Annotated in this window: 52 protein-coding genes, 1 tRNA gene, 2 pseudogenes and 1 riboswitch (2 of these 56 cut by a window edge); of the genes and pseudogenes, 19 read left to right on the top strand and 36 right to left on the bottom strand. The window is 70.6% G+C overall.

Annotated elements, in window-relative coordinates; translation table 11 throughout:
- Positions 1–56 carry the 3' portion of a DEAD/DEAH box helicase gene (locus QFZ50_RS00550; RefSeq protein WP_307080829.1) on the top strand. Its footprint begins 3,217 nt before the window's first position, so 56 of the gene's 3,273 nt are visible here — the last part of the coding sequence; its start codon lies beyond the left edge, outside the window; its stop codon occupies positions 54–56.
- Between the two features lie 21 nt (positions 57–77).
- On the opposite strand, the gene QFZ50_RS00545 is transcribed toward QFZ50_RS00550, so the two are convergent.
- The 9 genes and pseudogenes from QFZ50_RS00545 to QFZ50_RS00505 all read right to left on the bottom strand — a co-directional run bounded on the left by QFZ50_RS00545 (position 78) and on the right by QFZ50_RS00505 (position 9,416).
- A complete protein-coding gene (locus QFZ50_RS00545) occupies positions 78–971 on the bottom strand; it encodes an alpha/beta fold hydrolase (protein ID WP_307080827.1) in 894 nt (297 codons plus the stop codon).
- A 42-nt stretch (positions 972–1,013) separates the two neighbouring features.
- Positions 1,014–1,595, bottom strand: coding sequence for an energy-coupling factor ABC transporter ATP-binding protein (locus QFZ50_RS00540; RefSeq protein ID WP_307086570.1), 582 nt, complete (start codon positions 1,593–1,595; stop codon positions 1,014–1,016).
- 505 nt (positions 1,596–2,100) lie between these two features.
- Positions 2,101–2,574 (bottom strand): annotated as a pseudogene (locus QFZ50_RS18170) (ATP-binding cassette domain-containing protein); the annotation flags it as partial.
- Positions 2,571–3,320: an energy-coupling factor transporter transmembrane component T gene (locus tag QFZ50_RS00530; RefSeq protein WP_307080823.1), complete on the bottom strand. Its 750-nt coding sequence runs from the start codon at positions 3,318–3,320 to the stop codon at positions 2,571–2,573. The pseudogene QFZ50_RS18170 and the gene QFZ50_RS00530, both read right to left, overlap by 4 nt.
- Before the next feature lie 3 nt (positions 3,321–3,323).
- A complete protein-coding gene (locus QFZ50_RS00525; RefSeq protein ID WP_307080821.1) occupies positions 3,324–4,178 on the bottom strand; it encodes an ECF transporter S component in 855 nt (284 codons plus the stop codon).
- 148 nt (positions 4,179–4,326) lie between these two features.
- Entirely contained in the window at positions 4,327–5,367 is a 1,041-nt protein-coding gene (locus tag QFZ50_RS00520) for a nucleoside hydrolase (protein WP_307080819.1), read from the bottom strand.
- 2 nt (positions 5,368–5,369) lie between these two features.
- The gene (locus tag QFZ50_RS00515) at positions 5,370–6,035 is read right to left on the bottom strand and encodes a GntR family transcriptional regulator (protein WP_307080817.1); all 666 of its coding nucleotides are present in this window, start codon (positions 6,033–6,035) and stop codon (positions 5,370–5,372) included.
- Positions 6,036–6,130: 95 nt separating this feature from the next.
- Positions 6,131–8,974, bottom strand: a complete 2,844-nt coding sequence (locus QFZ50_RS00510; protein ID WP_307080815.1) for an aconitate hydratase — start codon at positions 8,972–8,974, stop codon at positions 6,131–6,133.
- 178 nt (positions 8,975–9,152) lie between these two features.
- The gene (locus QFZ50_RS00505; RefSeq protein ID WP_307080813.1) at positions 9,153–9,416 is read right to left on the bottom strand and encodes a YegP family protein; all 264 of its coding nucleotides are present in this window, start codon (positions 9,414–9,416) and stop codon (positions 9,153–9,155) included.
- A gap of 211 nt (positions 9,417–9,627) precedes the next feature.
- Between QFZ50_RS00505 and QFZ50_RS00500 the strand changes: the two genes are divergently transcribed.
- The gene (locus tag QFZ50_RS00500) at positions 9,628–10,077 is read left to right on the top strand and encodes a hypothetical protein (RefSeq protein WP_307080811.1); all 450 of its coding nucleotides are present in this window, start codon (positions 9,628–9,630) and stop codon (positions 10,075–10,077) included.
- Between the two features lie 248 nt (positions 10,078–10,325).
- Here the strand turns inward: QFZ50_RS00500 and QFZ50_RS00495 are convergent, their stop codons facing one another.
- Positions 10,326–11,129, bottom strand: coding sequence for an SDR family NAD(P)-dependent oxidoreductase (locus QFZ50_RS00495; protein ID WP_307080809.1), 804 nt, complete (start codon positions 11,127–11,129; stop codon positions 10,326–10,328).
- Between the two features lie 195 nt (positions 11,130–11,324).
- Between QFZ50_RS00495 and fdhA the strand changes: the two genes are divergently transcribed.
- Together fdhA and QFZ50_RS00485 are read left to right on the top strand one after the other, a co-directional pair.
- Positions 11,325–12,548 (top strand): formaldehyde dehydrogenase, glutathione-independent, encoded by a 1,224-nt coding sequence (gene fdhA / locus QFZ50_RS00490; protein WP_307080806.1) that lies wholly within the window; start codon positions 11,325–11,327, stop codon positions 12,546–12,548.
- A 389-nt stretch (positions 12,549–12,937) separates the two neighbouring features.
- On the top strand, positions 12,938–13,633 hold the full coding sequence (locus QFZ50_RS00485) for a LysM peptidoglycan-binding domain-containing protein (protein WP_307080804.1): 696 nt from the start codon (positions 12,938–12,940) through the stop codon (positions 13,631–13,633).
- 282 nt (positions 13,634–13,915) lie between these two features.
- Here the strand turns inward: QFZ50_RS00485 and QFZ50_RS00480 are convergent, their stop codons facing one another.
- Entirely contained in the window at positions 13,916–14,629 is a 714-nt protein-coding gene (locus QFZ50_RS00480) for a hypothetical protein (protein WP_307080803.1), read from the bottom strand.
- Positions 14,630–14,746: 117 nt separating this feature from the next.
- Positions 14,747–15,646, bottom strand: a complete 900-nt coding sequence (locus tag QFZ50_RS00475) for an SDR family oxidoreductase (RefSeq protein WP_307080801.1) — start codon at positions 15,644–15,646, stop codon at positions 14,747–14,749.
- Positions 15,647–15,729: 83 nt separating this feature from the next.
- Here QFZ50_RS00475 and QFZ50_RS00470 point away from each other — a divergent pair, with 83 nt between their 5' ends.
- The 3 genes from QFZ50_RS00470 to QFZ50_RS00460 are packed head-to-tail and all read left to right on the top strand — an operon-like array spanning position 15,730 to position 18,828.
- On the top strand, positions 15,730–16,971 hold the full coding sequence (locus QFZ50_RS00470) for a type III polyketide synthase (protein WP_307080799.1): 1,242 nt from the start codon (positions 15,730–15,732) through the stop codon (positions 16,969–16,971).
- Positions 16,968–17,699: a class I SAM-dependent methyltransferase gene (locus tag QFZ50_RS00465; RefSeq protein WP_307080797.1), complete on the top strand. Its 732-nt coding sequence runs from the start codon at positions 16,968–16,970 to the stop codon at positions 17,697–17,699. Before QFZ50_RS00470 ends, QFZ50_RS00465 begins: the two co-directional genes overlap by 4 nt.
- Positions 17,692–18,828: an FAD-dependent oxidoreductase gene (locus tag QFZ50_RS00460; RefSeq protein ID WP_307080794.1), complete on the top strand. Its 1,137-nt coding sequence runs from the start codon at positions 17,692–17,694 to the stop codon at positions 18,826–18,828. The genes QFZ50_RS00465 and QFZ50_RS00460 overlap by 8 nt, the downstream gene beginning before the upstream one ends.
- 134 nt (positions 18,829–18,962) lie before the next feature.
- On the opposite strand, the gene QFZ50_RS00455 is transcribed toward QFZ50_RS00460, so the two are convergent.
- Positions 18,963–19,502, bottom strand: a complete 540-nt coding sequence (locus QFZ50_RS00455) for a hypothetical protein (RefSeq protein WP_307080793.1) — start codon at positions 19,500–19,502, stop codon at positions 18,963–18,965.
- A gap of 134 nt (positions 19,503–19,636) precedes the next feature.
- Between QFZ50_RS00455 and QFZ50_RS00450 the strand changes: the two genes are divergently transcribed.
- On the top strand, positions 19,637–19,981 hold the full coding sequence (locus QFZ50_RS00450; protein ID WP_307080791.1) for a DUF3140 domain-containing protein: 345 nt from the start codon (positions 19,637–19,639) through the stop codon (positions 19,979–19,981).
- 90 nt (positions 19,982–20,071) lie between these two features.
- On the opposite strand, the gene QFZ50_RS00445 is transcribed toward QFZ50_RS00450, so the two are convergent.
- The 4 genes from QFZ50_RS00445 to QFZ50_RS00430 all read right to left on the bottom strand — a co-directional run bounded on the left by QFZ50_RS00445 (position 20,072) and on the right by QFZ50_RS00430 (position 23,961).
- Positions 20,072–20,275: a hypervirulence associated TUDOR domain-containing protein gene (locus QFZ50_RS00445; RefSeq protein ID WP_307080789.1), complete on the bottom strand. Its 204-nt coding sequence runs from the start codon at positions 20,273–20,275 to the stop codon at positions 20,072–20,074.
- Positions 20,276–20,338: 63 nt separating this feature from the next.
- Positions 20,339–22,030, bottom strand: a complete 1,692-nt coding sequence (locus QFZ50_RS00440; protein WP_307080787.1) for a thiamine pyrophosphate-binding protein — start codon at positions 22,028–22,030, stop codon at positions 20,339–20,341.
- The gene (speB, locus tag QFZ50_RS00435; protein WP_307080785.1) at positions 22,031–23,026 is read right to left on the bottom strand and encodes an agmatinase; all 996 of its coding nucleotides are present in this window, start codon (positions 23,024–23,026) and stop codon (positions 22,031–22,033) included.
- Between the two features lie 83 nt (positions 23,027–23,109).
- On the bottom strand, positions 23,110–23,961 hold the full coding sequence (locus QFZ50_RS00430; RefSeq protein WP_307080783.1) for a hypothetical protein: 852 nt from the start codon (positions 23,959–23,961) through the stop codon (positions 23,110–23,112).
- 373 nt (positions 23,962–24,334) lie between these two features.
- On the opposite strand from QFZ50_RS00430, the gene QFZ50_RS00425 reads away from it, so the two are divergent.
- Complete coding sequence (locus QFZ50_RS00425; protein ID WP_307086568.1) at positions 24,335–26,143, top strand: amino acid transporter; 1,809 nt, start codon at positions 24,335–24,337, stop codon at positions 26,141–26,143.
- Positions 26,144–26,149: 6 nt separating this feature from the next.
- Here the strand turns inward: QFZ50_RS00425 and QFZ50_RS00420 are convergent, their stop codons facing one another.
- A complete protein-coding gene (locus QFZ50_RS00420; protein WP_307080781.1) occupies positions 26,150–26,728 on the bottom strand; it encodes a helix-turn-helix domain-containing protein in 579 nt (192 codons plus the stop codon).
- A gap of 167 nt (positions 26,729–26,895) precedes the next feature.
- Between QFZ50_RS00420 and QFZ50_RS00415 the strand changes: the two genes are divergently transcribed.
- Complete coding sequence (locus QFZ50_RS00415) at positions 26,896–28,401, top strand: sodium:solute symporter (RefSeq protein WP_307080778.1); 1,506 nt, start codon at positions 26,896–26,898, stop codon at positions 28,399–28,401.
- A gap of 131 nt (positions 28,402–28,532) precedes the next feature.
- On the opposite strand, the gene QFZ50_RS00410 is transcribed toward QFZ50_RS00415, so the two are convergent.
- Both QFZ50_RS00410 and QFZ50_RS00405 read right to left on the bottom strand, forming a co-directional pair.
- Positions 28,533–29,915 carry an AI-2E family transporter gene (locus tag QFZ50_RS00410; protein WP_373462231.1) on the bottom strand — a complete coding sequence of 461 codons (1,383 nt, stop codon included), beginning with the start codon at positions 29,913–29,915 and terminating at the stop codon, positions 28,533–28,535.
- Positions 29,912–31,642, bottom strand: coding sequence for a long-chain-fatty-acid--CoA ligase (locus tag QFZ50_RS00405; protein WP_307080776.1), 1,731 nt, complete (start codon positions 31,640–31,642; stop codon positions 29,912–29,914). Before QFZ50_RS00405 ends, QFZ50_RS00410 begins: the two co-directional genes overlap by 4 nt.
- 305 nt (positions 31,643–31,947) lie before the next feature.
- On the opposite strand from QFZ50_RS00405, the gene QFZ50_RS00400 reads away from it, so the two are divergent.
- Positions 31,948–33,045 carry a VIT1/CCC1 transporter family protein gene (locus tag QFZ50_RS00400; RefSeq protein ID WP_307080774.1) on the top strand — a complete coding sequence of 366 codons (1,098 nt, stop codon included), beginning with the start codon at positions 31,948–31,950 and terminating at the stop codon, positions 33,043–33,045.
- Between the two features lie 141 nt (positions 33,046–33,186).
- Entirely contained in the window at positions 33,187–34,110 is a 924-nt protein-coding gene (locus QFZ50_RS00395) for a S1C family serine protease (RefSeq protein ID WP_307080772.1), read from the top strand.
- Between the two features lie 16 nt (positions 34,111–34,126).
- Here QFZ50_RS00395 and QFZ50_RS00390 read toward each other — a convergent pair whose 3' ends face one another.
- The 7 genes from QFZ50_RS00390 to pcrA all read right to left on the bottom strand — a co-directional run bounded on the left by QFZ50_RS00390 (position 34,127) and on the right by pcrA (position 42,829).
- Positions 34,127–34,591 (bottom strand): SRPBCC family protein, encoded by a 465-nt coding sequence (locus QFZ50_RS00390; protein ID WP_307080770.1) that lies wholly within the window; start codon positions 34,589–34,591, stop codon positions 34,127–34,129.
- Between the two features lie 80 nt (positions 34,592–34,671).
- A complete protein-coding gene (locus QFZ50_RS00385) occupies positions 34,672–35,727 on the bottom strand; it encodes a zinc-dependent alcohol dehydrogenase family protein (RefSeq protein WP_307080768.1) in 1,056 nt (351 codons plus the stop codon).
- A 75-nt stretch (positions 35,728–35,802) separates the two neighbouring features.
- Complete coding sequence (locus QFZ50_RS00380) at positions 35,803–37,224, bottom strand: sugar porter family MFS transporter (protein ID WP_307080766.1); 1,422 nt, start codon at positions 37,222–37,224, stop codon at positions 35,803–35,805.
- Positions 37,225–37,420: 196 nt separating this feature from the next.
- A complete protein-coding gene (gene sucD, locus QFZ50_RS00375; RefSeq protein WP_307080764.1) occupies positions 37,421–38,323 on the bottom strand; it encodes a succinate--CoA ligase subunit alpha in 903 nt (300 codons plus the stop codon).
- Positions 38,324–38,333: 10 nt separating this feature from the next.
- Positions 38,334–39,500 (bottom strand): ADP-forming succinate--CoA ligase subunit beta, encoded by a 1,167-nt coding sequence (gene sucC, locus QFZ50_RS00370; RefSeq protein WP_307080762.1) that lies wholly within the window; start codon positions 39,498–39,500, stop codon positions 38,334–38,336.
- Between the two features lie 147 nt (positions 39,501–39,647).
- A complete protein-coding gene (locus QFZ50_RS00365) occupies positions 39,648–40,334 on the bottom strand; it encodes a hypothetical protein (RefSeq protein WP_307080760.1) in 687 nt (228 codons plus the stop codon).
- A 29-nt stretch (positions 40,335–40,363) separates the two neighbouring features.
- Positions 40,364–42,829: a DNA helicase PcrA gene (pcrA, locus tag QFZ50_RS00360; RefSeq protein ID WP_307080758.1), complete on the bottom strand. Its 2,466-nt coding sequence runs from the start codon at positions 42,827–42,829 to the stop codon at positions 40,364–40,366.
- A gap of 180 nt (positions 42,830–43,009) precedes the next feature.
- On the opposite strand from pcrA, the gene QFZ50_RS00355 reads away from it, so the two are divergent.
- From QFZ50_RS00355 to QFZ50_RS00345, 3 genes are all read left to right on the top strand, one after another.
- A complete protein-coding gene (locus QFZ50_RS00355) occupies positions 43,010–43,537 on the top strand; it encodes a hypothetical protein (RefSeq protein WP_307080756.1) in 528 nt (175 codons plus the stop codon).
- 31 nt (positions 43,538–43,568) lie between these two features.
- Positions 43,569–43,642, top strand: a tRNA-Arg gene (locus QFZ50_RS00350).
- A 115-nt stretch (positions 43,643–43,757) separates the two neighbouring features.
- Positions 43,758–44,186 carry an NUDIX hydrolase gene (locus QFZ50_RS00345; RefSeq protein WP_307080754.1) on the top strand — a complete coding sequence of 143 codons (429 nt, stop codon included), beginning with the start codon at positions 43,758–43,760 and terminating at the stop codon, positions 44,184–44,186.
- Here QFZ50_RS00345 and QFZ50_RS00340 read toward each other — a convergent pair.
- Entirely contained in the window at positions 44,173–46,080 is a 1,908-nt protein-coding gene (locus QFZ50_RS00340) for an ABC transporter ATP-binding protein (RefSeq protein ID WP_307080751.1), read from the bottom strand. The two genes, QFZ50_RS00345 and QFZ50_RS00340, sit on opposite strands and share 14 nt — an antisense overlap.
- A 221-nt stretch (positions 46,081–46,301) precedes the next feature.
- On the opposite strand from QFZ50_RS00340, the gene QFZ50_RS00335 reads away from it, so the two are divergent.
- The 3 genes from QFZ50_RS00335 to QFZ50_RS00325 are packed head-to-tail and all read left to right on the top strand — an operon-like array spanning position 46,302 to position 48,563.
- On the top strand, positions 46,302–47,120 hold the full coding sequence (locus QFZ50_RS00335; RefSeq protein ID WP_307080749.1) for an amino acid ABC transporter substrate-binding protein: 819 nt from the start codon (positions 46,302–46,304) through the stop codon (positions 47,118–47,120).
- Between the two features lie 32 nt (positions 47,121–47,152).
- Positions 47,153–47,812: an amino acid ABC transporter permease gene (locus QFZ50_RS00330; protein WP_307080747.1), complete on the top strand. Its 660-nt coding sequence runs from the start codon at positions 47,153–47,155 to the stop codon at positions 47,810–47,812.
- Entirely contained in the window at positions 47,799–48,563 is a 765-nt protein-coding gene (locus QFZ50_RS00325; protein ID WP_307080745.1) for an amino acid ABC transporter ATP-binding protein, read from the top strand. The genes QFZ50_RS00330 and QFZ50_RS00325 overlap by 14 nt, the downstream gene beginning before the upstream one ends.
- Positions 48,564–48,580: 17 nt before the next feature.
- Here QFZ50_RS00325 and fdhD read toward each other — a convergent pair whose 3' ends face one another.
- The 8 genes and pseudogenes from fdhD to QFZ50_RS00285 all read right to left on the bottom strand — a co-directional run bounded on the left by fdhD (position 48,581) and on the right by QFZ50_RS00285 (position 55,310).
- Positions 48,581–49,408 carry a formate dehydrogenase accessory sulfurtransferase FdhD gene (fdhD, locus tag QFZ50_RS00320; protein ID WP_307080743.1) on the bottom strand — a complete coding sequence of 276 codons (828 nt, stop codon included), beginning with the start codon at positions 49,406–49,408 and terminating at the stop codon, positions 48,581–48,583.
- A gap of 94 nt (positions 49,409–49,502) precedes the next feature.
- A complete protein-coding gene (locus tag QFZ50_RS00315) occupies positions 49,503–50,771 on the bottom strand; it encodes a molybdopterin molybdotransferase MoeA (protein WP_307080741.1) in 1,269 nt (422 codons plus the stop codon).
- Complete coding sequence (locus QFZ50_RS00310; protein ID WP_307080739.1) at positions 50,768–51,052, bottom strand: DUF6457 domain-containing protein; 285 nt, start codon at positions 51,050–51,052, stop codon at positions 50,768–50,770. The genes QFZ50_RS00315 and QFZ50_RS00310 overlap by 4 nt, the downstream gene beginning before the upstream one ends.
- A 17-nt stretch (positions 51,053–51,069) precedes the next feature.
- A complete protein-coding gene (mobA, locus tag QFZ50_RS00305; RefSeq protein ID WP_307080736.1) occupies positions 51,070–51,675 on the bottom strand; it encodes a molybdenum cofactor guanylyltransferase in 606 nt (201 codons plus the stop codon).
- Positions 51,672–52,170 (bottom strand): annotated as a pseudogene (locus tag QFZ50_RS00300) (HNH endonuclease). Before QFZ50_RS00300 ends, mobA begins: the two are co-directional and overlap by 4 nt.
- A 219-nt stretch (positions 52,171–52,389) precedes the next feature.
- Positions 52,390–53,244: an NlpC/P60 family protein gene (locus QFZ50_RS00295; protein ID WP_307080733.1), complete on the bottom strand. Its 855-nt coding sequence runs from the start codon at positions 53,242–53,244 to the stop codon at positions 52,390–52,392.
- A gap of 25 nt (positions 53,245–53,269) precedes the next feature.
- On the bottom strand, positions 53,270–54,106 hold the full coding sequence (locus QFZ50_RS00290; protein WP_307080732.1) for an NlpC/P60 family protein: 837 nt from the start codon (positions 54,104–54,106) through the stop codon (positions 53,270–53,272).
- A gap of 5 nt (positions 54,107–54,111) precedes the next feature.
- Positions 54,112–54,297, bottom strand: a riboswitch (cyclic di-AMP (ydaO/yuaA leader).
- Positions 54,298–54,611: 314 nt separating this feature from the next.
- Entirely contained in the window at positions 54,612–55,310 is a 699-nt protein-coding gene (locus QFZ50_RS00285; protein WP_307080729.1) for a metal-dependent transcriptional regulator, read from the bottom strand.
- A gap of 252 nt (positions 55,311–55,562) precedes the next feature.
- On the opposite strand from QFZ50_RS00285, the gene serC reads away from it, so the two are divergent.
- Positions 55,563–55,937: the beginning of a phosphoserine transaminase gene (gene serC / locus QFZ50_RS00280; RefSeq protein ID WP_307080727.1), read on the top strand. 750 nt of this gene lie beyond the right edge of the window; only the first 375 of its 1,125 coding nucleotides appear in the window; the start codon lies at positions 55,563–55,565; its stop codon lies beyond the right edge, outside the window.

Here is a 55,937-nt window from a genome sequence, read left to right as displayed (position 1 = left end):
CCGTCTTCAGTTCCGCACTCACCGCGGAGGACATCCGGGGGCTGCTCGACGCGTAGGCGGGCCCGCCGGCGTCCGGTTCAGGCGCCGCTGGTCCGCAGGACGGGGTCGAGCAGGCCTGCGAAGCCCCTGGGCTCCCTGGCGATCCACCAGTGGCCTCCCGGGACGGTGGTCACCGTGAGGTCCTCCACCCAGTCCTCCAGCCCGTCGACGAGGTGCGGGGAGAGGAACGGATCCTTCAGGGGCACGATGACGTGCACGGGTACTGTCACCCGCCGCCGGCGGGGCGGGACCGCATCCGAGGCCATATTGGTCCGGTAGAGCGCCAGGCCGCGGATCGGGTCGGAGCCGACGTTGCGTCTCGCCGTCAGCTCGTAGCGGCGGGTCATTCCGTACTTCCAGACGAGTTCCGGCAGGACCGGCACCTGGAAGACCCCGACGTACGAGCTGCGCAGCATCTGTCCGGCCCCCTGGAGCACCCGCCGGGGGTCCTGGAGCCTGCTCCGCAGCCAGCGGGAGAAGTGGCGCAGATCAGGCCCCGAGATGCTGGTGTAGTCCGCGACCAGGCCGTCGGCGCGCTCGTCCTGGACCGCGGCCCAGCCCTGGATCGACCCCCAGTCGTGCCCGACGAGGCGCACGCGGCGTGACCCGCCGGTGTCGGAGGCGGGCTCCGGGGCCGCGTCGGCGGTGGCCGCAGCGAGGACGGCGAAGATGTCGTCGACGAGTTCCGCCAGGGCGAATCCGGCGCCGTCGAGCGGGTGCGAGCGGCCGGCGTTGCGGGTGTCGAACGCCACGAGGTGGTGCGTCGGAGCGAGCTCCCGGAGGACGGGGAGGAAGACGCGGTGGTCGTCGGGGTAGCCGTGCACGAAGACCAGGGTGGGTGTGTCCGGCCCGGGATCCAGGCCGTACTCGAACACGGCGAGGTCGGCGCCCTCCGAACGGATGGTCCTGTGCCTCTCCCGCAATACGTCCATGCGTCCCACCCTAGGGGCTGCAACCGCTCCCGGGGAGGCCTGTCAGCCGTCCGACGCGGGGTCGCCCACCCGCACCCTGCCGCCGTCCAGCCAGATCGTCCGGTGTGTCACCGCGTCGGCGAAGGCGGCGTCGTGCGTCGCCAGGACCACGGCTCCGCCCTCCCGGGCGTGCTGCACCAGCAGGCCCGCGAACAGCGAGCGGGTCGGCTCGTCGAGGCCGGCGGTCGGCTCGTCGAGCGCCCACACGCGTGGTCCTGTGGCGATGAGGCACGCCACCGCGACGAGCCTGCGCTGGACGAAGCCCAGCTCGTACGGGTGGGCCTCCTTCAGTGCACCGAGACCCATCCCGTCGAGGACGTCCGCCGCCCGTCGGGCGGCGGCGGGCTTCCCGAGTCCGGCGGCGCGCGGACCGTACGACACCTCGCGCAGCACCGTGCGTTCGAAGAGCTGCTGGTCGGTGTCCTGGAACAGGTACCCCACGGTGGCGGCGAGCGTGCCCGTCGGCTGGTGGAGGATCGGGACGTCGTTCACGATGACGCGCCCGGTGTCCGCCCGGTACAGCCCGTTGAGGTGCTGCAGCAGGGTGGACTTGCCGGATCCGTTGGGGCCCCGCACGGCGACGATCTCCCCGGCCCCGCACGGACAGGTCGACGGCGGTCAGCCCGGCACCGCTGCCTGCGACGCCGGCTGTGACGCCGGCTGTGACGCCGCCGGGCGTGGACCGAGAGGCGCGATCAGGAGAGCGCCGGGAAGCGCCGTCGGGCGTGTGCCGGAAGGTGACGCCCTCCAGCGTGACGAGTGCGGGCGCCGAGGGGTCCACCGGGGCGGGAGGCTCGACGCGCGGCGGATGGCCCGCGGTGCCGATGCCGTACCGCCCGAGCCCCGCCCGGTGCGCCTCGGCCAGCGGGCCGTCGAACACGCGGCGCCCGTCCGCGAGTGCGAGGACGCGCGCACACCCCGGAGCGGTGCGCGGCAGCAGCGGTGCGCACACGACGATGCCGGTACCGTCCCGGCGCAGGTCCTCCAGGGCGGCCGCCACGTCCTGCGCGGCGTCGTCGTCGAGCCCCTGGAACGGCTCGTCGAGGACCAGGATGCGCGGCCGCTGGACCACGGCCGCGGCGATGACGGTGCGCTGCAGCTGGCCCCCGGAGAGCCGTCGCGGGTCGCGGTGCAGCAGGTCCGACAGCGTGAGATCGGCGGCCACGCCGTCCACGAGCCGTTGCAGCCGGTCGGTGGGAACACCGCGGTTGGCGGGGCCGAAGGCGATCTCCTCCCCGACCGTCGCGGACATCATGGACAGCTGGCCCCACGCACCCTGCGCCACGTAGGCCACCTTCCCGCTCCACGCGGCGGCGTCGATCCGGGGGTCGGCTGGCGTGCCGTCGAAGGTCACGGTCTCGCCGTCGAGGGTGATCGAGCCCCGGAACGAGGACCCGGCGTCTCCCCCGGTCTGCCCGGCCAGGAGCCGGGCGAGCGTCGTCTTGCCGGAGCCGGAGGCACCGGCGACGACCACGTACTCCCCCGGCCCGACCGCCAGGGTGACGCCCGCGAGGAGCGGCACGCCGCCGTCGTACGCGAAGGATCCACTCTCGAGCGCGATCATGGCGCCACCAGGAGCCAGACGGCGGAGAAGGCGCCCACGGCGGCGACCATGCCGCGGCGCGCCAGGCGCTGCCCGCGCGAGTCGGTGTCCGGGAGGTAGCTGGTGCGGGTGGTGGCGGACGAGAAGCCGCGTGCCTCGAGCATGCGGTTGCGTTCGGAGGCGTCCACGAGCAGCCCGATGACCAGGGGCGTGGTGACGGTGAGCAGGGCGCGGACCCGCGAGAGCGGACTGCGCCCGACGACGAGGCCCCGGGCCTGCTGCGCCCGGGTGATCTGGCGCCCCCGCAACGCGACGTGCGGTATGAGCCCGACGGCGGAGCCGACGATGAAGACGAGCTTCCGGTTCCAGCCGCGGTGCGTCATGCTCGCCAGGAGGTCGGGGATGTCCAGCGTCATCGCGGCGGTCAGGAGCACTCCCGTGAAGACGCACATGCGGAGGCCCATGAGGGCGGCGAAGGCGAGGCCCTCCGCCGTCACACGGGCGATCCCGAGGTCGGCGAGCACGGTGCGGCCCTCGGGGAAGAACAGTCCGTGGAGCAGCAGCGACGAGATCAGCAGCGGCCCGGCCAGCAGGGTGATCGCGAGGCCGATCTGCCGTGCCCTGCCGGAGACGAGCACGGCGGGGAGCACCACGAGGACGAGCACTGCGAGGGAGAACGCCCACCGGTTCACCACGAGGACGAGCACCACCAGCAGGACTGCGGCGAGCAGTTCCGTCAGCGGGTCGTAGATCCTGCGGCGTGGCATGGCTCAGGCGGCGCCGGCGCCGTCCCCGACGGCGGTCCTGGCAGGGGTCGCGCCGGGCAGGGTGCCGGTGCGCTGCCCGAGGACGCGGTGGGTCCGCGCGAAGGGGAACTGGCGGACGGCACGGGACGGCAGCGCGTACACGATCAGTGCCACGACGACGAAGACCACGATCTTGTCGAGCGAATCGGAGAGCAGCCCCTGCTTGGTGGCGGCGACCAGGAGCTTGTCCCCCATCGACCGGAAGACCGCGATGATCGCGTTGGTGCCGAACGTACCGGCCGCGCCGAACATGAACACCGCGACCGGGGCCGCGACGAGTCCGCCGATCGCCCCGATCACGAGGCCGGCGACGGGTGCCAGGTACACGCGGCGGAAGGCTCCGTACTTCGCGGCGAGGCCCGCGAGCAGCCCGATCAGCGCCGCACCGGCCGCGAAGGGCAGCGCGAACGGGTTGAAGAGCCCCCAGATGGCGTTGCTGAGCGCACCGGTGGCCGCTCCCGCGGCGGGTCCGGCGAGGACGGCGACGAGGACGGTGCCGATGGCGTCGAGGTAGATCTGCAGGCCCAGGGAGCCGGCGATCTGCCCGATGGCGATGTTGAGGGCGATACCCAGCGGCATGACCACCAGGGAGCTCGTGCTGAGCATCGGCAGGATCCCGGCGACGAGCAGGGCCCCTCCCCCGAGGAACCCGAAGAGCGCGACGAGCGACGCGGCGCTGCCCATGCCGCCGGCGATCTCCGCGGGCTGCGCTGTCACGAGGAACAGGTACGTGGCGACGATGAGCGCCCCGCCGAGCAGGATGAGCAGGCGCCGGGGCCGCTCGGAGGTGGCGGCGGGTCGGGTCAGAGGTGAACTCACGGTATTCCTAGGCGCGATCGAGGGGAAGGACGCACCTCATGTCACCTCGGCGCCGGCCGCGCAGCAGTGCGGGCAGCTACCAGTGTACCGGGGGTCCGTGCCACCGCGGCCGGTCGCTGCGGGTGCCGCGCCGTGACGGACGGACGTGTCAGCCGTGCATCCTCGCGAGGCCGGACAGCCGGCGGACCATCAGCTCGAACACGGCCGCCGGGTCGTTGCCCGTGACGATCCGGGCGTTGGGTGCCCGCTTCCACATACCCGCCGTGTCCGCGACCGTCTGCCCGAAGGTCAGCGGCGACGCCGTCTCGACGTCCACCGTGGCCAGGCGCTCCTCGAACCCCGCCTCCCCCGTGGCGACCATGGCCGCGAAGAGGTCGTGGAGGTGGGCGATGTAGCCCTGGTCGTACAGGCGGTGGAACTCCATGTAGAAGCGCAGCGCGTCCGATATGCAGGCCACCACGGCGTTGTCGCTCGTGCTGCGTGTGCCGGGCGGGTCGGCGGGGTCGAGCAGTTCGGGCCCGGCGCCGGCGGCGCGCGCCATGGCATCGACGTGGGCCGGCGTGCACTCGATCCGCTCGGTGGTCTCGAGCGCGCACACCACGGGAAGCTTCTCGACCGGCAGTCCCTCGTATGCGGCGAACACCTCTTTCGCGGCATGCGGGTCCACGTGGATGTTCCATTCGGCCACCGGCGTCGTGTTCCCGGGGTGGTGGAAGGCCCCGCCCATGATGACGAGGCCCTTCAGGAGCATCGGGAGTTCCGGCTCGGCACGCAGGGCCAGGGCCAGGTTCGTGAGCGGACCGGTGACCAGCCCGGTGATCTGGCCGGGGTGGCAGCGCACGGCTTCGAGCCAGACGTCGACGGCGTGCCTCCGCGAGACGCGTCCGCGCGGCGGAGGCAGCACGGCGTAGCCGATGCCCTGGTCGCCGTGCGTCTCCTCGGTGGTCACGAGCGGCACCTCCAGCGGTACCTCGCTGCCGATCGCGACCTCGACGCCGGCGTGCCCGCACATCTCGAGCAGGGCCAGGTTGTTGGCGGCGACCTGCCGGGCGCCGACGTTGCCGGCCGTGCAGGTGATGCCTTCGAGCGAGACACCCGGGGCCGCGAGCAGGTACAGGAGGGCGACGGCGTCGTCTATCCCGGTGTCGACGTCGAGCAGGAGGCGGTGCCGGCCGCCCTCGGGAGCCACGATCAGTCCGCCGCCGTGGTGCGGAGCAACTGCAGGCGGAGGGTGCGGGCCGTCTCCATGTGGGTGCGGGCGATGGCGCGGGCGTCGTCGCTGCGCCGTTCGGTGATGGCACTGATGAGCGCCTCGTGCTCGAGGAGCACCTCCTGCCACCGGTCACCGACGGACAGCGTGGAGCGTGGCGTGTGGATGAGGTGGGTCGAGAGCCGCTGCAGCAGGTCCATGAGGATGGGGTTCCGTGCGGAGGCCCACAGCGAGGTGTGGAACTCCAGGTTGTTGGTGACCTTCGTGGTGTCGTCGGGATCGACGACGGCGCGGTCGCGTTCCAGCAGCGCCTCGAGGCGCATGATGTCCGCGGTGCCGCGGTTGAGGGCGGCCTGGCCGGCGGCTTCCTCCTCGAGCATGACGCGCAGGTCGTAGATCTGGATGACTTCCTGCGGGTCGATCTGCGGGACCTGGAGGCCGCGCGCCGCGCGCTCGAGCAGGCGCTCGTGCTGCAGCCTGCTGAGGGCCTCGCGTACCGGGGTCCGGGAGACACCGAAGCGCTCCGAGATCACCACCTCCCGGAGGGCCGTGCCCGGCGGGTGGACGCCGGCGAGGATCTCGCTCCGGAGGACGCGGAAGATGGCGTCGCCGTCCACGCGCGCCGACAGTTCCGTTGACTCGGTCATGGCGCCCCCTCGGTGTCGCGGATCGGTGGCAGGGCGGACGCCCTGCGTACGGCCCGGGCCGGGAGGTCCTCCTCCCGGCCCGGAACCTCGTGGCGCTAGCTGGCGAGCTGGCGCAGCACGTACTGCAGGATGCCGCCGTTGCGGTAGTAGTCCGCCTCACCCGGGGTGTCGATGCGCAGGACGGCATCGAACTCGATCGGCGAGCCGCCGTCGGCGGGAGTGGCCGTGACCTTGACCGTGCGGGGCGTACGGCCCTCGTTGAGCTCGGTGACACCGCTGACCGCGAACGTCTCCGTGCCCGTGAGTCCGAGGGACTCCGCGTTCTGGCCCGCGGGGTACTGCAGCGGCAGCACGCCCATGCCGATGAGGTTCGAGCGGTGGATGCGCTCGTAGCTCTCGGCGATGACGGCCTTGACGCCGAGCAGCGCGGTGCCCTTGGCCGCCCAGTCACGCGACGAGCCGGAGCCGTACTCCTTGCCGGCGAGGACCACCAGCGGCGTACCCGCTGCGCGGTAGTTCTCGGCGGCGTCGTAGACGGCGGCCTGCGGTGCGTCCGGCTGCGAGAAGTCCTTCGTGAACCCGCCCTCGACGCCGTCGAGCAGCTGGTTCTTGATGCGGATGTTCGCGAAGGTGCCGCGGATCATGACCTCGTGGTTGCCACGGCGCGAGCCGTAGGAGTTGAAGTCCTTGCGCTGCACGCCCTTCTCGGTGAGGTACCGGCCTGCCGGGGTGTCCGACTTGAACGATCCCGCGGGCGAGATGTGGTCGGTGGTCACGGAGTCGCCGAGCTTCAGCAGGACGCGTGCGCCGTCGATGTCCTCGACCGGGCTCGCTTCGCGCTGCATGCCCTCGAAGTACGGTGGCTTCCGCACGTAGGTGGACTCGGGATCCCAGGCGAAGGTGTCGCCGTCGGGCGTGGGCAGGGACTGCCAGCGCTCGTCGCCCTCGAAGATCGTCGCGTAGCTCGAGGTGAACATGCCCTCGTCGATCGAGGAGTCGATGACCTTCTGGACCTCGACCGGGTTCGGCCAGATGTCCTTCAGGAACACGTCGGTGCCGGACTCGTCCTGGCCGAGGGGCTCGGTGTCGAAGTCGAAGTCCATGGTGCCGGCCAGTGCGTAGGCGACCACCAGCGGCGGCGACGCCAGGTAGTTCATCTTCACGTCCGGGTTGATGCGGCCCTCGAAGTTGCGGTTACCGGACAGGACGGCGGTGACGGCGAGGTCGTTGTCCTGGATGGCCTGCGAGATCTCGTCCTCCAGGGGGCCGGAGTTGCCGATGCACGTGGCGCAGCCGTAGCCGACGGTGAAGAAGCCGAGCTTCTCGAGGTACGGGATCAGGCCCGACTTCTCGTAGTAGTCGGTGACGACCTTGGAGCCCGGGGCCACGGAGGTCTTGACCCACGGCTTGGACACGAGGCCCTTCTCGACGGCGTTGCGCGCCAGCACTGCGGCGGCGAGCATCACGGACGGGTTGGACGTGTTGGTGCAGGAGGTGATCGACGCGATGCTGACGGCGCCGTGGTCGAGCTCGAACTCGCGGCCGTCCTTCATGGTCACGCTGACGCGCTTGGACGGACGGGTGGACGCGTCGTCATCGGCGCCGACGGTCTCGCGGGGCTCGGCGTTCTCGTCGGTCACGGACGAGGTCGTCCCGGGCGTGAAGCTCGGCGAGTCGGACGCGGGGAAGCTCTCCTGGGAGGACTCGTCGACGGTGCCGCCCGGGGCGAAGGAGAGCTCCGGGTCGTTCGAGTAGTTGCGCAGGTCCTCGCGGAACTGGCCCTTGGACTTGCTGAGCTCCACCCGGTCCTGCGGGCGCTTCGGCCCGGCGATCGAGGGGACGACGGTCGACAGGTCCAGTTCGAGGTACTCGGAGAAGCGGATCTCACGCGACGGGTCGTGCCACAGACCCTGCTCCTTGGCGTAGGACTCGACGAGCGCCACGTTCTCGGCCGGACGGCCCGTGAGGCGCAGGTAGTCGAGCGTGACGTCGTCGATCGGGAACATCGCGGCGGTGGACCCGAACTCGGGGCTCATGTTGCCGATGGTGGCGCGGTTGGCGAGCGGCACGGAGGCGACGCCCTCCCCGTAGAACTCGACGAACTTGCCGACGACGCCGTGCTTGCGCAGCATCTGCGTGATGGTGAGGACGACGTCGGTGGCGGTGGCGCCGGCCGGGATGTCACCGGTCAGCTTGAAGCCGACGACGCGCGGGATGAGCATAGAGACGGGCTGGCCGAGCATGGCCGCCTCGGCTTCGATGCCGCCGACGCCCCAGCCGAGGACGCCGAGGCCGTTGACCATGGTGGTGTGCGAGTCGGTGCCGACGCACGTGTCGGGGTAGGCGCGGAGCACGCCGCCCACCTCACGGGTCATGACGGTGCGGGCGAGGTACTCGAGGTTGACCTGGTGGACGATGCCCATTCCGGGCGGGACGACCTTGAAGTCGTCGAACGCCGTCTGGCCCCAGCGCAGGAACTGGTACCGCTCGCCGTTGCGCTGGTACTCGATCTCCATGTTGCGCTCGAGGGCTCCGGCATTGCCGAAGGCGTCGATCTGCACCGAGTGGTCGATGACCATCTCGGCGGGTGCGAGGGGGTTGACGCGCTTGGGGTCGCCGCCGAGGTCCGCGACGGCCTCACGCATGGTGGCGAGGTCGACGACGCAGGGGACACCCGTGAAGTCCTGCATGATGACGCGGGCGGGCGTGAACTGGATCTCGGTGTCGGGCTCGGCGTCCGCGTCCCACCCGGCCAGGGCACGGACGTGGTCCGCCGTGATGTTCGCACCGTCTTCGGTGCGGAGCAGGTTCTCGAGGAGGACCTTGAGACTGAACGGAAGGTTCTCGGAGCCTTCGACCGCACTTAGCCTGAAAATTTCGTATTCTGCGCCGGCGACATCGAGTACGCCCTTCGCGCCGAATGAGTCCGCGGTCGACATGACGTTGGCTCCCTTCAGAGAGATTCGTGGAATGACACCATCCTATTCCACATCCGACGTCACTGTATACAGTGGTACACCGTGTCGCGGGATCCCTTGCCTGCGGCCCGTCCTGCCGTGCGGCTCACGCGTCGCTGCGTGCGCCACCGTCCCTGCCGGAGGTCCCCTGCCGTGCGGCTCACGCGTCGCTGCGTGCGCCACCGTCCCTGCCGGAGGTCCCCTGCAGCCCGACGAACAGCTCGTCCTGGTCGGAGGACGCCACACGGCTGTGGTCGACCACGGGGCCGGTGCCGGCGATCTCGCGGATCAGCTCGATCCCTGCGATCGCCTCTTCCTTCGAGGCGTAGAAGGTGGAGACTGCGACGAGCGTTCCATCCGGAGCGGTCAGTTTCACGCGGAAACCGTCATCGTGAGCGTCCACCAGTTTGAAGTAACCTGCCATCGTCCTACCTCCTTGTACGGAGCGATCTCCACAAACCTGCGGTCTCCTATAATAAGCATACTTAGCGACCTGTTTTGCCCCTGGCGGGATACCCGTTCGGACGGGTAGCGGGCACGCATGGCACAGTGGGTGCGAGGCGGCCGTGGCGTGACCCAGCCGGGGCAGCACGCCGTCCCGCAGGCATACCAGGGCATGATCGAGAAGGAGCATGATGACCGAGCCGAGCAGCGCAGGCAACCCCGACGGCGCCGGCCTGCCGGCGGACCACCCGCTCGGCCCGGCAGCGCCCGTCCCGCCGCGTGAGAAGGAAGCCGCGCGTGCCGACCGGGAGGCAGCGCAGGACGGCGATCCGACCGTCGACCCGGCCCGCGGAGGGCCCGGCGACACCCCCGCCGCTCCCGCCGCCGCCACGGAACGCGCCGACGGGGCGCGGCACATCGACGACGGCCGTCCGGGCACGGACCGGCGCGCGGACGTCCTCGAACGCTCGGCAGGATCAGCCGGGCATCGCGCGGCCGGGATCCGGGACGAACAGGGCACCCATGAGGCAGGGGCCGTACCCGCCGCCTTCGAGGGCGGCGCGCCCGATCCCCGGCACCGCCACCCCGAGGACGCCGCGGCGGAGTTCCACGCCTGGGACGGCGGCGACACAGCAGGCTAGGCGGGACGGGTCGCCGACGGGGTGCGCGGACGAAGCGCCCGGATCGGCGGCGACACAGCAGGCCAGGGCAGGACGGGTCGGCACCGGGGTGCGTGGAGGAAGCGCCCTGCTCGGCGGCGACACGCGCAGCTCGACTGCGGAGCGGACGGACGGAGCGTCCGGATCGATGGCGGCAGCGCGACCCGAGTGGGCACCGGAACGCCTCAATCAGCCGACCGGCCGATGGTGGCGGCCTCGCCGCCCTGCGGTCAGCGGCCCCGCGCCGCGAGGCGTGCCACGACGGACGGCGGCGCCACGCGGGCGAGTGCGCTGAGTGCCTTGTAGCGACGACTCGGGACCGACACGGCCTTGCCGGCCGCGGTGTCCCGCAACGCCTCCCGGACCACGCGTCCTGCGTCGAGCCACAGGAAACCGGGCACGCTCCCCTTGTCCGCGCCCATGCGCTGGTGGAAGTCGGTGTGTACGAAGCCCGGGCAGACGGCCGTCACCCGGATCCCCTCGGCCCCGTAGGCGAGGTTCGCCCAGCGGCTGAAGCTGATCATCGCCGCCTTGGCCGCCCCGTAGGTCCCTCTCGGCGTGAAACCCGCGACGCTCGCCACGTTGATGATGGTGCCCGCCCTGCGGGACCGCATCGACTGCAGGGCGGCGTGCGCCAGGGACAGCGGCACCTCGACGTGGATGCGGAGGTGGCGGATCTCGTCGTCGAGCGTGTTGTCGGCGAAGGGCCGCACCAGCCCGTAGCCCGCGTTGTTCACCAGGACGGTGACCGCGGCGCGCGCACCGCCCTCCCCCGCTGGCGCCCCGGCCCCGCTCCCGGGCTCCGCGGCGCGCAGGCGTGCGAGCACCCGCCCCAGGCCGTCGTCGTCGAGCAGGTCCGCGGCGATCGTCTCGACGTCGACACCCCAGCGCGCACGGAGCGCGGCGGCCGTCTCCTCGAGCGGGACGACACTGCGCGCCACGAGGACGAGCCGGCAGCCGCGCTCGGCGAACTGGCGGGCGAATTCCGCTCCGATGCCGGAGGTAGCCCCGGTGATGAGGACCGTGTCAGTCATGGGGCTACCCTGCCCCCGACCCCGCACGTTCCGCAAGGCGGCCGGGCGGGCCCATGCAACGTCCATGCGACCCCCTGCGCGGTAGGTTCTGCGCTACCGGGGGACAGCGGGCTCTTCTTCATCGTCCGCGTCCGCCGGTTCCCGCGTCCGGGCAACCGGGCGCACCACGAACGGAATGAACGAAAGGGAAGTTCCATGAGCGGAAACAGAGCTGTTGCGTACAAGGGACCAGGCAAGGTCGAGGTCATCGACATCGACTACCCCACCTTCGAACTGAAGGACGGGCCGGGGGTGAACCCGGCCAACGTCGGCCGGTCCGTCCATCACGGCGTGATCCTGAAGACCGTCGCCACGAACATCTGCGGATCCGACCAGCACATGGTCCGGGGCCGCACCACGGCTCCCGCGGACCTCGTCCTGGGTCACGAGATCACCGGCGAGGTCGTCGAGGTGGGGCGTGACGTCGAGTTCATCAAGGTGGGCGACATCTGCTCGGTCCCCTTCAACATCGCGTGCGGGCGGTGCCGCAACTGCAAGGAGCGCAAGACGGGCATCTGCCTCAATGTGAACCCCGACCGTCCGGGCAGCGCCTACGGGTACGTGGACATGGGCGGCTGGGTGGGAGGGCAGGCCGAGTACGTGCTCGTGCCGTATGCGGACTGGAACCTGCTGAAGTTCCCGGACCGGGAGCAGGCGCTGGAGAAGATCCTCGACCTCACCATGCTGTCGGACATCTTCCCCACGGGATTCCACGGTGCCGTGACGGCCGGGGTCGGCGTCGGTTCCACCGTCTACGTCGCAGGGGCCGGGCCGGTGGGCCTTGCCGCCGCGGCATCGGCGAAACTGCTGGGTGCCGCCGTCGTCATCGTGGGTGACCTCAACGAGGAGCGGCTGGCCCAGGCCCGCAGCTTCGGGTGCGAGACCGTCGATGTGTCCAAGGGGGATCCGCGGGACCAGATCGAGCAGCTGCTGGGAGTGCCGGAGGTCGACTGCGGTGTCGACGCCGTCGGTTTCGAGGCCCGCGGCCACGGTAGCGGTTCGGCGACCGAGGCACCGGCCACGGTGCTGAACTCCCTGATGCAGGTGACGGCGGCAGGCGGCGCCCTGGGTATCCCCGGCCTGTACGTCACGGGGGATCCGGGTGGGATCGACGATGCCGCGAAGGTCGGGTCCCTGTCGCTCAGCCTGGGCACGGGCTGGGCCAAGTCGCTGTCCTTCACCACCGGCCAGTGTCCGGTGATGAAGTACAACCGGGGGCTCATGATGGCGATCCTGCATGACCGTGTGCAGATCGCGAAGGCCGTCAACGCCAAGTCGATCGGACTGGACGACGCACCGCGCGGCTACGAGGAGTTCGACGCCGGGGCTGCGACGAAGTACGTGCTGGATCCCAACGGGTACCTGGCCAAGGCCGCCTGACAGTAGCACCGGGACCCCATCCCGGGAAGGGCCCGAACGCACTGTTCGGGCCCTTTTGCTGCGCGTTCCGGAGTGTGCGGCGCCTAGTGTGCCAGACGATACTCAAATCGGCCAGCGCTGCTCCCTTGTTTTTGCTCAATGTCAAGCACCGCACCGTACCGGTTTGGCAACGAATGAAAAATGCCATACGGTGGAGGAAGTTCCCCGTCCGGGGAAGCGAAAAGCTGCCGTCCATCGAGCAGCGATGAATGCCCGGCGCCGCCCTCCACCGCTCGTTGCTCAACAGGCGGCTGCCGAACCATGACCTCTAAACCGTCAAGGTGAGCAGCGGCGCGAAGAAGTCCGGGGACGGACCTAGTGCGGGTGGCCTCTCGGAGCATCGTAACCCCATGAATACACACAAATTCAGCACCAGCGCACGCCGTGGACTCGCCGCAGTAGCACTCACCGGCCTCGGCCTCGGTGCAGCAGCCGGCGCGGCCAACGCAGCCCCCGCGAGCGACTGGGATGCCCTCGCACAGTGCGAGAGCGGCGGCAACTGGGGCACCAACACCGGCAACGGATTCTCCGGTGGCCTGCAGTTCACCCCCTCCACCTGGGCAGCCTTCGGTGGCCAGGGCTCCCCTCAGGGCGCATCGCGTGAGCAGCAGATCGCTGTTGCCGAGAACGTCCTCGCCGGCCAGGGCTGGGGCGCATGGCCCGCATGCTCCTCCAAGCTCGGCCTGAGCAGCGGCGCCAACCCCGGCACCGTGCCGGTCCAGCAGGCTCCGGCCCCCGTGGCCGCAGCTCCCGTCGAGTACCAGTACCAGACGGCGGTCCAGGCTCCCGTGCAGTACCAGGCACCCGTCCAGGCACCGGTCCAGGCGCCTGTCGCCGTCGCCCCCGTCGCCGAGGCGCCTGTCGCCGTGGCTCCCGTCACGCTCAGCGGCGAGACCTACACCATCCAGTCGGGTGACACCCTCAGCTCCATCGCCACCAAGCTCGGCGTCACGGGCGGCTGGCAGGCACTCTTCGCCGCCAACGCCGACACCGTCATCCACGCGGACCTGATCTTCACCGGTCACGTCCTGCAGCTCCCGGCCTAGTCCAGCCGACCGTCGGGCCGGGCACACGCCCCGGCCCGGGGCCGAACGGCACACCCGAGCTGATCCACCGGACCCCCGCCTCCTCGAGGCGGGGGTCCGGTGCTTTAACCGCGCGGCTCCGCCATCGCCTTCGGGGTTGCACCCCTGCCGGCCGCATCCGGCCCGCAGCGCGGTGCCACCGTCGAGGGGTGGTCGGCCGGCGTGTCGGACGACTCCCTGCACCCCGTGTCCGGGCAGGTCGCTGGACCGCTCCCGTCCCGGCCGCCCCCGGCAGGATCCCGGCTAGCCGCAGGACGTGGCGTCGACGTCGATCTTCAGGTCGTGGGCCACGGAGTAGTCGCGCTCCGGTGTGGAGAATGCGACGAGGATGTTGTCGGCACTCCCGTGGGTCACGCCGTCGGCGAGTTCGACGGTGACGATGATGTTGACGTGCGCGTCGGGCACGAACTGGTAGCCCTCCGCCGGCACCGGCGGACCGATCGGCTCCGGAGCCTTGGTGGGCGTGGGCGTGGCGGTGTGCTCCCCGTGGGCCCCTGCCTCGGCGCCGGCATGGTGGTGCCCCTCGCGGTTGGCCGTCTGCACCATGGATGAGAGGATGACCAGGCCCTGCGGATCGCCCAGTGTCATCTCGCCGAAGGTGAAGGTCTCCAGCGTGGGGTTGTGGAGCATCACCGTGTAGCGCAGGCGACTGTCGTCGGGCTGCACCCCGCACAGCTCCGCACCGTCGATACCGACATTCAGCGGGTCGTCGCCGAGATCGCCGAGGGCACCCGCCACGGACGCCGTCCGGCTGCCCCCGTCGGGGTCACCCGACGGGGTCCCGGAGGGCGCACCCGTCTCCCCGGAGGCGTCCGGCTGGGCCTGCCCGGCCACGGTGTTCACGCCCAGCGGATTCTCCTCGACGGCACCGCACCCCGCGAGGGCCAGGGACGCAGCGAGCGCGACGGTGGTCAGGAGCGTGCGGCATCTGGCGGGCGGTGCAGTCAGGAGGTTCACGATCAGCCTGTCCGTGTCAGCCGGCCGCCGGACGGCGGGCCTGCGGCGCTGGTAGCTGTACTTCGTCGCGCGGCGCCGCCCGGCTTGGTCCGGACCGGGGCGCTGAGGGGCGCCCGGTCAGGCGAGGGGTTTTCCACCGGTCACGCCGAGGACCTCGCCGGAGACGTACCGGGCGTCGTTGGACGCGAGGAACACGTATGCCCCCGCCAGTTCCGCCGGCTGTCCCATGCGGCCGAGCGGCGTGCCCTCGCCGAACGAGTCCAGCTTCTCGCTGGTGGTGGTGGCGGGCTGCAGGGGTGTCCAGACGGGTCCCGGCGCGACGGCATTCACCCGGATGCCGCGCTCCCCCAGCAGTTCGGCGAGGCTGAAGGTCAGGTTGTTGAGCGCGGCCTTCGTGGCGGCGTAGTCCATGAGGCTGGTCGACGGGTGGTAGCCCTGGATCGACGTGGTGTTGATGATGGAGGCGCCCTCGCCCAGGTGGGGCAGTGCCGCCTGGGTGAGCCAGATGGTGCCGTAGACGTTCGTCTCGAACGTGCGGCGCAGCTGCCCGGCGTCGATGTCCGGCAGGCCGGCCGGCTGGGCGATGTGGAAACCCGCGTTGTTGACGAGGATGTCCAGCCCGCCGAGACCCTCCACCACCTGCCGGATGGCGGACGGGGCATACGCCTCGTCCCGCAGATCGCCCGGGACGGCGAGCGCCGTGCGGTCCTCGGCGCGGATCAGCTCGAGGCAGCTGGCGCCGTCCTCCTCCTCCGCCGGCAGGTAGCCGATGGCGACGTCGGCGCCCTCCCGCGCGAAGGCGAGGGCCACGGCCCGGCCGATCCCGGAGTCGCCGCCGGTGATGAAGGCGCGCCGACCGGCCAGCCGCCCGTGACCGGTGTAGCTGTCCTCGCCGTGGTCCGGGCGGGGATCCATGCGCTCCGTGAAGCCCGGATACTCCTGCAGCTCGGTGGATGCGTCGACGGCGGGACCGCGCGGATCCTCCTGGTCGAGTGTGCCTGACGGATCGGTACCCATGGTGCTCCTGCCGGTGGCGAACGGGGTGAACACTAAGCCTACTGTCATTGTGTTTGTCGCGTTAGTCCTCTAGTAATGGACGTATGACAGTGATCCTGAGGTCCCTCGAGACGGCCGTACCCGCGACGATCATGGTGCAGCCGCAGGTCCGCGACGTGTTCGCCGCGCAGCCCGGTCTCACGCGGCTCGGCCAGCGCCTCGTCGGGGCGGCCTTCGACTCCTCGGGGATCGAGACCCGGTACACCGTCCTCGAGGAACTCACCCTGGACCGTTCCTTCGACGATCCCCTCTTCTTCGACCGCGAGGAACTGAGGATCCTCTCCCCCAGCACCAAGGTCCGCAACGAGGTGTACGCGGAGGAGGGCACCAAGCTCTTCGTCGAGGCCGCCCGCAAGGCGCTGGCCGCGGCGGAGGGCATCGAGGCGTCGGACATCACGCACGTGGTCACGGCGTCCTGCACCGGGTTCTTCGCGCCGGGCCCCGACTACAAAGTGGTGCGGGCCCTCGACCTGGCTCCCTCCGTGCAGCGCTACCACCTCGGCTTCATGGGCTGCTACGCGGCCTTCCCGGCCCTGCGCGCGGCCAAGGCGTTCTGCGACGCGGACCCGGACGCCGTCGTCCTCGTGATCGCCGTCGAGCTGTGCTCGCTGCACGTGCGCTCCTCGAACAACCCCGACACCATCGTGGGATCCTCGCTGTTCGCCGACGGCGCCGCCGCCGCCGTCATCTCGGCGCGGGACATCCCCCTGACCGGCCCCGCCCTCAGCCTGGACCACTTCGAGACGGTGCTGACGCCGGTGGGCGAGGAGGCGATGGCCTGGAACATCGGCGACGAGGGCTTCGAGATGGTCCTCGGCACCTACGTGCCCCACATCATCGACGACCACATCGTCGGCGCGCTCGAGCCGCTGCTCGCGCGGGATCCCTCCCTGCAGGGCCTCGCCTACTCGGACATCGAGCACTGGGCCATCCACCCCGGTGGCCGCAGCATCCTGGACAAGGTCGAGGCCAAGCTCGGCCTGACCGAGCAGCAGCTCGTCCCCGCCCGCGAGACCCTCCGGGACTACGGGAACATGAGCAGCGCCACGGTCCTGTTCGTGCTGAAGAACATCCTCGACCAGCCGGCCTCCCCCGGGAACGACCGCATCTGCTCGATGGCGTTCGGCCCCGGGCTGACGGTGGAGACCGCCCTGCTCACCCGGATCGGCGCGATCCCCGCGGCGGACGCCGACGCGGTGATGGCCCCGGCAGCCGCCGATACCTTCGCCGACACCGATGCCGTCCCCGCGGACCTCGAACCCATCCTCACCGAAGCGGGCGCGTGAGCCGACGGGGGTTCCTCGCCACCCGGGACCCGGACCTCGTCGAGGAGATGGACCGGCCGGACTGCGATCCGGGCACGCTGACGCGCACCTACGCCCAGTTCGGTGTCGTCAACGCCGTGGTGTCCGGCTGGCGCCGCACCTACACCACCCTGCTGCGGCCCGCGTTCTCCCCCGACCGCCCCAACACGCTGCTGGACATCGGCTCGGGTGGCGGTGACGTGCCGCGGGCACTGGCGCGCTGGGCGCAGCTCGACGGACTGGCACTGGAGGTGACGGCCATCGACCCCGACGAGCGGGCGTACACCTACGCGACGTCGCGTCCGGCCCTCCCGGGGCTCACCTTCCGGCGTGCCCTGAGCTCGGAGCTGGTGGCGCAGGGCGCCGTGTTCGACGCCGTCGTCTCCAACCACGTCCTGCACCACCTCGACAGCGGCGAGTTCGCCGGCCTGCTCGACGACTCCGAACAGCTGACGCGACGTGTGGCCGTGCACAGCGACATCGCACGGCACCCCGTCGGCTATGCCCTGTTCTCGGCCGGCACACTGCCGCTCCCCGGGTCCTACATCCGCCGGGACGGCCTGACCTCCATCCGCCGCAGCTACACGCCCGACGAGCTGCGCGCCGCGGTCGCGGGCCGGCCGGACTGGCAGGTGCGTACGGCGGTGCCGTTCATCAACCAGCTGGTGCTCGACCGCCGGGACGCACACGGGGACGCCGGGCATGCATGACGTGATCGTCGTCGGCGGCGGACCCGTCGGCCTCTACACCGCGCTGCTGCTGCGCCAGGCGGGCCTCGACGCCGTCGTCCTGGAACGCCGCACGGAACGCAGCAACCATTCGCGGGCCATCGGCATCCATCCGCCCGCACTGCGCGCCCTCGCGGCCGGCGGGATCGCCGACGAGCTGCGCGCCCGCGGTGTCCCCATCCGCGACGGTGTGGCACGCAGCGCCGGACGGCACGTGGGTACCGTGTCCTTCTCCACGCTTCCGGGCAGTGACCAGTACGTGCTCGCCGTACCGCAGGCCGTCACCGAGGAGATCCTCGAGCGCCGGCTCCAGGAGCAGTTCCCCGGGACGCTGCGGCGGGGCGTCGCAGTGCTCACCACGCGTGACGACGGCGACCGCGTGCTCGCGGTCACGCGGGGACCCGGCGGCGACGCCACGCTCGAGGCGAGGCTCCTCGTCGCCGCCGACGGCGCCCGCAGCTCCGTCCGCGACGACGCCGGCATCCGCGCACCCCGGCGGTCCTACCCTGACTGCTACGTCATGGGCGACTTCCAGGACTCCACGCAGGACGGCGACGACGCCGTGCTCTACCTCGAGACCGGTGGCATCGTGGAGTCCTTCCCCCTGCCCGGCGGCGTGCGCCGGTGGGTGGTCCGCATCGGCAGGCCGATGGACCGGCCGACGGCGGAGGACCTCACGCGGCTCATCCGGAACCGCACGGGTGTCACGGTCGATCCCCGCACCAACTCGATGCTGAGCGCGTTCGAGGTGCAGTCGCGGGTCGCCGAGCGGTTCGTCGCCGGTCGCACCGTCCTGGTCGGCGACGCCGCCCACGAGGTGTCGCCGATCGGCGGCCAGGGCATGAACCTGGGCTGGCTCGACGCCGTCCGGCTCGCCCCCATCATCGCGGCGTCACTGCGGGACGGCCACGACGTCGCCGGCCGCCTGGCACTGTACGAGAGGGAGCGCCACGCGCAGGCGGCACTCGCCCGGCGGAAGGCGCACATCAACATGGCGCTCGGGCGTCCGCTGCCGGCGCCCGTGATGCGGTTCCGCAACGCGGTGCTGGGCGCCCTCATCCGGAACGACGCCGTGCACGGCGGTGTGGCCCGCGCGTTCACGATGCAGTAGGCCCTCCGGGGAAAGGCGCCCCCGGCAGAAGCCCCTGAACGACGGAGACCCCCGCCCTCCGTGCCGCCGACACACGAGGTGTCGGCTGCACGGAGGCCACGGGGGTCGCCTGGGGCCCTCAGGGCCCGGAAGGACTACTTCTTGAGCAGGCCCTTCTTGACGTTCGTGGGACGCTGCATCTCGCCCTGCTTCGAACCCATCACCACGACGATGCCGCTGATGAGGGGCAGGAGCCACTGCGTGGTCTTGAGCTGCGACTGTGCCTTGGCCAGAGCGTCGTCCGCTCCCGCGCGGGGCTCGGTCGCACCTTCACCGCCCTGCTCGGACAGCTCGCCGACCTTCTTGCCGAGCATGCCGGAGTACAGCGAGAGTGCCATGCCGGCAACCGTCACGAGGGACTTCCAGACGGTGTTGGAGCCGACGGAGTCCTGGGATGCGACGCGACCCTTGTTGCCGAGGATCAGGCCGATGCCACCGGCTGCATGGACAGCGAAGGCAGCGATCTGGACCGGGGTCCACTTCGCCCAGCCGAGCGCGGAGAGGCGGGTGCGCTCCTTGGGATCCTTCGCCTTACCGGTCGCGCCGTTGAGCCCGACGGCGCCCATCAGGGTACCGCCGAACCATGCTGCTGCCCCGAGGTCGTGGGCTGATCGTGCCAAAAGGTTTCCTGCCATGATGTGAGCTCCTTAGACGTTGTTGCGGCTACCCTCTACATTTATCAGCATGCTTAGGATTAAGCTACGACCAGCTTCAGATGCTGACCGGATGTGATCCTGTACGTGGAACTGCTAGGGAAGGCCGACAGCGCATGGCGGATGATACGAACGATCTCGACGAGATCTGGCCCCAGTGGAAGGACGCGGTCAACATGACCCCCTCCCAGCTCGAGAAATGGCTTGACACCGAGGAATCGAAGTCGGTGGGCCAGAAGGAGTCAGGATCCGGCGAGTCCGTGGGCCACGAGTCGGGACGACGGATCGTCGAGCTCCTCGGCACCCGGCGCGACGATCTGAAGGACGACGACGTCCGGCACATGCACAAGGTGGTGGGCTACGTGCACCGCCATCTCGCCCAGCGGCCGTCGAAGGAGGACATCGAGTCCTCGAAGTGGCGCTACTCGCTCATGAACTGGGGTCACGACCCGCTGAAGTAGCAGCACGGCTCGGAACGGTGAAGGGCGCCCCGCGATCTGCGGGGCGCCCTTCACCGTTCACCCGGCTCCCTGGGGGCCGGGATCCCGGGTCTACTTCTTCGACAGCGCGCTCTCCTTGTGCGCCGCCTGCTTGCCCGACTTCGCGCTCTCCACCGTGTAGTAGGGCTCGTCCTTCGACGCCTTGAACGTCTGGTCGTCGAAGGTGAACTCCTTGTCGTGCTTCTCCACGACCTTGCCCTCGGTGGTGCCCTGCGACGTGTTCCAGGTGACCTTGTCGCCCTTGCTGAATGACATTGCGTTCCCTCCTCGAGGCGGTAGTGCTTCCGACACTGTCACCCCGCGGAGGGAAAAGGAACCCTAGGAATCGAGGTGGGTGGGCGCGAAGAGCTGCAGGAGCGTCTCCACCACGACGACGTTGGGGCCCTCCCCCGCGAGGCTCTCGCGCAGGGCCTGTCCGACGTCCCCGGGTGCCACCCGGCGGGCCGGGACACCGAACGATTCGGCGAGCGCCACGAAGTCCGGCCGGGCGAGCTCGGTCGCCGTCGCCTTGCCGAAGGCGCCCTCCATGTACTCACGGAGGATGCCGTAGCCGCCGTCGTCCACGATCAGCCAGGTGACGGGGATGTCGTGCTGGCGTGCCGTCGCGAGCTCTGCGATGGAGTACATCGCGGAGCCGTCACCGGACACGGCGAGGACCCGCGCGGGCAGCCCGTGCGATTCGAGGCCGATCGAGCCGCCGATGGCCCCCGGGAAGCCGAAGCCGAGGCCGCCGGCACCCTGGGCGGAATGGAACTGTCCCTCGCGGGCATCCCAGCAGCTCCAGGCCCAGTAGGCGGAGATGGTCATGTCCCAGAACGTCTGCATCCCGGCCGGGACGGCCTCGCGGATGTCCTGCAGGAACGCACGTTCCTTGGCGAGGTCCTGCGCATCGAGCCGCGCACCGACGCGCTCGAGGGTCTCCGCGACCAGGGCCGCGGCGTCGTAGCCCGGCTCGCGGGTCCGGTCGAGCGGCTCGAGGGCCTCGTCGAGGGCGGCGAGCGCCTGGCCGGCATCGGCGCGGATGCCGAGGCCGGGCCGGTTGGACTCGAGGACCCGGGGTTCGGCGTCGATCTGGATGATGCGTCCCCGCGGTTCCAGCGTGAAGTAGTTGGACGTGACCTCACCCAGCGACGAACCGACCACGAGCAGCACGTCGGCGTCCTCGAGCACCTCGGTGACATGGCGGTCCTCCACCCATGACTGCAGGGACAGCTCGTGCGTCCACGGGAAGGCCCCGTTGCCGCCCGGCGAGCACACCACCGGGGCGCCGAGCTTCTCGGCGATCGAGAGCAGCCACTTCTCGGCCCTGCCGCGACGTGCGCCGCCGCCCGCGACGATCGCGGGCCGCTTCGAGTCCTTCAGCCAGGCGACGGCCTCCCGCACGAGCTCGATCCGCGGCGGGTTGTCGAAGGGCTCTGCGAGCGCGTCCTCGACCTCGGGCACCATGACGGGATCCAGCAGCACGTTCTGCGGCACCTCGATCCAGACGGGCCCCTGGGGTGAGGAGACGGCCTCGGTCCAGGCGTCCTGGATGGCGGACGGGATGCCCGAGGCGTGCTGGATCAGCCGCTGGCTCTTGGTGACGTTCGCGGCCGAGGCCTTCTGGTCGTCGAGCTGGTGCAGCATGCCCTTGCGCCGTGCGCCGAGGCCCTCGAGGGGGATCTGGCTCGCGACGACCACCATCGGCACGCCGGTGGCGTAGGCCTCCTGCAGGCCCGCGAGCGCGGTCAGCGCACCGGGGCCGGTGGAGAGGAACAGGACGCCGACATCGCCCGTCGCCCGGGAGAACCCGTCGGCGGCGAACGCCGAGTTGTTCTCGACGCGCGAGGAAACGAAGCGCAGGTGGGAGCGGGACAGTGCGTCGAAGAGGCCGAGCGCGTGCTGCCCGGGGATGCCGAACACCGTCGTCGCGCCGAGCGCGGAGAGTGTCTCGACCACGAGGTCGCCACCGTTGCGCTGGCCGGTGATGGGCGCGGGGGGCGCGGAAGCGGCGCCGTCGGTGATTTCCATCTACTGGTCCCCGGACGTCGTGGCGGCGGGCGTGAGGGTGTCGGCCATCAGCGTCACGAGGTCGTAGGCGACGTGCGAGGCCGCGACGCCGGTCATCTCGGCGTGGTCGTAGGCAGGGGCCACTTCGACGACGTCGGCACCGACGAGGTTCAGCCCGCGGAGTCCGCGGAGGATCTCGAGCAGTTCACGGCTCGTGATCCCGCCGGCCTCGGGCGTACCCGTGCCGGGAGCGTGCGCGGGATCGAGGACGTCGATGTCCACCGAGACGTAGAGCGGCCGGTTGCCGATGCGCGTGCGCAGCTTGTCGACCACCTCGTCGACGCCCTGCCGGTAGACGTCCGCGGAGGTCACGATGCCGAAGCCGAAGCGGCGGTCGTCCTCGAGGTCGCGTACGCCGTACAGCGGACCGCGGGTGCCCACGTGGGAGATGGCCTCGGTGTCGAGGATGCCCTCCTCCACGGCCCGGCGGAACGGTGTGCCGTGCGTGTACTCCGCCCCGAAGTAGGTGTCCCAGGTATCGAGGTGGGCGTCGAAGTGCAGCATGGCCACGGGCGATCCCGCCCGTTCCGCGGCGGCGCGGAGCAGGGGCAGCGCGATGGTGTGGTCGCCGCCGAGCGTGACCAGGCGGGTGCCGCCCGCGGTCAGGTCCAGTGCCTCCTGCTGGACGGTCTCGATCGCCTCGTGGATGTTGAACGGGTTGACGGCCATGTCACCGGCGTCGGCCACCTGCACGCGCTCGAACGGCGAGACGTCGAGGGCCGGGTTGTACGGCCGGAGGAGGCGTGAGGCCTCGCGGACATGGTTGCCGCCGAAGCGGGCGCCGGGGCGGTAGGAGACGCCGGAGTCGAAGGGCACACCGACGACCGCGATGTCCGCACGGTCCACCTGGTCGAGGCGCGGCAGCCGCGCGAAGGTGGCGGCTCCCGCATAGCGGGGGATGCGGGAGGAGTCGATGGGGCCCAGGTGCCCACCGCCCGTGACGCGCAGTTCTTCCACAGCTTCCATCCTGTCCGGGCCCGCAAAGTTGCCCAATATGCATCAAAGGTTTTGCACAAGGCTATTGCTGCGGGTGGAGAGGGTCAACCGTTGAAGGTCAGGGACGTGAACATTGCCTTCACGGCGGCATACTCCCCCGACGCCATCCACGCGCGCGCCGCGGCGGGATCGGCGAACCGGGTCTCGTCGAATCTCGCCGTGAAGACCACGAGTCCGTTGGAGCCGAGGGGCACCGCACCGAGGGGTATGCCGTAGGTGCCGTCCGCAGGTAGAGGACCCAGGTGCAGCCGCGCCAGGTACACGGTCCCGCCGGTCATCGGATCCCGGTAGTGGTCGAACACGTAGCTCACGGGCAGGTCGACGATCTCGACCTGCTGCGACAGCCCGGGAAGCTCCTCGGAGTCCAGGAGCACGTGGCCGGGGCTCGGGAGGGCGCCCCCATCCCCGGGGACGCCGCCCGCGAAGGTGGCCACCTCGACGCCCGTGCCGTCGAGGATGGAGTAGGCCGTGCGACTGAGCCCCGCCCCGTAGTCGGGAGCGGTGGCGGGTTCGACGGTCATCGCCTTCCAGTCCACCGGGAGCACGAAGGAGTAGAGGCCGTCGGTGGTCGTGAGCAACTGCGTGGACGGGTCGCGGAGGGACGGCCCGACATCGGGGCGGGCGGTGGCGTCCGCGGCAGGCGCCGCATCGGCGGTGGCGTCCGGGGTGGCACCAGGAGTGGCGCCCGGGGTCGCGGCCCCGCTCGCCGTCGTGCCCGGCGCGGCGGACGGTTCCGACGACGGTTCCGACGACGATTCCGACGACGGGGTCCGGGGGGACGACGGCGTGGACGACGACGTGGCGTCGGCCGACCCGGATTCCGTGGACGTGCCGGTGCAGCCGGACAGGCCGATGGCGGCGACAAGAGCGATGGAGAGCAGGCTGGTGGTCCTCATGAATTCGTTTCCCCCGTCGGTGAGCGGATCGGCCCCACGGCGTCCGTCCCCTCACCCTAGATCCGGCGGTGGCGGTTCGGAACCTGCCCCGGTCTCACTTCCGCAACAGTTACGGCAGTGCCGCGGAGCCGGCGGACGGGCCGGGACGGACGCCGTCCACCGGGCCCGTTAAGGATGCGTTAAGACGCCCTGATGAGGCCCGGACCGGTCCTACTGTGAAGGCGTGAGCTCTTCCGTACGCACCCCACCGCGGGCACAGACACAGGCACAGGCACCGGGCAGGAAGCGTCTCGGGCGCTGGCTGCTCAACGAGCCGGCGCAGCCCAGTACCCACCAGCCCGAGCCGGAGCGGACCCAGCCGTGGTGGAAGGTCATGTGCCTCACCGGCGTCGACTACTTCTCGACCCTCGGCTACCAGCCCGCCATCGCCGCCGCGGCGGCCGGCGTCCTGTCCCCCCTCGCGACGCTCGTCCTCGTCGCCGTGACGCTCTTCGGCGCGCTCCCGGTCTACAAGCGCGTCGCGTCGGAGAGTCCGCGCGGTGAGGGCTCCATCGCCATGCTCGAGAAGCTGCTGCCCAAGTGGCGCGGCAAGGTCTTCGTGCTGGTGCTGCTCGGCTTCGCGGCCACGAGCTTCCTCATCACGATGACCCTCTCCGCGGCGGACGCGAGCGCGCACCTCATCGAGAACCCGTTCGCGCCGTCGTGGCTGGAGGGCCAGCAGATCCTCATCACCGTGGTGTTCCTCGGGCTGCTGTCCGGCGTCTTCCTCCGCGGCTTCCGTGAGGCCATCGGCATCGCCGTCGTGCTCGTCGCGCTGTTCCTCGTGCTCAACCTGTGCGTCGTCGTCGTCTCGGTGGTGCAGATCGTCGAGCAGGGCGGCCTCGTGGGGAACTGGTGGTCGGCGCTGACCACCCAGCACGGCAACCCCCTGATCATGCTGGGACTGGCCGTCCTCATCTTCCCGCGCCTCGCCCTCGGCCTCTCCGGCTTCGAGACGGGCGTGGTGGTCATGCCGCAGATCGACGGCAAGCCCGGCGACACCGAGGAGAACCCGGCCGGCCGGATCGCCGGCGCCCACAGGCTGCTCACCTCGGCGGCGCTCATCATGAGCGGATTCCTCATCGCCTCGAGCTTCGTCACCACGCTGCTGATCCCCGCCGCGGCCTTCGAGGAGGGCGGCCCGGCGAACGGCCGGGCCCTGGCGTACCTCGCCCACCGCTACCTCGGTGACGGCTTCGGCACGGCGTACGACATCTCGACCATCGGCATCCTCTGGTTCGCGGGCGCGTCCGCCATGACCGGCCTGCTGAACCTCGTGCCGCGCTATCTCCCCCGCTACGGCATGGCCCCCGCGTGGGCCAAGGCCGTGCGGCCCCTCGTGCTCGTCATCACGCTCATCGCCATCCTGGTCACCGTCTTCTTCCGGGCGGACGTCGAGGCCCAGGGCGGGGCGTACGCCACCGGCGTCCTCGCCCTGATCACCTCCGCCTCGGTCGCGGTCACCCTCTCGGCCCACCGCAAGGGCCAGCGCGGCCGCACCATAGGCTTCGGCATCGCGGCCGTGGTGTTCGTCCTGACGACGGCCGTCAACATGATCGAGCGGCCCGACGGCCTGAAGATCGCCACCTGCTTCGTCCTCGGCATCATCGTGATCTCGTTCATCTCCCGCTCCCGGCGGGCGTTCGAGCTGCGGGCCACGAGCATCAGGATGGACGAGACGGCGCTGTCCTTCGTGAGCTCGCAGGACGACGGCGACATCCTGCTGATCGCGCACGAACCCAAGCGCCTGAGCAGCTCGGCCTACCGGCACAAGCTCCAGCACGCCTGCGCCGTCTCGCACTTCCCGAGCTCCGCCCGTCCCCTCTTCATCGAGGTGACGGTGGACGATTCGTCCGACTTCGAGACCGAGCTGCAGGTGCGCGGGGTGGTGCGGCACGGCTACCGGATCCTGGAGGTCCACAGCTCCAACGTGCCGAACACCATCGCCGCCGTCATGCTCCATGTCCGCGACATCACCGGGCTCATGCCCCACGTCTACTTCCGGTGGACGGAGGGCGACCCGGTCGCGAACCTGTTCAAGTTCCTCTTCACGGGCGAGGGCGAGATCGCCCCGGTGACGCGCGAGGTCCTGCGTGCGGCGGAGCCGGACGTGACCCGGCGTCCCTGGGTGCACGTGGGCTGAGCAGGCCTACGTCCGCGAGGCCGCGGGGACGAGCGTCCACAGCACCACGGCCTCGCGGTCGTCCGGGTTGAGCCAGGTGTGGGGCTCCCGGCCCGGGAAGGTGACGGTGTCCCCCGCGTCGAGCTCGTACCGGTCGTTCGGGAAGATGAGCACGAAGCGGCCCTCGACGACGTGCAGGGTCTCCACCTCGCAGTCCACGGAGTAGAGCTCGTCCTCGCCCCTGCCGTGGGGCTCGACGACGGCGCGGATCATCTGGATCCGGCGTTCGGACCGTGCGGTCATGAGCCGCTCGTTGATGCCCTGCCCGCCCAGGCTGATCCGCGGGGCCTCCCCCGAGCGCGTCAGGTGCGTCTCGGGCACCTGGAACAGGTCGCCGATGGAGATGGACAGCACCTGGCACAGGGTCACGAGCGACGCGACCGACGGCGAGGTCAGATCGCGTTCCACCCTGCTGAGGAAGCCCTTCGTCAGGCCCGTGGAATCCGCCACCTGCTCGATGGTCATGCGCTGCGCCTGCCGTGCGGCACGGATGCGCGAGCCGATGGCGACCGGGGCGTTGCTGGGCTCGACGGGCAGGGCCTTCATGCGTGTCCTCTCCTGTGGCGGTCCTGGAGGCCTCCCGCCGCAGGAGCACGGAGGCTTTCCATGAGCTTGCCATGGTTGACGCGTGACCCGCGTCACGAGTAGCTTACTAGGCAACAATAGTTGCTCATAGGGCATCGACGCGGGAATCTCGACCGGAAGGCTCGTCCATGCAAGCACTCAATATAGCCATCGTGGTGGCTTATCTCGTCGCCATGCTGGGCTTCGGCTGGTGGGGCAAGTCCCGCACGCGCAACGCCAGCGACTACCTGGTGGCGGGCCGGCGCCTCGGGCCCCTCCTCTACACGGGCACCATGGCCGCCGTCGTCCTCGGCGGAGCCTCCACGGTGGGCGGCGTGGGCCTCGGCTACAAGTACGGCATCTCGGGCATGTGGCTCGTGGTGGCCATCGGCACCGGCGTCCTGCTGCTCAGCCTCCTGTTCGCCCCGACCATCCAGAGACTGAAGATCTACACCGTCTCCCAGATGCTCACCCTGCGCTACGGACACCGTGCCACCCGCGTCTCGGGCATCGTCATGCTCGCCTACACGCTCATGCTCTGTGCGACGTCGACGGGCGCCTACGCCACGATCTTCGTGGTGCTCTTCGGCTGGGACCGCGCCCTCTCCATCGCCGTCGGCGGCGCGATCGTCCTCATCTACTCGACCATCGGCGGCATGTGGTCCATCACCCTCGCCGACATGGCCCAGTTCGTCATCAAGACCATCGGCGTGTTCGCACTCATGCTGCCCTTCTCGCTCTCGGCGGCGGGCGGCTTCCCGGGCATCGCCGAGCGTGCCGGTGACGAGTTCTTCAGCATCACCGGGATCGGCGCCCAGAGCATCGTCACCTACTTCGTGGTCTACACGCTGGGGCTCCTGATCGGCCAGGACATCTGGCAGCGCGTCTTCACCTCCCGGACCCCCGAGATCGCCCGCTGGGGCGGCTCCGCCGCGGGCATCTACTGCATCCTCTACGGGATCGCGGGCGCCATCATCGGCATGAGCGCGAGCGTCATCCTGCCGGCCATCGAGTCGCGTGACGACGTCTACGCGGACATCGCCCTGAACGTCCTGCCGATCGGCATCGGCGGGCTCGTCCTCGCCGCGGCCGTCGCGGCGATGATGTCCACCGCCTCCGGCGCACTGATCGCGGCCGCCACCGTGGCGAGGACCGACGTGGTGCCGTTCGTGGCCGGCTGGTTCGGCAGGGGCACCGGGGGCGGCACCGAACGTGCGACGAAGGAGCACGACGTCGCCTCCAGCCGTTGGTGGGTCCTCGGCCTCGGGCTCGTGACGATCGCCCTCGCCGTGATCGTGCAGGACGTCGTGGCGGCCCTGACCATCGCGTACGACATCCTCGTGGGCGGGCTCCTCGTGGCGATCCTCGGCGGCCTTCTCTGGCGCCGCGGCAACGGCGTCGGCGCCGGGGCGTCCATGGCCGCCGGCACCCTCGTGACACTCGGCGTCATGACGTACCTGGAGATCACGGCGGAGGCCCAGTACGACGGCATCTATGCCAACGAGCCCATCTACTACGGCCTCCTGGCGTCCGCGCTCGTGTACGTCATCGTCTCGTTCGCCACCCGCCCCACCGATCCCGAGGTCATGAGGGCCTGGAACCGGCGGGTCGCCGGTGAGGTGCCCGACGACGTCCCGGTCGACGTGGCCCACTGACCACCGGCTCCTCGAGCACGAAGGGCTCCCGGCATGCGCCGGGAGCCCTTTCTGCTGTCCATGCCCTGTTCCGGCCGCCGGCCGGCAGGCCGCTCGGGGCGCCGTGGCCGGCGTCGCGGCGGACCCTGCGGTCAGTCCGCCGCGGACGATCCTCCGTGGCGGCCCGTGGCGCCGGGGGCGCGGGAGCCGTCGAGGGCGCGGGAGCCGTCGAAGGTACGGGCGCTGTCGTCGCCCTCGTCGTCGGTCTGGTCGTCGCCGTCGTGCCCCTCGATCCTGCGCTCGCGCGTGCGGGGGCGGTCGTCCCCCTCGTCGGGGGCGAGGCCCGCGGCGGCCGTCCTGGCCGCCTGCTCCTCCCTCGGCGTCGAACTGAGTCCGTGGCCCGTCTCGTCCAGGGCCGTCAGTCGCTCGGCCTGGTCCACCTCGGCGTCCGTGATCTCGTCGTCCCGCTCCTGGTTCCACGCCTTGATCGCGGCCCAGCCGACGGCGGCGACGGGAACGGAGAGGATGGCACCGATGATCCCGGCCAGGATGGTGCCGGCGGTCAGGGCCAGCAGGATGACGAGGGCGTGCACCTGGAGGGTGCGGCCCATGACCACGGGCTGCAGGAAGTTGCCCTCGAGCTGGTTGACCACGATGACCGCGATGACGACCATGAGCGCCACGAAGGGACCGTTGGCCACGAGGGCGATCAGGGCCGCGAGCACCCCGGCCAGCGTCGCGCCGACCAGCGGGATGAAGGCGCCGATGAACACGATGGCGGCCAGCGGGAGTGCCAGCGGGACGCCGAGGAAGAAGAGCGCGAGCCCGATGAAGACGGAGTCGACGAGGGCGACGATCGCGGTGCCGCGCACGTAGCCGCCGAGGACGGCCATGCTGCTGTAGCCCACGCGGCGGGCCTTCACGAGGCGCTTGCCCTTGAACGCGCGGAGCATGAAGGCCCAGATCTTCTCGCCGTCCTTGAGGAAGAAGAAGAGGATGACGACCATGAGCAGGGCGCCCGCGATGAAGTTGCCGGCCGCGCTGAGGCCCGAGATGGCACCGGCACTGACGGTGCTGCTCGTTGCGAAGTCCACGGCCGTGTCACGCGCCTGCTGGATCTGGGCGTCGTCGATGGGGATGGGACCGTTCTGCGCGTAGGCGTAGAGCTGGTCGAAGCCCTCCGTCGCGCTGGCCGCCAGTTCGCCGGCCTGGCCCATGACGGCGAAGACGATGCCCGTGATCAGCCCGCCGAACACCAGCAGGAGCAGCAGGAAGGACACGCCGGTGGCGAGGGACGGGCCCCAGCCCTTCCGACGCAGCCAGTTCACGAACGGTCCGATCGCGGCGGCGAGGATGAGCGCCAGCAGCATCGGGATCACCACGAGCCGCACCTGGATCAGCGCGTACACCGCCACGACGGCCAGCACGAGCACCAGGAGGACCTGCGCCGCGCGGATACTGGCGTGGCCGAGGCTGTCACGCCAGGGGTCCTTCGGGGCGGAGGTACCTGCCCGCACGTCTGCGCGTTGGGTCATTCAGTGTCACCTTTTCCTTCGGCACGGGGGCCATCGTCGAGCATCTGGGTACGCACCTCGCGGCGGAGGACCTTGCCGATCAGCGATCGGGGGAGGTCCTCCGCCTGCACGATGGCGCGGGGGACCTTGTAGGCGGCGAGCAGGCCGCGGCAGTGCGAGCGCAGGGACTCCTCGTCGAGGCTCACGCCGGGCGCGAGGACGACGGAGGCGACGACGTCCTCGCCGCCTCCGGATCGCGGCAGGCCGACGACGGCCGCATCGACGACGCCGGCGTGGGATTTCAGGGCGTCCTCCACCTCGGAGGGCGCCACGTTGAAGCCACCGGTGATGATGAGTTCCTTGATGCGGTCCACGATCGTCAGGAAGCCGTCCTCGTCCATCCGGACGATGTCGCCGGTGCGGAACCACTCGCCGTCGAGCAGGGCGGCCCGTGTCTCGTCGGGGCGCCGCCAGTAGCCCTGGAACACCTGGGGTCCGCGGATGAGCAGCTCCCCGGGCTCCCCCGGCGCCCGGTCCACGGAGGGGTCCTCGGGGTCGACGATCCGGACGTCGGTGCCGGGGAACGGCACTCCGACGGTGCCGGGCCGCCGCGTGGGCCCGATCGGGTTGCCGGCGGAGATCGGGGACGTCTCCGTCAGCCCGTAGCCCTCGATGAGGTAGCCGCCCGTGGCCGCCTCCCAGGTCGTGACCGTGGACGGCGGGAGGTTCATCGCTCCGGAGATCGCGAAGCGGATGCTGTGCAGGTCCGTCCCGCGCTCGGCGGCCCCCGCCGCGAGCCGCTCGTAGATGGGCGGGACCGCCGGCAGGAAGGTGGGCGGGCTCTTCCGTGCCGCATCGAGCACGAGCCCGACGTCGAACCGCGGGAAGAGGACCAGCTTCGCGCCGATGCTCATGGCGAAGGTCAGGCAGAGCGTCAGCCCGTACGCATGGAACATGGGCAGGACGGCGTAGACGGTCTCCCGCCCCGCCTCGAGGCCCGGCACCCACGCGCGTCCCTGGGCCGCGTTCGCGAGGAGGTTCCGGTGGGTGAGGATCGCGCCCTTGGGGATGCCGGTGGTGCCGCTCGTGTACTGCAGCACCGCGGTGTCCTCCGCCGTCGGGCGCGGGTGCCTCGGCGACAGCGGACGGTGGCGGAGCAGGTCCTGCCACGTCACGAGCTTCCGCAGCCCGGTGAGTCTCTCCGTCGTCGTGAGCGCCGCCCTGGCCTCGCGGGCCCGGCGCACGGGCAGCTTCAGGGCGAGGCGGCGCGAGGCGGGCATGGCGCTGACTAGGTCCACCGACACCACGGTGGTGACGGCGATATCGGCGGGCAGCCGCTGGACGCGGGGCACCACCCGGTCCCAGACGATCGCCACCGTGGCCCCGTGGTCCTCGAACTGGTGCCGCAGCTCGCGGTCCGTATACAGCGGATTGTGCTCGACGACGACGGCTCCGAGCCGCAGCACCGCGTAGAACGCGACGATGTGCTGCGGGCAGTTGGGGAGCACGAGGGCCACGCGGTCACCGGCGCCCACCCCGAGGGACGAGAGGCCGGCGGCGGCACGGGCGACGGCGTCACCCAGGTCGCGGTACGTCGTGGGTGCTCCGAAGAACTCGAGGGCCGTGGCACGCCGATACGTGCGCACGGATGCGTCGAGCAGATCCGGGAGGGTGCCGTCGGGCACGTCGAAGGCGCGGGGCACCCCCGGTGCATAGCTCGCCGTCCACGGTCGGGCCGCCAAATCCATAAGCCTGCTTCCTGTTATCCGTCCGACTGTAGCGCGGTCCGCCGGGGGCACGGTACCCGCACGGGTCCATCCTCCCCTGCCCGGGCCGGGACGTGCGGTCCTGTAGAATGGTGGGCTGAAGGGGAGTAGCTCCGCGTCCCGAGGACGTGCGGCCTGTCGACATACTGGCACCGATGGTGCCCGGCAATCCACCGGTCCAGCCGGCGAGCGAGACCTTCGGCCGAACCGACGCACCTGCGTCCCGGCCGGAGCCTCCCGCTTCGGTGCGGGATGCGCAGGGTGCACCCGACCCCCCCGGAGTATCCGTGACATCCCCCCAGCAGTCCCCCTCCCGCGACGACATCCGCCGCTGGCGCCAGTACCTCGCCGACGAGCGCGCAGAGGCCGCGACCTACCGCGACCTCGCCCGCCGCCGGACCGGCGAGGAGCGCGAGATCCTCCTCGGCCTGGCCGAGGCCGAGGGCCGCCACGAGGCGCACTGGCTCGCCCTCCTCGGCGACGACGCCGGACGCCCCCTGAGGCCCTCGTTCCGCAACCGCCTTCTCGGCCTGCTCGCACGTCGCTTCGGATCCGTCTTCACCCTGGCGCTCGCCCAGCGGGCCGAGGGCCGCTCCCCCTACGGGACGGATCCCTCCGCCACGAGCGCCATGGTGGCCGACGAGCAGATCCACGAGGAAGTGGTGCGTGGCCTCGCCACGCGTGGCCGCAACCGGCTCTCCGGCAACTTCCGTGCGGCCGTCTTCGGTGCGAACGACGGCCTCGTCAGCAACCTGGCGCTGGTGATGGGCATCGGCGCCACGGGGGCCTCCACCTCCTTCATCCTCTTCAGCGGCCTGGCCGGGCTGCTCGCCGGCGCACTGTCGATGGGGGCCGGCGAGTACGTCTCGGTCCGCTCGCAGCGGGAGCTGCTGTCGGCGACGCGTCCCACGCAGATCACCCTCACGGCGGCGAAGGAACTGGACATCGACTCCAACGAGCTGGTGCTGGTCTACCGGGCGCGCGGCATGACTCCGGCGGCCGCGGAGCATCGTGCGGCGGAGCGGCTGGGCCTGTACAGCTGCGACTGCGACCCGAGCTTCTCGCTGCAGCCCGAACAGGACGAGGACGTCGACGAGCACGAGACGGTCGGGACCGGCCTGGGCGCCGCGGCCTCGAGTTTCTGCTTCTTCGCGTCGGGCGCCGTCATCCCGGTCCTGCCGTACCTGCTGGGGCTCGGCGGCGCGACCGCCGTCGTCATCGCCTGCGTGCTGGTGGGCCTGGCCCTGCTGGCCACCGGTGCCGTCGTCGCCCTGCTCTCCGGCGCGTCGCCGCTGCGCCTGGCGCTGCGGCAGCTGGCCATCGGACTCGGCGCGGCCGGGGTGACCTACCTGCTCGGCCTGCTCTTCGGCACGTCGGTGGGCTGACCCGGGAACCTCCCGACCCGCAGGGTCCCCTGTCCCGCCCTGCCTGTGGTCCCGGCCCGTGCCCGGCGGGGCTCATCCCGGCCTGCGCCCTGCGCGAACGTCCCTCCCCCCGACGGCGCGCACGGTGCTGCAATAGTCCCTATGGACGAGCAGGAGGCCCTCGACGCCTACTCGGCGGCGGTCGTGCGCATCGCCGAGACCACGCTGCCGTCGGTGGCGGCGGTCTCGGTGCGCTCCGCCCGCGGTGCGGGTGCGGGCAGCGCCTCCGTCATCTCGGCGGAGGGGCACCTGCTGACGAGCGCCCATGTGGTGGCCGGCGCGCAGCGCACCGAGGTCGCCTTCGGCGACGGGTCCGTCCTGTCCGCGCGCGTCGTCGGCAGCGATCCGCTGTCGGACCTCGCCGTCCTGAAGGCGGAGGGCGGCACACCCCCGCCGGTACCGTGGGGCGATGCCTCGAGGCTGCGGGTCGGGCAGCTGGTGGTCGCGCTCGGCAATCCGCTCGGCATGGCCGGCAGCGTCACCGCGGGCATCGTGTCCGCGCTCGGCCGGTCACTGCCCACGCTCTCCGGGCACGTGGTGGACGAGGTCATCCAGACCGACGCGACCCTGAACCCGGGCAACAGCGGCGGCGTGCTCGCCGACAGTGCGGGGCGCATGGTCGGCGTCAACACCGCGGTCGCCGGCATCGGGCTCGGTCTGGCCGTGCCGATCAACTCGACCACCCGCGAGATCATCGACGCCCTCATGACCAGGGGCCGTGTCCGCCGCGCCTGGCTGGGGGTGGTCGGAGCCGAGATCACCCTCGTCCCCGAACTCGCGGCCCGTGTCGGATCACGTACCGGGATGCAGGTGGCGTCCGTCGTCGCGGGCAGCCCGGCCGCGGGTGCCGGGGCCCGGCGGGGCGACGTCGTCATCTCACTCGACCGCATCCCCGTGCGGAGCGCGACCGGCATCCAGCGGATGATGGTCGAGAAGGCGATCGGCCGCCGGATGGAGATGACGGTGTGGCGCAACGGCGCCCTGGTGGACATCGTCGTCCAGCCCGAGGAGCTGCGCGGTCCGTGACGGGCCCGCGCCGGGTTCACGCGGCGTCGCGCTGCTGCAGGACGTAGTCCTCGAGCTTGCCGAGCGTCGCCTCGATACTCGCCGGATGCCTGCAGGTGAAGCCGGTCAGCCGGAACACGATCCTCCACGGCACGGCCCGTCCGTCCCATTCCTCCCGTACCAGGGTGGCGTCCCCCCGGGGCTCGAGGGTGTAGCGCCAGACGTGCGACGAGAAGTGCCGCCACGCGATGCGGCGGCCCTCCTCGAACTCCACCACGCGGTTCAGGATCCTGTACGGGGCGCCGATCCTCATGTCCATGCCGAACCGCGCCCCCGGCGACAGACGCGCGGGTCCGTTCGGCTGCTCGCCGCGCACCGTCCCCGACCCGTCGATCACGCTGTGGAGGGCGGGTGTCGCGAGGACGTCGAAGATCCGTCCGGCGGGGGCATGGATGAGCCGCTCGCGGGAGATGAGGTAGGGGTCGTTGCCCGGCGTCGTCATGCCCTCCATTGTGCCCGGTCCCGGGATCCGGGCCCGCGCGACGAGGCCCCTCCGTGCGGAGGGGCCTCGTCCGGCGCGGATCAGGGCTTCAGCAGCACCTTGATGGCGCGGCGCTCGTCCATCGCCCGGTACGCCTCGGCGGCGTCCTCGAGGGGCATCTCGACGTCGAACACCCGGCCGGGATTGATCGTCCCGTCGAGGACGTCCTTCAGCAGTTCGGGGATGTAGGTGTGAGCCGGGGCCATGCCGCCACCCACTGTGATGTTCTTCGCGAACAGGACGCCGATGGGCAGTTCGGGTCCTCCCGCCGGGACCCCGACGAAGCCGAGGTGTCCGCCGGGACGCGTGCTGCGCAGCGCCTGGTCCATGGATTCCTTGGTGCCCACGCACTCGAGGACCGAATCGGCGAGCACTCCCCCGAGCAGCTCGCGCACCTTCGCCACGCCGTCGTCGCCGCGCTCGGCGACGATGTCGGTGGCGCCGAACTCGCGGGCGAGTGCCTGGCGGTCCTCGTGGCGGGACATCGCGATGATGCGTCCGGCGCCGAGGCGCTTCGCTGCGAGGACACCGCACAGGCCCACCGCGCCGTCACCCACGACGACGACGGTGCTGCCCGGGCCGACGTTCGCCGACACGGCGGCGTGGTGGCCGGTGGACATCACGTCGGAGAGGGTCAGGAGGCTGGCCGTCAGCGCGGCGTCGGGCTCGGAGACCCCCTCGACCTTGCGCAGCGTGCCGTCCGCCTGCGGGACGCGCACGGCCTCGCCCTGGCCGCCCTCCACGAAGTCGCCGTGCTCGTCGGTGCTGCCCCAGCCCGCGAGGTGGTCGCAGGCGACCGTCACGCCGTTGAGGCACTGGGGGCAGGTGCCGCAGCTGTCCACGAACGGCGCGATCACGAAATCGCCGACCGCGACGTCCGTGACGTCGTCGCCCACGGACTCCACGACGCCGACGAACTCGTGGCCGATCGCCTTGGGCTCCTTGGTGGGGCGGACGCCGCGGTAGGGCCAGAGGTCCGAGCCGCAGACGCACGAGGCCGTGACCCTGACGACGGCGTCGGTGGGACGGATGATGCTCGGGTAGTCCCTGTCCTCGACACGGATATCGCCCGGTCCGTGGATGATGGTGGCGCGCATGTGATCTCCTAGAAAGCTTGCGGAACGCAGTCGGTTCTCCCCTCTCGCCACCTTACAAGCAGCTCGACGGCGCCCCTACCGCCGGGGAGTCCCTGCGGCGGACTTGAACTCGTGCTCCAGTTCCTCGAGGGTTCGACCCCGGGTCTCGGGGACGTAGCGGCGCGCGAAGACGATGGCCGCGACCCCGAGGACCACGAACACGAAGAAGGTGTTCGAGATGGTGATGGCGTCCATGAGGATCGGGAAGCTGAGGCTCACGGCGAAGTTCACCATCCACAGGACGAACACGGCCGCGCCCATGCCGAGGCCCCGCAGGCGCATGGGGAAGATCTCCGACAGCATCAGCCAGGTCACGGGCGAGATGGCGCCCTGCTGGAAGGCCAGGAACGTCACCGTCAGCGACAGGATGAGGAACCCGCGGGCGGTGCCCTCGGGGACCAGCAGCGAGACGAGCCCGATGGCGAGCAGGGCCGACGTCGTCCCGATCTGGCCCACCAGCAGCATGGGCCTGCGCCCCACCCTGCCCAGCAGCCAGATCCCGACGAAGGTGGCCGCCACCGAGATCACCCCGTTGGCGATGTTCGCGGTCAGCGCGGCCTGTGTCCCGAAGCCCGCGACGACGAGGATCTGCGTGCCGTAGTACATGATCGAGTTCACGCCCGTGATCTGCTGTATGACGGCCAGGCCGAGTCCCACCAGGAAGATCCGGCGGAGCCACGGCTCGCGCAGGTCACGGAAGCCTCCGTCCTCGCGTTCGCGGTCCTCGAGGGCCATCGACCTGACCTCTTCGTACTCCTGCCGGGCGACGACGGCGGTCCGCAGCCGCTGCAGCACGCGCAGCGCGACACCGAAGTCCCCGTGGCCGGCGAGCCAGCGGGGGCTCTCCGGGACGAAGTGCATGCCGATCCACAGCCCGATGGCAGGGAGGGTCGCGAGGACCAGCATCCAGCGCCAGATGCCGTGGCTGTCACCGAACAGGCCGCCGAGGAGCGCGCTCGTGCTGAAGGCGAGCAGCTGCCCGGTCACGATCATCAGCTCGTTGCGCGTGACCACCTGGCCGCGCCGTGCGGCCGGCGACAACTCGGCGAGGAAGATCGGCACCATCACGGAGGCACCTCCGACCGCCAGCCCGAGGACGAGCCGCGAGGCCACCATGACCGTGACACCGGGTGCCAGCGCGGATCCGAGGGTCCCGACGAGGAAGATGACGGCGAGCACGATGATCATCCTCCTGCGCCCGTAGGCATCGGCCAGCCTGCCGCCGGCCAGGGCGCCGAACGCCGCCCCGAAGACCAGCGAGCTCGCCACGAGTCCCTCGGTGAACGCCGTGAGGCCGAGGTCGTCCACCATGAACGGCAGGGCGCCGTTGATCACCCCGGTGTCGAAGCCGAACAGCAGTCCGCCGAGGGTCGCGACCCAGGTGACGCGCCGCAGGTATCTCCGCTGCGTCCCGCCGTCGGCGCCCGCCGTCGTACCGTGCCCCGTCGTGCTGCTCATCGTCCGCCCATCTCCCGCCGCCTCGTCCCGGGCCCGGCCATACCCCTCACGCTACGTCTCCGCGCGGTGAGCCTCGCAGGAGGGCACGGTCCCGGCGCGGGTTGACACGGACGGGCCTCCCCGTGCGCACCGCGCGGGGAAAGAGAACAGCCTCCCCCGCGCGGACGCGGAGGAGGCTGCTGTTCCATGACACGGATCAGAGGGTCGCGTAGACCTCACGGAGCAGCGTCGCGGTCTCGGACGGCGTCTTGCCGACCTTGACCCCGGCGGCCTCGAGGGCCTCCTTCTTGGCCTGGGCGGTTCCGGCGGACCCGGAGACGATGGCACCGGCGTGGCCCATGGTCTTGCCCTCGGGAGCCGTGAAGCCCGCCACGTAGCCGACGACCGGCTTGGTGACGTGCGCCTTGATGAACTCGGCGGCACGCTCCTCGGCGTCGCCGCCGATCTCGCCGATCATCACGATGGCCTTGGTCTCGGGGTCCGCTTCGAAGGCCGCGAGGGCGTCGATGTGCGTGGTGCCGATGACAGGGTCGCCGCCGATGCCGATGGCGGTCGAGAAGCCGAGGTCGCGCAGCTCGAACATCATCTGGTAGGTCAGGGTGCCCGACTTCGAGACGAGGCCCACGCCACCCTTGCCGGTGATGTTCGCCGGCGTGATGCCCACGAGGGACTCGCCCGGCGTGATGATGCCGGGGCAGTTCGGTCCGATGATGCGGGTGACCTGGCGGCCGTCGGCGTCGACCTTCGACTGGGCGAGGGCCCAGAACGCGGCCGAATCCTGCACGGGGACGCCTTCGGTGATGACGACGACGAGGCCGATACCGGCCTCGATCGCCTCGACGACGGCGTCCTTGGTGAAGGCCGGCGGGACGAAGACGATCGACACGTCGGCGCCGGTCTCCCGGATGGCTTCCTCGACCGTGCCGTAGACCGGCAGGGTGACGTCGCCGTGCGTGACGGTGGTGCCGGCCTTGCGGGCGTTGACGCCGCCGACGACCTGCGTGCCGGCCTTCAGCATCAGGGCGGTGTGCTTGGTGCCTTCACCGCCCGTGATGCCCTGGACGATGACCTTGGAATCCTTGTTGAGGTAGATAGACACGGGTGTTCCCTTACTTTCCGTAGGCCAGCGCGGCGGCCTTGTCGGCGCCTTCGTCCATGGTGTCGGCGAGGGTGACCAGCGGGTGGTTCGCCTCGGCGAGGATGCGGCGGCCCTCTTCGACGTTGTTGCCGTCCAGTCGCACGACGAGGGGCTTGTTGGCCTCGTCGCCGAGGATCTCGAGCGCCTTGACGATGCCGTTGGCCACGGCGTCGCATGCGGTGATGCCGCCGAAGACGTTCACGAAGACGCTCTTGACCTGGCTGTCGTTGAGGATGACGTCCAGTCCGGCGGCCATGACCTCGGCGGACGCTCCACCTCCGATGTCCAGGAAGTTGGCGGGCTTCACGTTGCCGTGCGCCTCGCCGGCGTAGGCGACGACGTCGAGGGTCGACATGACCAGCCCGGCGCCGTTGCCGATGATGCCGACCTCGCCGTCGAGCTTGACGTAGTTGAGGTCGTTCTCCTTGGCCTTGGCCTCCAGGGGGTCCGCAGCGTCCTTGTCCTCGAGGGCGGCGTGGTCCGCGTGGCGGAACCCGGCGTTCTCGTCGATCGTGACCTTGCCGTCCAGTGCGAGGATGTCGCCGCTGCCGGTCTTCACGAGCGGGTTGACCTCCACCAGGGTGGCGTCCTCCTTCACGAAGACGTCCCACAGCCTGAGGATGGTGTTGACGACGCCGTCGCGCAGTTCGGGGGCGAAGCCCGCCGCGTCGACGATCTCCTCGGCCTTGGCCTGGTCGATGCCGGTGGCCGGGTCGACGGCGATGCGCGCCAGGGCCTCCGGGCGCTCGACGGCGAGCTGCTCGATCTCCATGCCGCCCTCGACCGAGCACATGGCCAGGTAGTTGCGGTTGGAACGGTCGAGCAGGACGGAGAAGTAGTACTCCTCGGCGATGTCGGCGCCCTGCGCGATCATCACCTTGTGGACCGTGTGTCCCTTGATGTCCATCCCGAGGATGTCCGACGCGTAGGAGAAGGCCTCGTCGGGCGTCTTGGCGACCTTGACGCCGCCGGCCTTGCCGCGACCGCCCACCTTGACCTGGGCCTTGACCACGACGACGCCGCCGATCTTCTCGGCTGCAGCCCTGGCTTCTTCCGGGGTGTGCGCCACGATGCCGGCGAGCACGGGAACCCCGTGTGCCTCGAAAAGATCGCGCGCCTGATATTCGAACAGGTCCACTTGGCTGAAGTCCTTCTACGTCGAAGTAGGTTTACAAGAGGGAACTTTAGCCCCTCGGGCCTGAGGCCCTCCCCAGACTAGCGGTTTAGTGAGTAAGCCCACAGTTCTATCTTTTGTAGAAAAACGGGTGCTGTTCGTTGAGGCTTTTCACCCGAATTCGGTGACCGTCTCGCGGTTCGCGACGAAGCCCTTGCCGCTCTCGAGGCTGCTGCAGATCATGCCGTCCTGCCCGAACCCGCACCGGAATCCGCGCAGCTCCACGGCCTGTCCCCGCTCGAGGAGCGGGAGTCCGGCGATGGGCCCGCCTCCGGAGGCGGCCCCGGCGGCGAACTCCGCCTCCATGGGTGTCAGCCCGATCCGGCACCCGCCATAGGTGAAGGAGTCCACCGTCAGCAGGACGGTGCCGCCCTTGAAACCGAGGTTCGTCCCGTTGCAGTCGTCGGCGGCTTCGGCCGGCGCCGGGTAGGCCGCCAGTTCGCAGTAGGCGGCGTCGACCTCGAGCTCGTTGTCGTCCTTCTCGCCTCCGGCCATCAGCGGGTCCACGGGATTGTCGAAGATGCGTCCCTGCTTGGTGCTGATGGCGCAGTAGGCGCTCCGGTCGGCGGCGAGAACCGCGATGGAGGTGGCGTCCCCGGGCAGGCCGAGGTCCTCGGGCGTTCTCACGTCCATGCCGGCCAGTTCCTCCGACGGCGGGAGGTCGGCCGGGGCCGTCGGCGCTGCGGGACCGGCGGCGGGCAGCTGCACGCACCCTGCCAGGACCAGCACCGCGGCGACAGCGGCTGCCGCATGGACGGCACGCCGGCGGACGGGCCTGCGCCTTCCGGTTCTCCCCATGTTCCAGACTCCCCCGTGCGGCCGGGAGCTCACGCCACCTTGGTGAGCGGTGCGTAGCGCAGCAGCAGCCGCTTCTCCCCGACATCGAATCGAACCTTGGCGACGGTCTTGTCACCGGCACCCTCGACGGACAGTACCGTGCCGTTACCGAAACTCGCATGGTTGACCTTGTCGCCGGCCGAGACCGAGACGACTTCCTTCTGGGGCTGCACCCGGCCCACGGCCTTCGACGGTGCCGTGGCTCCGGCATTGAAGCCGCCACCGCTGGCACCCCAGTAGGACCCGCTGAGCCGTGGACCGCCGATGCTGCCGCCGGTGGTCCACGCGGGCTTGGCCGCGCCCTCGCGCTTCCACAGGATGAGGTCCTCGGGGATCTCGCTCACGAACTGGCTCGCCGGGTTGTACTGGCTCTGGCCCCACATGCTGCGCACCTCGGAGCGGGTGACGTAGAGCCGCTGGCGTGCGCGCGTGAGGCCCACGTATGCCAGGCGCCGTTCCTCCGCGAGCTCCTTGGGATCGGTGGCGGACCGCTGGTGCGGGAAGATCCCCTGTTCCATGCCGGTCAGGAACACCACGGGGAACTCGAGGCCCTTGGCGGTGTGCAGCGTCATGAGCGTGACGACGCCCTGGCGTCGGGCCTCCTCGACCGCGCGCTGCACGTCCGCGGCGGACCCGTCGGGGGCGTCCGGGATCTGGTCGGCGTCCGCCACGAGGGATACCTGCTCGAGGAAGTCGCCCAGCGTGCCCTCGGGATTGTCCCGCTCGAACTCACGGACGACGGCGACGAGCTCGGCGAGGTTCTCCACCCGGGACTCGTCCTGCGGGTCGTTGCTCGTGCGCAGCTGCTCGAGGTACCCGGTCTGTTCCAGCACCGCCTCGAGGGCGGCGGACGCCCCGGAGCCGCTGGCGACCTCCGCGAGGTCGTCGATCAGCTTGACGAACCCGGCCACGGAGTTGACCGAACGGGTGGCCATGCCCGGCGCCTGGTCAGCGCGGCGCAGAGCCTCCATGAAGCTGATCCGTTCACGCTCGCTGAGGGCGGCGATGGCGTACTCCGCACGGTCGCCGATGCCGCGCTTCGGTTCGTTGAGGATGCGGCGCAGGTTGACGACGTCGTCCTGGTTCACGAGGACCCGCAGGTAGGCCAGCGCGTCCTTGATCTCCTTGCGCTCGTAGAACCGGGTGCCGCCGACCACCTTGTAGGGCAGGCCGACGCGCAGGAGGATCTCCTCGATGGACCGCGACTGCGCGTTGGTGCGGTAGAAGATGGCGACGTCGCCGGGACGGATGTCCTCCTCGTCCTGGAGGCGGTCGATCTCCTCGGCGATGAAGCGGGCTTCCTCGTGCTCGTTCTCGCCGACGTAGCCGACGATCTTCTCACCGCTGCCCTCGGCGGTCCACAGCCGCTTCTCCGGCCGGTCGGGGTTGCGGGAGATCACCGCGTTGGCGGCGCTGAGGATGTTCTGGGTGGAGCGGTAGTTCTGCTCGAGCAGGATGGTGCGGGCGCTCGGGTAGTCGTTCTCGAACTCGACGATGTTGCGCACGTCGGCTCCGCGGAAGGCGTAGATCGACTGGTCCGAGTCGCCCACCACCGTGAGTTCGGCGGGGTCGTCGGACGACTCGCCCGGCACGCCGACGATCTCCCGGACCAGGGCGTACTGCGCATGGTTGGTGTCCTGGTACTCGTCGACGAGTACGTGCCGGAAGCGCCGCCGGTAGTAGTCCGCCACGCCGGGGAAGGCCCGGAACATGAAGACCGTCTGCGCGATCAGGTCGTCGAAGTCCATGGCATTGGCCTGGCGCATGCGCTGCGCGTACCCGGAGTAGACCTCGGCGACGGCCTGCTCGAAGGGATCCGACGGGTCGACGCCGGAGGCGAAGGACTCCTCGTCGATCAGCTCGTTCTTGAGCGCGGAGATCTTGTGCTGGATGGCTTTGGGGGCGAACTTCTTGGGGTCGAGGTCCAGGCCCTTGGCGACGAGCGTGATGAGACGCAGGGTGTCCGCGGAGTCGTAGATGGAGAAGTTGGAGTTCAGGCCCACGGAGGCCGCCTCCCGGCGGAGGATCCGTACGCAGGACGAGTGGAACGTGGAGATCCACATGCGCTTGGCGACGTCGCCGATCAGGCCCTCGATGCGCTCGCGCATCTCGGCGGCGGCCTTGTTGGTGAACGTGATGGCGAGGATCTGCCCCGGGTGGGACCGCCCCGTGGCGAGCAGGTACGCGATGCGGTGGCTCAGCACACGGGTCTTGCCCGACCCGGCGCCCGCGACGATCAGCAGCGGCGATCCGCCGTGCTTCACGGCCTCCTCCTGCTGGGGGTTCAGCCCCACCAGGAGCTCGTGTGCGCGGTGCTCGTCCACGCCGGCACGGGACGGCACGTGCTCGGTGGCGGGGTCCGCGGGCCCGGCCGTCCCCGCCATCGCCGCCTCGCGTGCGCGCTTCTTCTCGGCGGGCGTGAGCGGGGAGACGTAGGGATCGAAGAGCATGTCCATGGTCCTTCAAGTCTAGGCCGTGCCCCTGACACCCACCCGCCCGTACGCAGCGGTGGCAGCCTCACCCATACTGGAGGAGTGGGAAAGACAAGGGCACAGATAGCACGCAAGCACGCGACGGGTGCGACACCCGCGCCACCTGCTCCGCCCGCCCGGAACAAACAGGGCAACGGTTCGCTCGTGCTCATCGCCGCAGCGGCCGCGTCCCTGCTGCTCTTCTGGTACTTCCACCTGCTCACGCTCGGCCAGATGACGCAGCTGTCGGGCGGCCTCACCATGCCGGACATGATGGTCGGCGGGTACGACACCGGGTACGTGCAGCGCCTCCACGAGGAGATGGACGATGCAGCCCGCGGCCAGCTGAGCTACCTGCACCGCACGGCCGGCACGCTCTTCCCGCTGATCTTCGCGTTCGCCTGGCTCCTGCTGGTCCAGCTCAACGCAGGGCGGCGGTGGCTCCGCTGGGTCCTGTGGTCGCCGGTGATCCTGTTCGTCGTCGTCGACCTGTGGGAGAACGTGGCGATCGACACCGCGCTGGCCCAGGCGTCCGCCGATCCGGGCGCCGTGGCGCTCGCCGCGACGCTGACGGTGCTGCGCTGGGTGCTGCTCGCGCTGAGCCTGGTGGCCGGTGCCGTGGCCGTCTTCCTGCCCCCGCACCTCCGGGGCGTGGACCGGGCAGGGAAACCGGGTGGCGAGCGGGTAAGCTAGGACCGCCGGATCGGTGCACACCACGATCCCGGCCTCTGTAGCTCAGTAGGATAGAGCGTCCCTCTCCTAAAGGGAAGGTCGTCGGTTCGATTCCGGCCAGGGGCACACGGCAGCGTCGGAACGGGAGGGAGGATGGGCATCTGTGCCCGTCCTCCCTCCCGTTTCCGTGCGGGTAGGTTGGACGCCATGGGGGACGAACCGACGGCAGGAACCGGATCCGATGGCTGACGTTCCGGTCATCACCGTCACGGCCCTCTGCCTGCTCGATGAGCGGGGGTACCTCCTGCTGGTGCGGAAGCGCGGCACGAGCATGTTCATGCAGCCCGGCGGCAAGCCGGAGCAGGGCGAGACACCGGCGGAGACCGGTGTGCGGGAGCTGGCCGAGGAGCTGGGCCTAACCGTCCGGCCCGGCGATCTCACGCTCCTGGGCACCTGGCGGGGACCGGCGGCCAACGAGGCGGACACGCTCCTCGTCGCCACCGTCTTCCTGTGCCCCCTGACGGCCGGGCCGCTCCCCGCTGCGGAGATCGAGGAGATCGCGTGGCTGGACCTGGAGGACGCGGCCGGACGCCGGGACCTCGCTCCCCTGCTGACCGACTTCGTGATCCCCCACCTGCTGGCGCGGGGCCGCGGCCCTAGACGCCGCTGAGCGCCTCGGGCTCCTCGTCCACCGCCACGTTCTTCTGCACCGCGAACTGCGTGCGGTGCAGTTCCTCGTACCGGCCGCCGAGGGCCAGCAGCTCGTCGTGCGAGCCGCGTTCCACGATCTCGCCGTCCTCCACCACGAGGATCATGTCGGCGCTGCGGATGGTGGACAGCCGGTGGGCGATCACCATGGCCGTGCGCCCCTCGAGCGCCTCGCTCAGAGCAGCCTGCACGGCCGCCTCCGACGTCGAGTCGAGCGCCGCCGTCGCCTCGTCGAGGATGACGACGCGCGGGTGGGCGAGCAGCAGCCGCGCGATGGTCATGCGCTGGCGCTCACCGCCGGAGAGACGGTAGCCGCGCTCCCCGACCATCGTGTCCAGCTGGTCGGGCAGCGACCGGACGAGCGGTTCCAGCCGGGCCCGCCGGACGGCGTCCCACACCTCGTCCTCGGTGGCCTCCGGACGTGCGAGCCGGAGGTTCGCGAGGATCGTCTCGTGGAACAGGTGGCCGTCCTGCGTCACCATGCCGAGCGTCTGCCGCATCGACGCGAAGGTCACGTCCCGCACGTCGGTCCCCGAGAGCCGCACCGCACCGCTGTCGACGTCGTACAGGCGTGCCAGGAGCTGAGCGATGGTCGACTTCCCGGCGCCCGAGGTCCCCACGAGGGCGACGGTCTGTCCGGCCTCGATCCGGAAGGACACACCGTGCAGCACCTCCTCGCCGCCCCGCGTGTCCAGCGTGGAGACCTCCTCGAGGGACGCGAGCGAGACCTTGTCCGCGGACGGGTAGGCGAACCGGACGTCGTCGAACTCGACCGTCACGGGGCCGGCGGGCACGCTTCCGGCGTCGGGCTTCTCCTGGATGAGGGGCTGGAGGTCGAGCACCTCGAAGACGCGCTCGAAGCTGACGATGGCGCTCATGATCTCCACGCGCGCGTTCGCGAGGCTCGTCAGCGGCGCGTAGAGCCGTGTGAGCAGCAGGGCGAGCGTGACCACCTCGCCCGTGTCGAGCTGGCCCGCGAGCGCCAGGAACCCACCGAGTCCGTAGACGAGGGCCAGGGCCAGGGCCGAGACGAGCATCAGGGCCGTGAAGAACACGAACTGCAGCATCGCCGTCCGCACCCCGATGTCCCGCACGCGCGCTGCGCGGACGCGGAACTCCTCGGCCTCCTCGTCGGGCCGGCCGAAGAGCTTCACCAGCGTGGCGCCGGGGGCGGAGAAGCGCTCGGTCATCTGCGTGCTCATGGCGGAGTTGTGGTCCGCCGCCTCGCGGCGCAGGGCGGCCAGGCGGCTGCCCATGCGCCGGGCGGGCACCAGGAAGATCGGCAGCATGACCACGGCGAGCACCGTGACGAGCCACGAGGTGCTCAGCATGACCGCGAGCGTGAGGATCAGGGCCACGAGGTTCGTGACCACGCCGGAGAGCGTGCCGCTGAAGGCCTGCTGCGCGCCGATGACGTCGTTGTTCAGGCGGCTCACCAGGGCTCCCGTGCGGGTGCGCGTGAAGAAGGCGATCGGCATCTTCTGCACGTGGTTGAAGACGGCGGTCCGGAGGTCCAGGATCACGCCCTCCCCGATCCGCGCCGAGTACCAGCGCGTCACGAGGGACACCGCTGCGTCCGCGACCGCCACGAGTGCGATGACGACCGCCAGCCAGATGACCGTGCGGGTCTCGCCGCGGGCGACGATGACGTCCACCACCTGCCCGGCGAGCACCGGCGTCGCGACGGCGAGGAAAGCGCCCGCCACGGACAGCAGGATGAACAGCACGAGCTTCGACCGGTAGGGCACCGCGAACGTGAGGATCCGGCGGACCGACTCCCGGGAGAACCCGTGCTTCGCGTCCTTCGCCGTCGAGATCCTGTAGAGCGAGCTCCAGGCCGCGCCTTCCATGCTCATAGTGATTCCTTCCATGGATGCCAGTGCCACCGCGGGGCGGCCGGTGTCTGGACCCTCGACGCAATACTTCGGAACAATAAGTGGATGCTCCGGTGTTCACCTCAGTAGTGTTCAACTCCGGGCCCGGCCTGGGCGGAGGTACGTAGGGTTCAAGCCGTCTGCGGCTCCTTCTATTTCCCCACCTGCCGTGTCCGCCTCCACGAAACCGAAGGAAGCCCCCCATGAAGTATCGCCTGTCCGTCCTCGGAACCGCCGCAGCCCTCACCCTTGCACTCGCCGGCTGCTCGTCGTCGGCCCCCTCCGGTGAGGCCGGTTCCTCGGAATCCGCGGCGGCGTCGTCGCTGCAGGAGATCCAGGACTCCGGCGTCCTCACCGTGGGGACCGAGGGCACCTACCAGCCCTTCAGCTTCCACGAGGGCGGCAGCGGCGAACTCACCGGGTACGACGTCGAGGTCATCACCGCCGTCGCGGAGAAGATGGGCGTGAAGGCCGAGTTCGAGGAGACGCAGTGGGATGCGATCTTCGCGGGCCTCGAGGCAGGCCGGTTCGACGTGATCGCCAACCAGGTCTCCATCAACGACGAGCGCAAGGCCACCTACGACTTCTCCGAGCCCTACACCGTCAGTTCGGGCGTGATCGTCACGACGGCGGACAACACCGACATCACCTCCTTCGAGGACCTGTCGGGCAAGACGACGGCGCAGTCCCTCACCAGCAACTGGTACGAGCTCGCCACGGAGAGCGGCGCGAACGTCGAGCCCGTCGAGGGCTGGGCGCAGTCCGTCACCCTCCTCGAGCAGGGCCGTGTGGACGCGACCATCAACGACGAACTGACGTACCTCGACTACCAGAAGAACAACAACAACGAGGGCATCAAGATCGCGGCCACCACCGACGAGTCCTCCCAGAGTGCCGTCGCGGTCCGCAAGGGCAGCACGGAACTCGTGGAGGCCATCGACACGGCCCTCGACGAGCTGCGCGCGGACGGCACGCTCGCCGAGATCTCCGAGAAGTACTTCGGCACCGACGTCAGCGAGTGATGCCGTCCATGACGGGCGGGAGGGCCTGACCGATGGACTGGGAACTGCTGCGCACCTCCTTCTGGCCCATGCTCTCCGGCGGACTGACGGGGACCATCCCGGTGTCCGTCATCTCCTTCGTGCTCGGCCTGGCGCTGGCGCTCGTGGTCGCACTGATGCGGATCAGCGGCAAGGCGGTGCTCTCGGGGATCGCCCGCTTCTACGTGTCGGTGATCCGAGGCACCCCCCTGCTCGTGCAGCTGTTCGTGATCTTCTACGGGCTGCCGTCCATCGGGCTGACCATCGACCCGTGGCCGAGCGCCATCATCGCGTTCTCGCTCAACGTGGCGGGCTACGCGGCGGAGATCCTGCGGGCCGCCATCCTGTCCGTCCCGAAGGGCCAGTGGGAGGCCGGCCATACCATCGGCATGTCCCGGGCCCTCACCCTGCGCCGGGTGATCCTGCCGCAGGCGGCCCGGGTCTCGGTGCCGCCGCTGTCCAACACGTTCATCAGCCTCGTCAAGGACACGTCCCTGGCGTCGCTGATCCTCGTGACGGAGCTGTTCCGCGAGGCACAGCAGATCGCCGCGTTCTCGCAGCAGTTCATGCTGCTCTACGTCGAGGCGGCGTTCATCTACTGGGTGTTCTGCCTCGTCCTGTCCAGCGGCCAGTCCGCACTCGAGAAGAGGTTGGACCGCTATGTCGCCCGCTGAGCCCCTCCTGACCGTGACCGGCCTGCAGAAGTCCTTCGGGGACACCCAGGTGCTGAAGTCGATCGACCTGCGGATCGACAGCGGGCAGGTGGTGGCGCTCGTGGGCCCGTCCGGCTCCGGCAAGACCACCGTGCTGCGCTGCCTCAACGGCCTCGAGACGCCCGACGGCGGGACCGTCGCGTTCAGCGGCGGACCGAGCGTCGACTTCGGCGGGAAGGTCACGAAGAAGCAGGCACTGCCCCTGCGCGACCGCAGCGCCATGGTCTTCCAGAACTACAACCTCTTCCCGCACATGACGGTGCTCGAGAACATCATCGAGGGGCCCGTCCGGGTGCAGAAACGCCCCCGGAAGGACGCCGTCGCGGACGCCGAACGGCTTCTCGGGCGGGTGGGGCTCGCCGCGAAGCGGGACGACTACCCGTTCAATCTCTCCGGCGGACAGCAGCAGCGCGTCGGGATCGTCCGTGCGCTGGCCCTGCAGCCGGACCTGCTGCTCTTCGACGAGCCGACGTCGGCCCTCGACCCCGAACTCGTCGGGGAGGTGCTCACCGTCATCAAGGAACTCGCCGAGGAGAAGTGGACCATGGTGATCGTGACCCACGAGCTGGCCTTTGCCCGGGAGGTCGCCGACGAGGTCGTCTTCATGGACGGGGGCGTCGTCGTGGAGCACGGCCACCCGGACCAGGTGCTGCGCAACCCGCGCAACGAGCGCACGCGGCGGTTCGTCCAGCGCCTGCTCAACCCGTTCTAGGGTCTGCTGCGCGGGGCTCAGGCCGCGATGCGGTCCGGGTGCGAGTAGCAGTTCAGCGTCGTCCCGCGGCTGAAGCCCACGAGCGTGAGTCCGGCGTCGTCGGCGAGGTCCGCGGCGAGCGACGACGGCGCGCTGACGGCGGCAAGCACGGGGATCCCCGCGAGCTGGGCCTTCTGCACGAGCTCGAAGGACGCCCTGCCCGAGACCTGCAGGATGGTCCCGCGCAGGGGCAGCATCCCTTCGCGGAGCGCCCAGCCCACCACCTTGTCGACGGCGTTGTGGCGCCCCACGTCCTCCCTGAGGCACAGCAGCTCACCCTCGGCGGTGAAGAGACCCGCGGCGTGGACGCCTCCCGTGCGGTCGAACAGCTTCTGGCTCGCCCGCAGGCGGTCGGGCAGGGAGGCGAGGACCGTGAGGTCCACGGGAGCGGAGTCCTCGTGCAGGTCGAACCGCGAGGACTTCCGCACCGCGTCGATCGACGCGGTGCCGCAGATGCCGCAGGAGCTCGAGGTGTACACGTGGCGTTCCATCGCGGTGTCCGGGAGTTCGACACCCGGCCGGAGCTGGGCCTCGACCACGTTGAAGGTCTGCCGGCCGTTCTCGTCCACGCCCGCGCAGTACCGCAGGCTGGGCAGCTGGCCGGGCTCCCACACGACGCCCTCCGAGACGAGGAAACCGGCCACGAGGTCGAAGTCGTCCCCCGGGGTGCGCATGGTGACGGTGAAGGCGCTGCCGCCGAGGCGGATCTCCAGCGGCTCCTCGCCCGCGAGCACGTCCTCGCGGCGGCCCGTCTGCGCCCCGACGCGGAACTTGGTGATGCGCCGTCGCTGGGTGACCCGGTTCATGCTGCGCTCCTTGCGTCGATCCTAGAACGAGATTAGTCGACGCCGGGCGGCCGACCGGGCCGTTGACGACGCCGCCAGGAGGTGGACAGCGGTCTCAGCCGGCGGGGGTGGCCCACGGCAGGGCCAGTGCCGGGACGTCGTCGCCCGCAGCGCACCCTCCGGACGGGACCACCAGGACACCGTCAGCGGCAGCGAGACCGCGCAGCATCCCGGAGCGCTGGTGGGTGCTCGGGACGGCGCGGCCGGCCTCGGCGCGGTAGGGCACGAGGCGGCTCCGGCCGGGCAGGGGCTCGAAGGCCTGGGCGGTCACCACCGTCCGGGGCTCGTCCAGTGCCGACCCGCGCAGCCCGGCGAGCAGCGGCGCGGCCACCGTGAGCATGGCCATCATCGCCGCCAGCGGGTTGCCGGGCAGCCCGACGAGGAAGCGGCCGTCGGGCAGGCGGGCCAGCAGCGTCGGGTGGCCGGGCCGCATCGCGATCCCGTCGATGATCATCTCCGCACCCAGCTCCGTGAGCGCACGGCGGATGTGGTCCGCGGAGGAGCTGCCCGTCCCGCCGGTCGTGATCAGCACGTCACCGGATGCGCGCGCCAGCGAGAACTCGTCGGTCGGTTCCGCGCTGATGGCCGCCACCACGTCGTCGAGATCGTCCTTGGCGCGGCCGGCCACGTCGACGTGGCCGCCGAGCATCGCCACGAACCCGGGTAGCTGGGGGCCGAACGTGTCCCGTACCTGGCCGGGGTGCGGCAGGCCGTACTCGATCACCTCGTCGCCGGTCATGAGCAGGGACACCCGCGGGGCCCGGAGGACCGCCAGGGTGTCATGCCCGCAGACGGCGGCCAGGGCGATCTGCGCCGGGTTCAGGACGACGCCGGCCGGGATGGCCTCGGAGCCCTCCTCGGCCTCCTCCCCTGCGGGCCGTACGTGCTCGTGGAGCGAGGGCTCGTCGGGCCGAGCGGACGCGTTGCGCTCCAGCGTGTCACCGCGGATGGCGCCGTGTTCGGTCCGGAGGATGCCGACGGCGTTCTGGGGCACCACTCCTCCCGTGAGGATGAAGGTCGCCTCGCCGGGTGCGAGTGACACCTCGCCGGAGTCGGCGTGCGGTGACGGCCTGCCCCGTGGGTGTTCCTCGGGCTGCGTATGGCTCACCAGCTTCCAGGGCGGCTCCCCGTTGACCGCCCAGCCGTCCATCGCCGACGACGCGTAGTGCGGGATGGCCTGCAGCGCATGCACCGGTTCGGCGAGAGTCTGCCCGAGCGCGTCGGCCAGGGTGACGGTCTGGAACGGCAGGGGCCGTCCCGCGGTGTGTGCGAGCGTGCGGGCGGTGGCCCAGTCGACGTCGCGTGCCGTGGCGACCTCGCTCATTCGGAGCCTCCGTCCGCCGCGGCCTCCGCGCAGAGCGCGTCGGCCACCGCCGTCGCCGAGCGCATGGCCACCTGTTCGTCCGCCTGCCCGCTGCCGACGGCGAGGCCGGCCGCATATCCGACGACGAACGTGGTCAGGGGTGCCGCCGGCCGGACCACACCGTGGGCCGCCCGCCCCGCGAGCCCGAGGACCGCGTCGATGTCGACCTCCGTCCCGTCGATCTCGAAGGCGGCGAGCAGCTTCTCGGTCCAGTCGTGCAGCAGTTTCTGGCGGTCGTCCATGGGCCCTCCGGATGGTGTCAGGGGACGTCGACGCCCAGCTCTCGTGCGTCATTCCAGGTGTCGACGTCGTGCGTCGTGCCCGGCGGAACCGGGACGGGTCTGGTGCTCACACTAGCAAGGAGGCTTCGCATCGAGAGGTTGTCGGCGGATCCGCGACCGAGGACGGCGTCGATCGCGATGGCGAGGTCGTCGCTGCGGTAGAGCGCCGCCAGAGGCTGGTCGCGGCCGTCGTCGACCGCCACCAGGGACGTCGCGTCCCCCGCAGCGGCCTCGGCGAGGAGGATCCCGAGGAGCTCTCCGACGCGGGGCATGTCGCACGCGACGACGGCGCACCACGGCGCCCTGGGCTGCGGCGATGCCCGGAAACCGGCGACGACGGCGGCCGCGGGACCGGCGAAGACGGGGTCCTCGCGCACGAAGGACGGCCGCCCGGCCACCGCGTCCGGACCGTCGGGCGCGGGTCCCACGACGGTGAGGTGCCCGGCCCGGGAGAGCGCGGTACACGTGCGCTGCAGCAGCGTCTCGCCGTCGAGCACCAGACCGGCCTTCGGAACACCGCCGAGCCGGGAGGACCGGCCGCCCGCCAGGACGATGGCGTCGAACGATGGAGGGTCCGGAGTCACGCGGCGTTCTCCGTGAGGAACTCGCTCCACTGCGGTGCGGGCTTCTCGAGTTCGCGGATCTGCCACTGCGGTCCGCGCGGCGGGAGGGGCACGACCCGCAGCTTCCAGCCCAGGCTACTGAGCGTCTTGTCCCCCTTCGCGTTGTTGCACTTCAGGCAGCACGCCACGAGGTTCTCCCAGGTGTCCGCCCCGCCCCGCGACCGTGGCTGGATGTGGTCGATGGTCGAGGCGGTCCTGCCGCAGTAGGCGCACAGGTGGTTGTCTCGGCGCAGGACCCCGCGCCGGGTGGCTGCGATGTCGTGCCGGTACGGGATCTTCACGTACCTATGGAGGAGGATCACCGACGGGCGGCCCAGTACCTCCGTGGGACCGACGACCGGGTCGTCGTCCTCAGCGACGACGCTGGCCTTCCCCGTGAGCACAAGCACCAGTAGCCCGGCGGAAGGTGACCACCGCCAGTGGTTCATACCCTGCATTCAGAACGAGAGTACGCATGAACAAAGCCTCGATGCTGACCTGTTCCCGCAACCGGTTGCCATCCCGGGGTTCGGGAGAAGTGCTTCGGATTGACACTGCAAGGGTAAGCAAAACACACGCAGGCGGCCAATCGGCAGCATTCCGCGGACCTGTGGTGCGGTGCCGGATCTGCTACCCGGTTAAGAGCGGAAGGACCGGCACGAGTGCCGGTCCTTCCGTCAGGTCGATCGTCGTGGATCAGCCGCCCACGCGGATGTACACGCCGCCCGAGCCGAGCTCGGCGGGAGCGATCACCGTGGAGTTGCCGTTGAATCCGCCGTGGACGGCCTGGCCGCCACCGATGTACACCGCGATGTGGGCCATGCCCATGCCGCCGTCGGCGTAGTAGATGAGGTCACCGGGAACGGCTTCGCCCGCGCTGACCGTGCGGCCCAGGGAGAGGTAGCCTGCCGGCCAGCCGTGGAAGTTGATGCCTGCGGCAGCGAGCGAGTTGCTGACCAGTCGGGTGCAGTCCTGCGTGACGCCGAGCTGGCCCTTGGCTGCCGCGGCGATCGTCGCGGCGACACCGGACGAGGCGGGAGCAACGGGAGCTGCCGGGGCCGGGGCCGGGGCCACGGGCGCTGTGGCTGCGGCCGGGGCTGCAGCAGGCGCGGGAGCCTGCGCCACCACGGCGACGGCGGCCTGGACCGCAGGTGCCTGGGCGGCGACGGGAGCCGGGGCTACCGGTGCTTCCACGACGGGAGCCGGGGCGGCCGGCGCTTCCACGACGGGTGCCTGGGGTACGACGACGGGCTTCGCGTTGACCTTGACCGGGGTCCGGTTGAAGGAGACCAGCGACCCGGCCGGTGCGACGACCTCCGCGCGGGAGGAGGCCAGGGAGACGCTGGACGCTGCCACGTCCCGCTGCGGCTGCAGGTCCGCAGCGTTGGCGGCGACACCGCTGGACAGGACGAGGCCCGAAGCGGCGACGATGACGGCGGCCTGGCGGCCCATCCCGGTCGCGTTGGAAGTGACTGCTTTGGCGAGATCGGAGAAGGTGGCGGCGTTCCGCGCTTCTCCTCGGTGGCGTGCGGGCATGACGGATGAAGGCATGGGGGAGATACTCCGGGGTGTGTTTCTAGCGGACGCGGACGAAGCTGGCGCCGGGCAGGTCGGACAGGGAGTGGAGGCCGGTGTTCATACCGTTCAGCCCACCGCTGATGACCTGACCGTTGCCGACGTAGATGGCCACGTGGCCACCGGTGATCACGAGGTCACCGGGAGCAGGGCTGCCGACGACGTCGCCGAACTGGAAGAACTGGCCGGGAGCGAGGTCACCGACGGACTTGCCGACCGAGCGCAGTGCCTTCTCGACCATGGCCGTGCAGTCCTGGGCCACGCCGAGCTGGCTGTAGGCCGAGCCGACCAGACCGGCAGCAACGCCGGAGGACGGGGCGGCGGGAGCGGGCTGCGGAGCCACGGGGGCCGGTGCGACGGCGGCGGGCGCTGCAGCCGGCACAACGGCGGCCGGCGCTGCGACTGCAGGCACCGCAACCGGAGCGGGAGCGGGCTGGGCGGCGACGGGGGCCGGCGCCTCGACCACGGGGGCCGGCGTCTCGGCGGCGGGTGCCGGTGCCTCCACGACGGGAGCAGGTGCCTCCACGACGGGCTCGGGGGCTGCGGTGACCTCGACGGCGACGCGGTCGAAGGAGACCGTGGCGGTGGCGGGGACGGTGACCTCTGCCGAGACGACCCGGCTCACGGTCAGCGCTGCGGAGGACTGGACCTCGCGCTCGGCGGGGGTGGCGCCGTGGGCCGGCAGGCCGGCGGTCAGCACGAGCCCGGTGGCGGCGACGATGACGGCTGCCTGGCGGCCGACCGATCCGGCATTGGAGGTGACTGCTGTCGACAGGTTGGTCAGCGCGCTGACGTTCCGGGCCGCACGATGGCGGCCCAGTGAAGAGCTATTGGACACGTTGGATTGCCTCTCCCAACGCCTGCGAGGTGAGCTGTCGGATTCGGATGGGAGTCACCCGGCCACTGCGTGAAGCAGCGACTTAACCCCAAGGATTTCGGTTACGAAACCCAGAAATTGGTTCCCCCGCCTCTGCCATGCGATGGTGCGGACGGACCTCGAGCAATGGCAGAGCTAGGCGATTTGCAAGAGGGTGCCGGATCTAGAGCGAATTTGGCACGAGATGAAAGCTACCGCAGAAAGGCCCGTTTGTCACGTTACGGTCACGGAATGGTGTGTTCTTGGTGACGACGGCTTTCCGGAGGGTCATGCGGGGGCCTCCGTGGGGGCGTCGCGGGGCCGTTGCGAATGTGCTTCCGGGTATCCGTCCAAGCGGCGTGACGGGCGCCGCCCAGCGCCGTCGGGACCCGCCTGCCTGCCCGTCGAAGGTCCCCGTGCGGGCGCCGTTGCCGGACTCGGGACCCGAGCGCTGCGCGCCGTCAGGGAGCGCCTGGCGAGACTGCCGTCAGGCTGCGACGGAGACGAACACGTGCGAGGCCACCTCGGGCGGCAGTTCGAGCGCACCCTCGACGCCGGGCACCCGGACGGAGACGTAGTCACCCACGGATTCCAGGTTGAGCTGCGCGCCCGGGCGTAGGCCGCCCTCGTCGAGTTGGGTGAGGAGTTCCGGGTCGACCTGGATCGGTTCGGCGAGGCGCACCAGCGTGACCGGATTCCCGGGCGAGTAGGTGCCCATGGCCGAGAGCAGGGTGACCACGCCGTCGGTGAAGAGTTCGGACTCCACCCCACCGATGGCCTCGAGGCCGGGGATGGGGTTGCCGTACGGCGATTCGGAGGGCTTGCCGAGGAGCTCGTAGAGCCGCCGCTCCACGCGTTCGCTCATCACGTGCTCCCAGCGGCATGCTTCGTCGTGGACGTACGCCCAGTCGAGGCCGATGACGTCGCTGAGCAGACGTTCCGCGAGACGGTGCTTCCGCATGACACCGGTGGCCCTGTGGCGGCCGAGTTCGGTGAGTTCGAGGTGCCGATCCCCGGAGACGACGACGAGGCCGTCGCGTTCCATGCGGCCGATGGTCTGGGAGACGGTGGGTCCGGAGTGGCGGAGGCGCTCGGCGATCCGGGCGCGGAGCGCGACGATGTTCTCTTCCTCGAGTTCAAGGATGGTCCGCAGGTACATCTCGGTGGTGTCGATGAGGTCCGTCATGCGGTTCAGCTCCTTGGTGCGGTGCGGGTGCGCGGCTGGGGTGCCTCACGCCGGTGAGGCAAGCCAAAGCCAGCACGGACTGCTCCGCCCCACGCTCCCCAAGGTTAACCCATGGCGCAACTGGCCCGGCAATCGGGCGGGCGGGTACAGGGCGGCCCCGGGAGTCTCGGGTGCGCCGTTCACAAATGGAGGGCCGGGGACCGCTGGGGCAGAATGAAGGCCGTACCTGCCGCCCTACAGCTGGAGCACCGCATGAGTGACACGCCCCGCATCCCCGACCACCTTCTGCCCTCGGACGGCCGTTTCGGCGCCGGGCCGTCGAAGGTCCGGAGCGGTCAGATCGACGCGCTCGTCTCGGCGGGACGGTCACTGCTCGGAACCTCCCACCGGCAGGCTCCCGTACGGGACCTCGTGGGCCGGGTGCGGACGGGCCTGAGCACGTTCTTCGGTGCGCCCGACGGGTACGAGGTCGTCCTCGGCGTCGGCGGTTCGACCGCCTTCTGGGACGTCGCCACCTTCGGGCTCGTCGAGCGGAAGGCACAGCACCTGTCCTTCGGCGAGTTCGGGTCCAAGTTCGCCAATGCGACCACCAGGGCGCCCTTCCTCGACGAGTCCAGCGTCATCACC

The sequence above is a fragment of the Arthrobacter agilis genome (assembly GCF_030816075.1).
In the GTDB taxonomy this organism is placed as follows: domain Bacteria; phylum Actinomycetota; class Actinomycetes; order Actinomycetales; family Micrococcaceae; genus Arthrobacter_D; species Arthrobacter_D agilis_E.
The sequence above is the reverse complement of the archived record's forward strand: the minus strand, read 5'-3'. Positions and strand labels throughout refer to the sequence as shown.

Coding starts and splice junctions, on each gene's coding strand:
- QFZ50_RS00545 (WP_307080827.1), bottom strand. CDS start 971: ATGGACGTATTGCGGGAGAGGCACAGGACCATCCGTTCGGAGGGCGCC.
- QFZ50_RS00530 (WP_307080823.1), bottom strand. CDS start 3,320: ATGCCACGCCGCAGGATCTACGACCCGCTGACGGAACTGCTCGCCGCA.
- QFZ50_RS00515 (WP_307080817.1), bottom strand. CDS start 6,035: ATGACCGAGTCAACGGAACTGTCGGCGCGCGTGGACGGCGACGCCATC.
- QFZ50_RS00510 (WP_307080815.1), bottom strand. CDS start 8,974: ATGTCGACCGCGGACTCATTCGGCGCGAAGGGCGTACTCGATGTCGCC.
- QFZ50_RS00505 (WP_307080813.1), bottom strand. CDS start 9,416: ATGGCAGGTTACTTCAAACTGGTGGACGCTCACGATGACGGTTTCCGC.
- QFZ50_RS00500 (WP_307080811.1), top strand. CDS start 9,628: ATGACCGAGCCGAGCAGCGCAGGCAACCCCGACGGCGCCGGCCTGCCG.
- QFZ50_RS00495 (WP_307080809.1), bottom strand. CDS start 11,129: ATGACTGACACGGTCCTCATCACCGGGGCTACCTCCGGCATCGGAGCG.
- fdhA (WP_307080806.1), top strand. CDS start 11,325: ATGAGCGGAAACAGAGCTGTTGCGTACAAGGGACCAGGCAAGGTCGAG.
- QFZ50_RS00485 (WP_307080804.1), top strand. CDS start 12,938: ATGAATACACACAAATTCAGCACCAGCGCACGCCGTGGACTCGCCGCA.
- QFZ50_RS00475 (WP_307080801.1), bottom strand. CDS start 15,646: ATGGGTACCGATCCGTCAGGCACACTCGACCAGGAGGATCCGCGCGGT.
- QFZ50_RS00470 (WP_307080799.1), top strand. CDS start 15,730: ATGACAGTGATCCTGAGGTCCCTCGAGACGGCCGTACCCGCGACGATC.
- QFZ50_RS00460 (WP_307080794.1), top strand. CDS start 17,692: ATGCATGACGTGATCGTCGTCGGCGGCGGACCCGTCGGCCTCTACACC.
- QFZ50_RS00455 (WP_307080793.1), bottom strand. CDS start 19,502: ATGGCAGGAAACCTTTTGGCACGATCAGCCCACGACCTCGGGGCAGCA.
- QFZ50_RS00450 (WP_307080791.1), top strand. CDS start 19,637: ATGGCGGATGATACGAACGATCTCGACGAGATCTGGCCCCAGTGGAAG.
- QFZ50_RS00445 (WP_307080789.1), bottom strand. CDS start 20,275: ATGTCATTCAGCAAGGGCGACAAGGTCACCTGGAACACGTCGCAGGGC.
- QFZ50_RS00440 (WP_307080787.1), bottom strand. CDS start 22,030: ATGGAAATCACCGACGGCGCCGCTTCCGCGCCCCCCGCGCCCATCACC.
- QFZ50_RS00430 (WP_307080783.1), bottom strand. CDS start 23,961: ATGAGGACCACCAGCCTGCTCTCCATCGCTCTTGTCGCCGCCATCGGC.
- QFZ50_RS00425 (WP_307086568.1), top strand. CDS start 24,335: ATGTGCCTCACCGGCGTCGACTACTTCTCGACCCTCGGCTACCAGCCC.
- QFZ50_RS00420 (WP_307080781.1), bottom strand. CDS start 26,728: ATGAAGGCCCTGCCCGTCGAGCCCAGCAACGCCCCGGTCGCCATCGGC.
- QFZ50_RS00415 (WP_307080778.1), top strand. CDS start 26,896: ATGCAAGCACTCAATATAGCCATCGTGGTGGCTTATCTCGTCGCCATG.
- QFZ50_RS00410 (WP_373462231.1), bottom strand. CDS start 29,915: ATGACCCAACGCGCAGACGTGCGGGCAGGTACCTCCGCCCCGAAGGAC.
- QFZ50_RS00405 (WP_307080776.1), bottom strand. CDS start 31,642: ATGGATTTGGCGGCCCGACCGTGGACGGCGAGCTATGCACCGGGGGTG.
- QFZ50_RS00395 (WP_307080772.1), top strand. CDS start 33,187: ATGGACGAGCAGGAGGCCCTCGACGCCTACTCGGCGGCGGTCGTGCGC.
- QFZ50_RS00390 (WP_307080770.1), bottom strand. CDS start 34,591: ATGACGACGCCGGGCAACGACCCCTACCTCATCTCCCGCGAGCGGCTC.
- QFZ50_RS00385 (WP_307080768.1), bottom strand. CDS start 35,727: ATGCGCGCCACCATCATCCACGGACCGGGCGATATCCGTGTCGAGGAC.
- QFZ50_RS00380 (WP_307080766.1), bottom strand. CDS start 37,224: ATGAGCAGCACGACGGGGCACGGTACGACGGCGGGCGCCGACGGCGGG.
- QFZ50_RS00365 (WP_307080760.1), bottom strand. CDS start 40,334: ATGGGGAGAACCGGAAGGCGCAGGCCCGTCCGCCGGCGTGCCGTCCAT.
- pcrA (WP_307080758.1), bottom strand. CDS start 42,829: ATGGACATGCTCTTCGATCCCTACGTCTCCCCGCTCACGCCCGCCGAG.
- QFZ50_RS00345 (WP_307080754.1), top strand. CDS start 43,758: ATGGCTGACGTTCCGGTCATCACCGTCACGGCCCTCTGCCTGCTCGAT.
- QFZ50_RS00340 (WP_307080751.1), bottom strand. CDS start 46,080: ATGAGCATGGAAGGCGCGGCCTGGAGCTCGCTCTACAGGATCTCGACG.
- QFZ50_RS00335 (WP_307080749.1), top strand. CDS start 46,302: ATGAAGTATCGCCTGTCCGTCCTCGGAACCGCCGCAGCCCTCACCCTT.
- QFZ50_RS00330 (WP_307080747.1), top strand. CDS start 47,153: ATGGACTGGGAACTGCTGCGCACCTCCTTCTGGCCCATGCTCTCCGGC.
- QFZ50_RS00325 (WP_307080745.1), top strand. CDS start 47,799: ATGTCGCCCGCTGAGCCCCTCCTGACCGTGACCGGCCTGCAGAAGTCC.
- fdhD (WP_307080743.1), bottom strand. CDS start 49,408: ATGAACCGGGTCACCCAGCGACGGCGCATCACCAAGTTCCGCGTCGGG.
- QFZ50_RS00315 (WP_307080741.1), bottom strand. CDS start 50,771: ATGAGCGAGGTCGCCACGGCACGCGACGTCGACTGGGCCACCGCCCGC.
- QFZ50_RS00310 (WP_307080739.1), bottom strand. CDS start 51,052: ATGGACGACCGCCAGAAACTGCTGCACGACTGGACCGAGAAGCTGCTC.
- QFZ50_RS00295 (WP_307080733.1), bottom strand. CDS start 53,244: ATGCCTTCATCCGTCATGCCCGCACGCCACCGAGGAGAAGCGCGGAAC.
- QFZ50_RS00285 (WP_307080729.1), bottom strand. CDS start 55,310: ATGACGGACCTCATCGACACCACCGAGATGTACCTGCGGACCATCCTT.